This is a genomic window from Clostridium sp. UBA1652 (assembly GCF_002320975.1).
In the GTDB taxonomy this organism is placed as follows: Bacteria; Bacillota; Clostridia; order Clostridiales; family Clostridiaceae; genus Clostridium_T; species Clostridium_T intestinale.
The window spans coordinates 1-57,671 of sequence record NZ_DCLI01000087.1 but is presented as its reverse complement, the minus strand read 5'-3'; the positions used below and the strand labels follow the sequence as shown (position 1 = coordinate 57,671).

Genomic DNA, 57,671 nt, shown 5'->3' with positions numbered 1-57,671 from the left:
AAAAGTCAAAAGTATATAGCTCTAGAAGATATAATTATTAAAAAATAATAATTATTTGATATAGTTTATAGTGGGTAAATATGATAAAATTTTAATATAAGAGGATGAACTTTTTAGTCAACTAGGTTGGGGGAGGAGAATAATGGAGAGTTCTAAGCCAAAAATATTGATAGTAGAAGAATCGGAAGGTAGTGAATCAGACGTTTACTTATCAAAGGATTTATATGATGTTGATGAAGCAACCAATTTAGAAAGTATACTTAAATTAAATAATTTATATTCTCTAGATCTTATTTTATTGGATTTGACTATGGTGAGCTTAAACGGATACGAGCTTTTAGAGGAATTAAAGCTCATCAATCAAGTTAAAGATATACCAGTTATTTTAATAACTGAAAAAAGTGATGAGAATTTACATAAAGGATTTGAATTAGGAGCTGTAGATTATGTAGTTAAACCTATAAACTCAATCCTTTTAAATGCTAGAATTAAAAATAATATAATTGTAAGACAATCACAAAATTTTCTTAAAGATAAAAATAAGTATCTTGAAATGGAAATAGATAGACGTACTAAAGAGGTTGCTTTAATACAAGAGGTTTCAATTATGGCAATGGCGTCTTTAGCGGAGACTCGGGACAACGAAACAGGACAACACATATTAAGGACAAAGCTTTATGTTAAGGAGCTTGCTAATTTACTTAGTAAAGATGAAAAATATAAAAATTATTTAACTCAAGAAACTATAGATCTTATGGTTGCATCTTCTCCATTACATGATATAGGGAAGGTTGGTATTCCAGATGATATTTTGTTAAAAGCAGGACCTCTTACAAAAGAAGAATTCGAGATTATGAAGACTCATACTATGATTGGAAAAGAAGCAATAGTAAGAGCTGAAAGAATATTAAATAAACCAGAAACTTTCTTAAAATTAGCTAAGGAAATTGCTCACTACCATCATGAAAAATGGAATGGTAGAGGATATCCAGAGGGATTAGCTGGTGAAAACATCCCTATTTCTGCAAGAATTATGGCAGTTGCGGATGTGTATGATGCATTAACAAGTAAGAGAGTTTATAAAGAAGCTTTTTCACATGATGAGTCAGTGGAGATAATTTTAAATGATAGTGGTATACATTTTGATCCAGGAGTAGTAGAGGCCTTTATACAATTAAAGGACAAGTTTAAAGCTATTGGAGAGAGATGTAGAGATTAAAAATGAGAAAATCCTTCTAGGTCTTAAAGGGCTTAGAAGGATTTTTATAACAATATTGAGAGGAGAATAAAAGTGAAAGTATTATATGGTACAACTAATCCAGCAAAGATTGAATATATGAAGGGAATTCTTAAAGGATTAGATGTGGAGATTGTTGGATTAAATGATGTAAATTTAGATATAGGAGGTGTAGAAGAAGTAGGTAATAGTCCATTAGAAAATGCAAGAATAAAAGCTATCAGTTATTCTAAATATGTTGATATACCTGTATTCTCCTGTGACACAGGATTGTATATTAAGGGACTTGAAGTAAATAAACAACCTGGAGTTTATGTTAGGAGAATAGAGGGAGAAGAATTAAGTGATGAAGAAATGATAACATATTATAGCCATCTTGCAGAAAGTTTAGGGGGACAAGTTGCTGCTAAATATATGAATGCTATATGTTTAGTGGTAAATAGAAGTGAAATTTATGAGTATGATGGAGAAGATATAGCTTCAAGAGAATTTATAATAACTAAAGATCCTCATAATATTAGAACTAAGGGGTTTCCGCTAGACTCAATATCTATAGATATAAAAACTAAAAAATATTTTGTTGAATTAGATGAAGAGAATGATGATGAATACATAGAAACTAACACAGATGAATATAGAAGTTTTTTTAAAACATCGTTAAAAATAAAACAAGGTTACTGAGGAAATAGACAGAGTGGTCTATTAACGATTTTTAATAGAATAACTATATATTGAGGAGGCAATAAGAAGTGAAGATATATATTTAATTGAAGCGAATGAAGCCTATGCATCTGAAAGTATAGCTATTTCAAAAGACCTAAACTTTGATAAATCTAAAGTAAATTAAAATGGAGGAGCGATAGCACTAGGACACCCAATAGGTGCATCTGGAGCAAGAATAGTAGTAACTTTATTACATGCTATGAAAAAAAGAGATGCTAAAAGAGGATTATCTACTTTATGTATAGGTGGGGGAATGGTAACAACATTAATTATAGAAAGTGTATAATTAATAGAAGAAATGTGTATATTAATAACATGCACATTTTATTATTTCAAGATAAAAATTTAGCATACAATCATTCAATTAAATTGTCAAAACAATTATACATTAATTATAAGGAATATTAAGTTAAATATACGTTATCTTAAAAAAGAATAGAAAAACAGTTAAATATTAGATAAAATATTAGTAGTTATATTAATAATTTTAAAAAATAACTTGAAATAGGATAATAGTAGTGATATAATCAATATATATTCTTTAAATGGTAAGTAAATAATTGAACAACAATATTTTCGGTAAGTACTTAATTTAAATGTACTATACTATTGAAGAAATTTTATTGCTGAATTTTTACAAATATTTTAAGAAAATAAAATTTTGGAGGTACTCATCAATGAATGGTACAGTTAAATGGTTTAATAGAGAAAAAGGATTCGGTTTTATAACTGGTGAAGATGGAAAAGATGTATTTGTACATTTTTCTCAAATAAAAATAGATGGTTATAAGACACTTGAAGAAGGTCAAGAAGTTTCTTTTGATGTTGCAGAAGGACAAAAAGGACCACAAGCAGAAAACGTAACTATAGCTAGATAGTTAAATTCAAACCTTTAAGAAAAATTTCTTAAAGGTTTTTTTATTGCAACTAATTAGTCTTTTTACTTTATTAAGGTAAGAGAGACTTTTTTTTATGCATTCATATATTAAAGTAAGAGAACTAAAATGATAAAACTAAAATAATGAAATAATAAAAACATGGGAGGAATTAAAGTGATTAAAAATAAACATATTTTAGAAACAATATCATTATGTATAGAATTGATGTTTTTTTCAAAAGTAACTTTAAATAAAGATAAAAGTTTATTTGAAGAAGTAGAAAATTGCGGTGTTAAAATAAGATAGGAAATTGACATGTTAGCAAAAATGGTTTGTGTAGCTGATGCATTTGTGGAATATTTAAAGGATGAAGAATCAGATAAATAAAGGTGGCTGTGGCACTAATTACTTAGTGCTACAGCCATTTTTATGTAATTTATTAGTTTGTAGCTCTCTTTCTTCTTTTTGTTAATATATATACAACAAGAGTGAATTTATATGCAAATAATAAGCAATTAATGGTAAAAAACGAATAAATATAATTAAACTTAAAAAAAATAAACAACATATAATGGAAAAAATGGTCAGTATTATAACTCAGGTTTTTATTTAAGTACTATTTTTATATTTATTTAAATTTATAAATCGGTAGAAAAAATATCATTATAGATTAAAATTTGCAATAAAACTTGCAAGAAAATATATATTTATTAAAAAAACTTGAACAAAACTATCATTTGTGATATTCTATGAATAAATATAAAATAGATATGAGACAAAGGAGTCGAATTATCTCTGTGAGGTTTTAGACTCCTTTTTTAAATATGTATGATAATGTATATATATTTATTGAGGCAGTAATGAATAAGGGGGAGTCATATTTGATTAGTTTAAAGAACGTAAACAAACACTTCGGTAAACTTCATGTATTGAAAGATATAGATTTAGAAGTTAAATCAGGTGAAAAGTTAGTGGTTATAGGTCCAAGTGGTTCTGGGAAAAGTACGCTTATAAGATGCATGAATTATTTAGAAGAACCTTCTTCAGGAAATGTTATAGTCGATGGGGTAGACTTAACAGTAAAAAAAGCACCTGTTGCAAAAGTTAGACAATCTGTAGCAATGGTGTTTCAAGGATTTAATTTATATCCGCATAAAACGGTTTTAGAAAACTTAACTTTAGCACCTATTAAAATACAAAAGGTACCTAAAGTAGAATCAGAGAAGACAGCTCTTGAGTATCTTGATAGGGTTGGGTTAAAACATAAAGCGAATGCTTATCCTTCACAACTATCAGGTGGACAACAACAAAGGGTAGCAATAGCAAGGGCATTAAATATGCATCCTAAGGTGATATTGTTTGATGAACCAACATCAGCTCTTGATCCTGAAATGATTCAAGAAGTTCTGGATGTTATGGTTGGGTTATCTCATGAGAATATAACCATGGTTGTAGTTACTCATGAAATGGGTTTTGCACGTGAAGTTGCAGACAGAGTTATATTTATGGATGGTGGAGAAATAATTGAGGAAGGAAGTCCTGAACATTTCTTTAAAAATCCAACACATGAAAGAACAAAATTGTTTTTAAGCAAAATATTAAGATAATAATTTTGGTAGTGTAAAGTAAGCTATGAAAAAATCAATTAAATTTAGTATTAAGAATTAGTAGCCAAAATGTTTAAGATTAGTTTTATTTATGCATTAAATATTGAAATTTAGGTAAGGCAAAAAGGCCTTCGGTAGCGGAGGCAAAAAAATCAATATTTACTTTTATTGAATATCAAGAAGAGTTAGCTTCTTGCATTTGGACAATAGTTTGCTGACCGAGCTTGATAAGAATTTGCCATTTAGAAGGCATATTATCAGCTATATTTAACGCGTTTACCTCGTTTAAAGGACGCCAATAATTATATGGATGCGGACGCAAAAAGTTATAGTATGCGACCCAAAGTGAGATGCCATAAAAGGCACCATCTTCGCTCCCGTAACCGCAGGTAACCCGATAGGAAGTCTTAAAAGTACGATTTAACCGCTCTACAACTTGTTTAATCCAGCGGTGTTCTTCGGATACTGGATCATCATTGCTAAGGCCTATAACTTGGGTTAAATCGAATACTTTACCTTCGTTTAGTTCAAACTGTTGCTTAGCTAAAGGGTAAGCGCTATATCCATCAGCTATAAATTTAAGAGCTTTGTTAGGAAAAACTTTAAATTTATCAAAAGCCATTCTCATAGCAAGTATACAAGGACCTACAGCTCGTGTATTAGAAACTTGATAGCCTAAGATAGACTTTTTACAAGCATCCATAACTATCCAAACATAATGGCGAATACCTTTCACTTTGATGTAAGTTTCGTCAGCAGAAAGGATATTAGAAGGCTTGTAGTCAAAAGTATCTACGAAAGGCTTGATTACAGCTGCAGCAGTTAATGCATAGGTAGCAACCATAGTGTGTGAGATTTTTATACCATGTACTTCCGCTAATGCGGTAGCGGTCTGCCTAGTTGAAAGTTTAAGGTTAACATGGTAAGTCAAACATAGGCCCATAATATGTGGATTAAACTTCTTAAAGCTAAAATTAATAGCACGATTAGGAAGTGAAAGTAAATCCATCTTAAAGAAATCAAGAGTAAACTCTCTATAAATATAGTGAAGCTTATATTTGCTTTTATCACAAGGAGCTAAATCCTTAGGTAGCTTTTTAAGATTACGTAAGTAGTATGAGCATTTGAGGTTTTTACATTTGTGTATATTAAAATGTTTACGCTCTTTTTGTTCAACAAGAGTACTTCCACAGTATGGACATATAAATACTAAAGGTTTAGTTAAATGATTGTTTTCCTTGAATGTTAACCTACAAACCTTACATTGGAACTGACCACGGCTACCATTATTATCGTAGATATACTGGTGTGGAGCGCCACATTTAGGGCAAGTAGTTTTTTCAGGTATAGATTTACCGGGACGTCTTTTGAAGGGATTTACGGTTTTGTTGTACTTATGCTTGTAGTAAGCTAAGAGCAAAATATAGTCTACATTTTCAAATTTTAATATTTTAGGCAACTTGTCTACCTTAAACTTTTGGTATTCTGGACTATTAGAATCATCAAATGCCAGTTGTTTTAAAGGTATATGCTTTGAAATAAATAAGACTAATTCACAAATAATTTTAATTAAATATTGATTATATAAAAATAAATAAGTTATAATTGAATCCAAGACAATGACATCCTTTCATGTGATTTTTGGGTTTTCGAAGGTTCAATTATAACATGAAATTAGGGGGTCATTGTTTTTTTTGTTGTAAAAAACTCTATAACCCTTGATATATAAAGAATAAATTTAAAAAATAGTGTAAAAAACTTTACACTAACTAATTTTAAAGGGGGATTAAAAAATGAAAAAATTATCAACTATTCTTGTGCTAGCTTTATCAGTAGCACTTGCAGGATGTTCTACTGGAGGAAAAACAACTGGAGATGGAGGTACAAAAGACGAGGTACAAGCTATAAAAGATAGGGGAACTTTGAAAGTTGGGGTAAAGGTTGATGTTCCTAACTTTGGATATAAGGATCCTTCAACTGGGAAAATAGAAGGATTTGAAATTGATATAGCTAAAGCGGTAGCTAAAAAAATTCTTGGAGATGAAAATAAGGTTGACCTTCAAGCTGTTACAGCTAAAACTAGAGGTCCACTGCTTGATAGTGGAGAAGCTGATATGATAGCAGCTACTTTTACAATCACTGAAGAAAGAAAACTAAGTTACAACTTCTCAGAACCATACTTTGTAGATGCTGTTGGATTACTTGTTAAAAAGGATTCTGGAATTAAGTCTTTTAAAGACTTAGATGGTAAAAAGATAGGGGTTGCTCAAAGCGCAACTTCAAAAACTGCTCTACAAGCAGAAGCTGATAAACTTGGAATAAAAGTAGAATTCTCAGAATTCGCTAGTTACCCAGAAATAAATACTGCATTAACTTCTGGTAGAGTAGATTGTTTCTCTGTTGATGGATCTATCTTATCTGGATATGTGAATGATAGTACAGAAATATTGCCAGACAAATTTTCACCACAAGATTATGGTATAGCCTCTAAGAAAGATAATACTGCACTTGCAAAAGTTATTGATGATACAATTAAAGAATTAAAATCAAATGGAGAATTAGATAAGTTGAAAACTAAGTGGGGTCTTAAATAATGACAGGACCATTTGCGTGGTTTAAATGGGAAGCTCTTTTTAAAGATTGGACAATATTTAGAGATGGTTTCCTAACAACGTTAACAGTATCTCTCTTAGGGTTAGCTTTAGCTCTGGTATTAGGAGTATTTTTTGGTATATTATCAGCTTCTAAGATTAAAATTTTAGAAGTAATAAGTAGAGTGTATGTAGAATTTATTCAAAACACACCACTATTAATTCAAGTACTATTCTTATATAATGGACTGCCTTTAATAGCTAATATAGTATTGCCAGAAGTAACGATAGGAGTATTAGGTGTAGGGATATACCATGGAGCATATATTGCAGAGGTTGTTAGAGGTGGTATATTATCTATAAATAAAGGACAGCTAGAAGCCGCACTTTCTCAAGGTTTTAACTATTGGGAAGCTATGAGATATATAATATTACCTCAAGCCAAAGTGGTTATGTTACCTCCATTAACAAATCAGGCAGTAAACTTAATTAAAAATACTTCAGTTTTAGCTATAATAGCTGGAGGAGATTTAATGTATAGAACTGATTCATGGGCACTGGATAGAATGTATTACGGACCAGCATATGTAGTATCTGGATTATTATATTTAGCAATATGTCTGCCATTAGCAACTTTAGCAAGAAAACTTGAGGCGTCTGATTATAGTAATATTCAACATGTAGTAGAAGATGAACCAGACCTAAGCTATAAGAGGGAGGCGACAGCATGATAAAAGAAGTGTTAAATCCTGTTAATATTAAATTTTTACTACAAGGTTTTTCGTTAACTCTCTATATATCTGTAATATCAATACTTTTAAGCATAGTGTTTGGTACTATTTTAGGAGTTTTAAGAAGTTCAAGTAAGGGTATATTAGGGAAGCTATCTTCAATATATATTGAAATAGTTAGAAATACACCACTTCTTTTATGGATATTAGTTATAAGATTTGTGGTTCGTATGCCAGCTATAAATGCAGGAATACTAGCATTTACAATCTTTACTACAGCTATAATAGGTGAAATAGTAAGAGGTGGGTTAAATTCAGTTAAAAAGGGTCAGTGGGAGGCTGCTCAATCTCAGGGATTTAATACCTTTCAGACCTTAAGATATGTAATACTTCCACAGGCTTTTAAAAATATGATACCAGCATTGCTTTCTCAATTTGTTACTGTCATAAAAGATACATCATTTTTATGGGCAGTAGGTGTTGAAGAGATGAATGGTAAAAGTAGTATTTTGATGGGATCTTATTCTACACCAGTACAAGTATTTACAATATATGCAACTGTGGCTTTAATATACTTTGTAGTTAATTATTTAATATCAATTGTGTTTAGAGCGCAACATGCTAGATTGTCATTGCAAGGATAGTATATTTAGTATAAAAAGAGTGATTATTAATTTATATAAATTAATAATCACTCTTTTTTCTTGACATTTTATTCTAGTTTAAATATAATTTAAAATAACAAAACGTGATAAAAGATAACATCACGTAATATCAATAAGTTATTTATAAGCACGGAGTTGTGTTATGTTATTTTTCATATACAACAAGGTGCTTTTTTTGTTTGTAAATAGCTAAAGCTATTTATATATAAATTAAAGGGGGCTATAAAATGAAAAATAGAAAAATTATTACTACTACAATTTTAGTACTAGCTATGCTTTTTTCAGTAATAGGGTGCAGTAAAAAAGATGATTCAGCATCTAAAGAGCAGGCAAATGAACCAGAAGTAACAATTACAGTATCCGCAGCAGCAAGTTTAAAGGATGCTATGACAGAATTACAGACATTATATAAAAAAGAAAAATCTAATGTAACTATTACATATAATTTTGGTTCATCAGGTTCATTACAACAACAGATTGAACAAGGAGCACCAGTAGATATATTTATGTCAGCTGCTCAAAAACAAATGACTTCACTAACAGAAAAAGACTTAATACTCAAAGACAGTAAAAAAGATTTATTAGAAAATAAGGTTGTACTTATAACGGCTAAGGATAATACTAATATTAAGGATTTTAGTGATTTAACTAGTGACGGTGTTAAAAAGGTTGCATTAGGAGAAACAAAAAGTGTTCCAGTAGGACAGTATTCAGAAGAAGCTTTAAAAAAGCTTGGAATATTTGATAAAATCCAAGGTAAAACGGTTTATGCTAAAGATGTAAAAGAAGTTCTTGCATGGGTAGAAACAGGGAATGCAGATGTTGGAATGGTATATGCTACAGATGCTAAAGTATCTGATAAAGTTAGAGTAGTTAAGGAAGCGGAAGAGGGAAGTTATACTAAGGCTATTTATCCAGTAGCAGTTTTGAAAGACAGTAAAAATGTTGATGCAGCAAAAGCTTTTGTGGATTTTATATCTAGCGATTCAGGAAAAGCTATATTCGAAAAATATGGATTTAGTGCTTTGAAGTAATTAATGATTTAAGGTGGTGTAATAGTGACTATGGATTTAACACCTATATGGATTTCTTTAAAAACAGCATTTGTTTCTACTATAATAACATTTTTTATAGGAATTTTAATTGCGCAGCTTATGAATAAATATCAAGGTAGGCTTAAAGGTTTATTTGATTCAATACTAACATTGCCATTAGTATTACCACCTACAGTAGTTGGATTTTTTCTATTACTTATATTCGGGAAAAACGGACCATTTAAAACAATACTTGAAAAATTAGATACTCAGATTATTTTCTCATGGTCTGCAACTGTTTTAGCAGCTGTAGTTGTAACTTTTCCGCTTATGTATAGAACAGCAAGAGGAGCTTTTGAACAAATAGATTCAAATGTTTCTAATGCAGCAAGAACTCTTGGTGCATCTGAATGGACTATATTTTGGAAAGTCACAGTTCCACTTGCTTGGCCAGGAATAGCAGCAGGTACTATACTTTCCTTCACTAGAGCTTTAGGAGAATTTGGAGCAACATTAATGATTGCTGGTAATATACCAGGGAAAACTCAAACTATACCTGTTGCTATATTTTTTGCAGCAGAAGGTGGAGAAATGAATAAGGCTTTGATGTGGGTATTACTTATAGTAGGAATATCTTTTACGGTAATAATTTTAATGAATTATTGGTCTGAGTATCAAAGTAAATACCTGTCTAAGAAAAGAGGGAAAAATTATGGCGTTATTAGTTGACATAGAAAAGATCCTTCAAGGGTTTACTTTAAAAGTTAAGTTAAATATAGGTAATGAAACACTTGGCTTATTGGGGCAATCAGGATGCGGGAAAAGCATGACCTTAAAATGCATAGCTGGAATTGAAACTCCTACAAAAGGAAAAATAATATTAAATGGAAAAACATTATTTGATTCAGAAAAAGGAATTAATGTACCTATAAAGAATAGGAAAGTGGGTTATTTATTTCAAAACTATGCATTGTTTCCAAATATGACAGTTTTGCAAAACATTCAATTTGGATTAAAAGATTTATCGCAAAAAGAGAGAGAAAAAATAGCTCAAGATAAAATCAATATGTTCCAGCTTAATGGATTAGAAAATAGATATCCATCACAATTATCAGGAGGACAGCAACAGAGAGTAGCTATTGCTAGGGCTTTAGCTGTTGATCCAGAGATTTTGTTATTAGATGAACCATTTTCAGCTTTAGATAATTTTCTAAAAAGTCAGGTTGAAAAAGAATTAATGGATGTGATTAATTCTTATGGAAGAACAGTAATATTTGTGTCTCATAACATGGACGAGGTATATAGGATATGTGATAACATTAAGATTATCTCTAATGGTAGAGAAGAAGCAAGTGGAACTAAAAAAGAAATATTTGAAAGGCCTCCAACAGTAATTTCAGCTAGGTTAACTGGGTGTAAAAATTTCTCTAAGGTAAAAATAATATCAGATAATGAACTAGAAGCATTAGATTGGGGATGTAGAATATACACTAAAGAAAAGATAAAGGAAGACATATCCTACGTAGGGATAAGGGCTCATCATATAAAGATAGCAGAAAATAATTCTGAAAACAATATATACAGAAGTAGAATTGTAGAATTTAGTGAAACACCCTTTAGTACTACAGTATATTTAGAAATTATAAGGTATGGAAGAAAAAATAAATTTTTACATTGGGAGATATCAAAGGATTTGTGGGAAAAACTTCAGGGAAATACAGAAGAACTTAATATAATAATACCAGATGATAAGGTTATTCTTATGAGAGAAACCTAAAGTAATAAGGATGTTTAACCAATATAAGTTAAACATCCTTATTTTATGTTAGAGAAAATTTTTTGTTATAATCGAAGTCATCAGAATCTTGTTTAGTAGTACCTTCTTTAAACTTATCTAATCCTATTCTAAGAATAAAATCACTAGCCTTTTCACCAAAATTAGCACTAAGTTGATAATAAGTAATAGCTTTTTCAAAAAGACTATATGCTTCGTCTTGAGGTAAATCTATTCCTATAATATCAGCAACCCTTGGATGAAATCCAGAAGAACCACCAACAGTTACTCTAAAGCCTGTAACATCTGCTATTATTCCAAAATCTTTAGAATATACACCACCACAAGCATTTCTACAGCCTGCAATTCCTATTTTTGTTCTGTTTGGCATAGCTGCTCCATGATATTTTTTAGATATTTTCATACCTATACCCATGATATTAGATTTAGACCTTTTGCAAAAAGCAGAAGGACATATCTCAACATTTTTAACGGAATAAATATTTTTTACAGCAGGCTCCATACCGAGTTCAGCCCATATATAAGGAAGATCTTCTTCCTTAAGATTAGTAATTAAAATTCTTTGACCAGAAGTTAATTTTAAAACTCCCTTGTATTTTTTAGCTACCTCTCCAATTTTAATTAGTTTATCAGGAGTTATAAAACCTCCTGGAATATGTGGAGTTATACCAAAGGTTCTTACACCATTTCTAACTTTTTGTAAATTGCCGTAATAAGCCATAAAAATCCCCCATAAAAAGTTCTTTATGTATATATTTTAATTTAAAATATAGGTTTTGTAAGTATCTTAGGTTACAGAACTTCAATATTGTCTTTATATTCTATATTAGTAACTTCACCAGTTTCACTTATTTTTAGACCTTTGCCATGTTTCGTATCATTGACCCAAGTACCCAAGTACTTATCTCCTTCAACATATGACAAAATCCCATATCCGTGACAAGTATCATTTAACCATTCACCAGTATAACTATCACCATTTTCCCAGTTATATATTCCTTGACCAGACTTAACATCATCTTTCCAACTGCCTATATAGCTTTCTCCATCAGGCCAAGTATATATTCCATATCCATCTTTTAGATCTTTCTTCCAAGAACCTATGTATTTTTCTCCGTCTGCCCAAGTTAAAGTTCCTTCACCATCCATTAAATCGTCTTTCCAGAACCCTTCATATTTACTACCGTTAGAAAATATAAATGTTCCAAAGCCATGTTTTTTGCCATCTTTTCGTTCACCTTTATAAACGCCAGAAGTAACGTGATGACTATTATTGTTTGAAGTAGGTACAAAATTAATTTTTGCTGCATTTAAGTTTTTTATATTAATAGATTTCATGATATCAATCTCCTTGTAATCATTTGTTTTATAATCTATAGTATAGCATATTATTTGTAAATATATAAATGATTATATATTTCAATATTTTATCAGTTATGGTATTATATTTTAGTGAAACAAATTACAAATAAATGGGGGATATATTATGATGAGTTGTTATATTTACTTAACACCAGCAGCATACAATTTGGAAAAACCTGATGTAGAATTAGAAGCTTTTTCAGTTAGAAGAGATGGAGATTATCTTATGATTGAAGATAAGGATGGTTATAGTCATATAGTGAATTTGATAGATGTATTTGCAGTAACATATAAATAGAGGAGTCCTATGATTAATATTAACATGTATGAGGTCTATGAAAATTGGAGAAGTGGATTAGGTAAGTTTAAGTGGAGTTTAATTTCTACTCCATTTGCGTCTTCAAAACATATAGTTAAGGATTTAATTTTGGATGATGATTTAAAAAAGAAAACCATTGATGATATATTAGATGATTTTTCTAAAGATTTAATAGTAAATCAGAAAGAAGATGAGATTATTATTTTTGATTTTGATGGAGAAAGGTCTTTAGATTTAGCTTTTAATTTAAATAAGGAATATATGATTAATCCAATACTAATATTTGCTCATATATTTCATTCGAATGGAGTTGTTGGAAGCAAGGATATGCTTAATAAACTGATTAAATATTCTTATGGATTAAAAAATGAAAGTAGTAAGTATGGAATATTTTTAGACTATGATAGATTTAGTGATAGAGAATATAATCAAAGAGAATATTTTAACAATCAGTACAGGCTCACAGAAGAGGAGATGCCGTACATTGAGGATTTTATCAAGGCTGGAATAGATAAAGTCATAGTGATTTCTAAAGCGCCAATAAAAATAGATATTAAGGAATATATAGATTATATTAAAAGTAGTGAACTTAAACTTGAAGTACACTTAATAGAGTAATTTATATAATGAGGAGAATTAATGGAGAAAAAGTGGAAGAAAAAAGCTATATCACTTACATTGATAACTACAGTAACAGTAGGAGCACCTAGTATTTTTCTTGGGTGTAATGATCCTAAGATTCAAGAGACAATAGGAGAAGATACAGAAGACACTGCATATCACGGAACTGGAGACACACCTTTCATTTTTCCTAAAAACTCAGAAATAGATGAACAAAATAATAATAGCAGTGGGGGTTCTTCTACCCATGGTATAGGGTATAGAAGCACAGGATGGCTTACATGGAAAAATGCATCAACAAATAATGATGATACTAAATATAATTCAACAGATAAGAATTCAAAATCTAAAGGATATTCATCATTTATTAGAGAAAGCTCATCTTCTTAAAAGCCTAGGAAGGATATTATTATGTATAAAGATTATTGGGACAAACTTCTTTTTCACTATAAACTCATTCATTCTAAGAGCTTTAAAAATGTATACTCAGATATTCCTTATTTTATGAAGCCTAAAATCTATGAAGAGTTTATAGAAACTGCTAAACATATAAACAATATAGCACTAAGGGTTCAAAATGGAATCAATTCTGAGTTTAGTGATTTTAAAAAATATATTCCAAAGTTTAACTACATGGAGGAAATAATATCTCTTACAAGAGAACCTATACCTGTTTTTTGGAGTAGATTTGATGGTTTTATAAGAGCGGAAAATAAGGATAAGAGTATATTTTATAGTGAATTAAATTATGATAAGCCATGTGCTGAGAGAGAATGTATGGTAGCAGAAGAAACGTTAGAACATAATAACGTAAATAACGGCTTCTATAACAAGATAATAGGAAATTTCTATGATATTAAAGATAAATATTATGAATCTAAAAATATAAATGTAGCATTTTTAGTAGATCCAGCACATTATGAGGAGGCACATTTAGCACTATTATTTCAAGAACAGCTATATAGAGATGATATTAAAATTATTATAACTGGAGCTGAAAATATATATGTGGATAATGATGAGGCTTTTTGTTTTGATAATAAAATAGAAATAATATTAAGGCTTTATCCAACTGAATATTTATATGAGATAAAAGATATAAACAAGTTGCTAACTTTATTTAATGATAATAAGATTTTAATATTAAATGATCCTAGAGTAATAATTTCTCAGTGCAAAAATCTTTACTCATACCTTTGGAAGTTAGTTGATAATAAGGATAGTAGATTAAATGAAAAAGAGAGAGAAGTAATAATTAAAACTCTCCCATATACAGAAGAATTAACAAATTTTAATATAGAAAAAGCAATAAAGAGAAAAAATGATTTTGTTATAAAACCTATATACGGAAGATATAGCGAGGATGTTTTTATAGGTTCCTTACATAGTGAAATAGAGTGGGAACAGTCAATTGAATATATTAAAAATGAAATGTATATTAAACCTTTTATACTTCAAGAATTTTGTAAACAAAAAAGAGAATTGAGTTATTATTATGATGGGAATTTTAGAAGATCAACTAAAGGTTATGGGAATTATGGAGTTTTTTTATCTAATGATAAAGTTATAGGTATGTGTGTTAGATGGAATCCAGATTACTTAACTGTAGACGACTATACTTGGTTTACACCTATAGGAGTAAAAGAGGAAGTTTTTAAAGAGAAAGATACTGATTTATATATAGAAGATATAGAGACAAAGATGGTTATAGACGGGGAGTTTACAGGAATATACTCTCATGATAAACCTTATATAAGAACATCACTTGCAATTTTAGAAGAAGAAAAGTTTAATGAACTGAAATATGCTTCAGAAAAACTTTTGAAGATATTTAAGAAAACTAGAAATCATTTATTAGAAAATATAAATTTATATGAGGATATTTTAAGTATTAATGGGCTTGGTGAATTAATGAAAAAAGAATTATCCAGTGAACTTTCTTTTATAGGAAGGATGGACTGGATATTAGACATACATGATAATTGGAAAGTTCTAGAGATTAACGGAGAGACGCCAGCGGGAATATGTGAAGCTGTATATGTGGAAGAAATTATCCTAAAAGAATGCGAAATAGATGAGGGCTTTGAAAGAATTAATAAAGACTTAAAGAGGAAGATAATAAGTCAAGGAAAGAGGCTTGTAGAAAGCTACGATGTAGATAATCCTACCATTGCCTTTGTAGCTTTAACTTATTATGAAGATTGGGTAAATACAAATGCTCTTTATAGGATTTTTAAAGAAACATCTGATTATAGTTGTATTTATGGAAATATAGAAGACTTAGTAATTGAGGGAGAGAAGGTTTATCTTTATGGAACTGAGGTTGATATAATTTTCAGGTATTATCCACTTGACTGGTTTATTAAAGAAGATAATGCTAACTTAAAAAATCTCATAAGCTTAGTTAACGACAAAGTGTTTTTCTTAAATCCTATTAACACTATAATTATGCAATCAAAAAGCTTTTTCTCAATAATATATGCACTTATAGAAAGAGATTTTTACACAATAGAGGAACTCGGATTTATAAAAAAATATATACCTTTTACTACTTTCGATTTTAATGAATTAAAGTCAAATGAGTTTTTGATTAAGCCCATTTTAGGAAGAGAAGGCAAAAAGATTACGCTTAGTCATGATTTGGAGAAAATTCCTGATGAGGATATAATTTTTCAGGAGAGAGTTTTTCAAAAAGGGAATGAAGATGGAGAATTTGTAGTTATAGGTACATATTTTACTGGAGATGAATTTGCAGGAGTTTACACAAGAATAGGAGGAGAAGTCACCTCAAAAGATTGTACTTTTATTACTTTAATGAAAGGGATTAAAGATTAGGTATGAGAAGAAAACTGAAAAAATTAAGAAGATTAAAAAAACTTAGAAATCATAAAAAGTATAAGTATGACAAGAAACCTATAATAGGAACTAGGTCACCAAGTATTAGTAAAATAGTAGGTGCTGGTTTTGTAGCAATAGGTTTACTAGTAATTATAACTATTGTTATAGTAATTGTTACAAGTGAACAAACAATATCTGTTTTTAGTGGAAAAGCGTATCTAAAATCTTTAGGAGTAGATTCAAGCTCAAAATATGAAGATAATATACTAGAGACTTATAGTCTTGAGGTTTTTGAAGGTGTAGTCTTAGGGAGAAGTGAATTAAATGGAGAGAAGCGATTTATATTTTGTGTAAACAAAAATGGGGTAGTATCTTATGATACTGAAATAACTGAAGTTCAGGGAGAAATAGTACTATCTAGTGAATATTTAAATAATGGAAAAGTTACAGTTTATAATAGACTTTATGAAAATAATGAAGGCAAAAAGGTTAAGACTTATTATTATAAAATCTATTGTGATATTACTCAAGTTAAGGATATGAACATTTGATTTATAGGGTTAGTAATGAGAATAAATTACTAACCTATTTTAATGAATTTGGGCTGGGGGAAATAATGAATTATACATATATACTAGAATGTTCAGATGGAAGTTATTATACTGGATGGACAAATGATTTAAACAAAAGAATAGAAAAACATAACGGTGGAACAGGAGCTAAATACACTAAAGGCAGGAGACCTGTTAAACTAAAATATTATGAGGAGTTTGAAAGTAAACAAGAAGCTATGAAGAGGGAATATGAAATAAAAAAGTTACTGCGCAAAGATAAAGACAAACTTATACAGGATTATAATGGAAGAGAAAATATTTCGAAAAAAGTATAAGTATTTTTAGTTTATATTCGATAAATAAATAAGAATAATTATTATTTATTATACGTAGAATTTTACGGGAGGATAAAAATGAAAAAAATAGGGACAAAAATAGTGTTACTTACAATGTTAATAGCAATAAGTACAGGTATAATAACAGGATTAACATCAGTATTACAAATAGATTCCATAAAGCAAGGATTTCTAAACAGTAAAAAAGAACAGATGTTAAATACATATAATCAAACAATAAAAGAACAAGTTGAAACAGTTATAACAATGTTAGATGGAGTAGATAATAAATATAAAAAAGGGGAAATAACTTTAGAAGAGGCTAAATCAGAAGGTGCAGCTCTACTAAGAACCATAAGATATGGTAAAGAGGGTTATTTTTGGGCAGATAATGTTGATGGAACTAATGTAGCTATGTTAGGTCAATCTGTAGAAGGAACAAATAGATATGAGTCTAAAGATGCAAATGGCACGTATTTCATTAAAGAAATAATTAAAAATGGACAAAATGCTGATGGTGGATATACAGAATACTATTTTCCTAAAGCTGGGGAATCAGAAGCATCTGCAAAAAGAGCATATAGTAAATATTATGAGCCTTTTGGATGGGTTGTAGGAACAGGGAATTATATAGATACAATAGATAATACTATATTAGAAGAATCAAATATAATTTCTGAAATGATATCAAAGCAAGTTGTTACACTCATAACAATAATAGGAGCAATCATTATTGCGGCAATAGCAATAGGTTGGATTGTAGGAAAGAGAATTTCAAAACCAATATTAAAGGTTACTGAATTAGTTAATAAAACATCTAAGCTTGATTTAGCTTATGATGAGAGTTTTGAAGTTATTAAGAATTATAAAGATGAAACGGGTATTATGGCAGAAGCGGTTATAAACCTAAGAAAAGAAATTAGAGAAATAATAGAAAATTTAAAGGAACATGCAGAAAGTTTGTCTACTAACTCAATAGTTTCTTTAGAGGGAGCTGAAAATACCTCAAATGGTATACAAGCTATTTCAGCAACTATGGAAGAGTTAGCAAAAGGATCAGTTGAACAAGCGAAAAATTATCAGGATATAGTAGATATATTTAACAACTTTACTGATAAGATATCACATGTAGTTAGTGGGGCTGAAGAACTTAAAAACATATCGAAGAATACTAAGGAAGCTAATACTAAAGGAAGAGATAGTTTAGATATATTAGTTAATAAATTTGAAGAGAATAAATTAGCTTTAGAAGATATAGGACAAAATATATATGCGCTTTGGAATCAATCAACATCCATAGGTAGCATAGTTAATAAAATAGGTGAAATCGCAGAACAAACTAATCTTTTAGCTTTAAATGCAGCTATTGAAGCAGCGAGAGCTGGGGAGCAAGGAAGAGGTTTTGCTGTAGTTGCAGATGAAGTTAGGAAGCTCTCAGAAGAAGTAAACAATGAAACTAAAGAAATAGCAGCTGTTATTAAAGAAATTCAGCTTGAGGTAAACAATTCTCAAAAGAGTATGGATAAAGGTAGAGAATTATTAGTGGCAGTAAACTCTGCAGTTAATGATACTACTGAGGTATTTAACTTAATTGAAAATAGTACAGATAACTCATTGGAGAAAATTAATAACCTGTATACGAATATAAATTCAGTGGATAAAGATAAAAATGGAGTAATGGATTCTATTCAATCAGTATCAGCAATAACAGAGGAATCCGCAGCTGGATTGGAAGAAGTGTCGGCTTCTATGCAAGAACAAAATGCTACAACAGAAATTGCAGTAGTATTAGCGGAACAGTTAAAGGCGATTTCTTCAGATTTGGATGAGATAATAAATAAATTTAATATTTAAAAAAGAGGGTATTATGAGGTGGATATTGAAATCATTTCTCATAATACCCTCTTTACATTTGTCTCATTATATGATAATTTAAATATATAGACCTCCCCCTGGGGGTGGGTGTGTGAATAGGAGGGAATTATGAAAGAAAAAGTTTTTAAAATAGAGGGAATGACCTGTGCTGCTTGTTCAAATGCAGTAGAAAGAACTTCAAAAAAACTTCAAGGAGTTTCAAGTGCATCTGTTAATTTAGCAACAGAGAAATTAACAATTTCCTATGATGAAGGAGTTTTATCAGAGGATAACATTATTAAGTCTGTAGAAAAAGCAGGATTTAAAGCTATAGACTTAGAGTCAGAAGTTAAAGTTGAACTTATAAATAAAACTTTGGATATACAAGGAATGACTTGTAGTGCTTGTGCTAAAGCTGTAGAAAGAGCTGTTAATAAACTAGATGGAGTAAATAGTGGAAATGTTAATTATGCTACAGAAAAGCTTACTATAGAGTATGATATTTCAAAGGTTAGAACTGCTGAAATAGTAGCAGCTATAGAAAAAGCAGGATATAAAGCAATAGAAAAGGAACAAAAAATAGAAGAAAAAGAAGATACTAAGTTAAAAGAATCTAAAGCATTGTGGAAAAGGTTCATAGTTTCTACTGTATTTACAATACCTCTATTGGTTATAGCTATGGGACATATGATGGGACTTATGCTTCCAAGTATTATAGAGCCTATGCATAATCCCATGAATTTTGCTATTATTCAATTAATATTGGTTATTCCTGTAGTAGTAGCAGGACAAAAGTTCTTTAAGGTAGGATTCAAATCCTTATATTCAGGACATCCTAATATGGATTCATTGATTGCTATAGGTAGTTTAGCAGCAGTGTTATATGGATTATTTGCGATATACCAAATATCTCAAGGAAACCATGATTATACTATGGATTTATATTTTGAATCTGCAGCTACTATCTTAACCTTAATTACTTTAGGAAAATATTTAGAAAGTATAACTAAAGGAAGAACTTCAGAGGCTATAAAAAAGCTTATGGGTCTAGCACCTAAGACTGCAACCATAATTAAAAATGGAAAAGAATTAGTGATTCCTATAGATGAAGTTATAGTAGGAGATGTAATATTAGTTAAACCAGGCGAAAAACTTCCTGTAGATGGAGAAGTAGTAGAAGGGTTAACCTCTATAGATGAATCTATGCTTACTGGAGAGAGTATTCCGGTTGAAAAGACTATTGGCTCAAAGGTTATAGGAGCATCAATAAATAAAAATGGTTCTATAAAATATAAAGCAACAAAGGTTGGAAAAGATACAGCATTAGCGCAAATTATAAAGCTAGTTGAGGATGCTCAAGGGACTAAGGCTCCAATAGCAAAACTTGCAGATATAATATCAGGATACTTTGTACCAGTAGTTATAACTTTAGCTATATTATCAGCGGGAGTATGGTATTTTGTAGGAAAAGGACCTATATTCTCTTTAAGTATATTTATATCAGTTTTAGTAATTGCTTGCCCTTGTGCATTAGGGCTTGCAACACCTACAGCAATTATGGTAGGTACAGGTAAAGGTGCAGAGAATGGTGTATTAATTAAAGGTGGAGAAGCACTAGAAACCACTCATAAAATTCAAACTATAGTATTCGATAAAACAGGTACTATAACAGAAGGAAAACCTAAGGTTACAGATATAATAACTAATGGATATGATGAAAATGAATTATTAATATATGCCGCAAGTGCAGAAAAAGGATCAGAACATCCTCTTGGAGAAGCTATAGTAAAGGGTGCTGAGGAGAGAAACTTAGAATTTAAAAAAGTAGATAACTTTAATGCTATTTCAGGAAAAGGTATTGAAGGAATCATAGATGGTAAGAGATTTGTATTAGGTAATTTAAAATTAATGAATGAAGAAAGTATACACCTTAGTAGTTTTAGTGAAGCTTCAGACAAATTAGCTAAAGAAGGAAAAACTCCTATGTATGTAGCAGAAGAAGGTAGGCTTATAGGTATTATTGCTGTTGCAGATACTTTAAAGGAGAGCTCAAAAAAGGCAGTAGAAACACTTCATAAAATGGGAATAAAAGTTGCTATGTTAACTGGAGATAATAAGAACACAGCTGAAGCTATAGCTAGACAAGTAGGAATAGATACAGTAATAGCTGAAGTTTTACCAGAAAATAAAGCGCAGGAAGTTGAAAGACTACAAAATCAAGGCTTAAAAGTTGCCATGGTTGGAGATGGTATAAATGATGCACCAGCCTTAGCTAAAGCTGATATAGGAATTGCAATAGGTTCGGGAACTGATGTGGCTATAGAATCAGCAGATATAGTTTTAATGAGAAGTGATCTTATGGATGTACCTACTGCTATTCAACTAAGTAAGAAAACAATAAAAAATATAAAGGAAAACTTGTTCTGGGCATTTGCCTATAATACTTTAGGAATTCCAGTTGCTATGGGAATATGGTATGCTTTAGGTGGAAGACTATTAAATCCAATGATAGCAGCATTAGCTATGAGTTTTAGTTCAGTATCAGTGTTATTAAATGCTTTAAGACTTAAGGGATTTAAACCTGTTAAATAGATATATAATTTAAGGAGGAATAAATAATGAAGAAAATAACAATAGAAGGAATGTCTTGTGGGCATTGCAAGGCTAGAGTAGAGAAGGCTTTAAGTGAATTAGATGGAATAACTTCAGCTGTTGTAGACTTAGAAGCTAAAACAGCTACAATAGACGGCGATGCATCAGATGAAATTTTAAGAGAAACTATAGATGATGCAGGATATGATGTTATATCAATAGAATAATCAATTTTTCTAAAAGTAGAGATGCTAAACTATTTTAATAGTGGCATCTCTTTTTCTGTATATATTGGAAAATAAAATAATAATAATGTAGAGAATAATAAATGTTTGGAGGAATTTTTATGAACCCACTATGGGTAACAAGTGGAATAGGCATTATTGCCTTAATATTTTCATTCTTAACTGCAAGTTGGATTGGAAAAAAGGAGGTAAAGGATAAAAAATTGAATGAAATTTCATCCTATATACAAGATGGAGCTATGGCATTTTTGAAAAAGGAGTATAGATATTTAGCGGTATTTATTATAGTAGTATTTGTAGCTATTTCTATTTTTCTAAACATAAACACAGCTATTTGCTTTTTAACAGGAGCATTATTCTCTATATTATCAGGGTTTATTGGGATGAAGGTAGCGGTAAAGGCTAATGTCAGAACTACAGAGGGTGCGAAAGAAGGGATAAGTAAGGCTTTATCTTATGCATTTTCTGGAGGTTCAGTAATGGGGTTATCAGTAGTAGGATTAGGTATACTTGGATTGAGTTTATTGCTAATTATATTTAAATTTAATGGAGAGTATGTAACCGGATTTGGACTTGGTGCTTCTTCTATAGCGCTTTTTGCTAGAGTTGGAGGCGGCATATATACAAAAGCTGCAGATGTTGGAGCGGATCTAGTAGGAAAGGTTGAAGCTGGAATTCCAGAGGATGATCCTAGAAATCCAGCTGTAATTGCAGATAACGTTGGTGATAATGTTGGTGATGTTGCTGGGATGGGTGCAGATTTGTTTGAATCTTACGTAGGAGCTATTATTTCAGCTATAACATTGGGATTAATAATTAATATAACTAAAGGTAATGAAGAGGCACTATATCCTATTGCATTATGTGGCATAGGGGTAATAGCTTGTATAATAGGTTCTATTTCTATAAGATGCAGTAAGGGCGATAATCCCCAAAAGATTTTAAATAGAGGAACATATATTGCATCAGCTATAACCATGGTAGCAGCAGCTTTTTTAAGTAAATATTATCTAGATAGTTATAAAGGATTTGTGGCTGTTTTGTCAGGGATTTTAGTAGGAATATTGATAGGTAAAATAACTGAAATTTACACATCTTCAGACTATAGATCAGTTAAAGAAATTGCTAATGAATCAAAAACTGGAGCAGCTACTAATATTATAGCTGGTCTAGCTGTAGGTATGAAATCAACAGTGGCACCTATAATTTTAATATGCATAGGTGTGTTAGTAGCATATTTCTCTATGGATGGAAATACTACAACATTAAATGGGCTATATGGAATAGCATTATCTGCGGTAGGAATGTTATCTACAACTGGGATTGTAGTTGCTGTGGATGCCTACGGGCCAATAGCTGACAATGCAGGTGGAATAGCGGAAATGGCAGGACTAGACAAATCAATTAGAGATATAACAGATAAGTTAGATTCAGTAGGGAACACTACAGCTGCAATAGGGAAGGGATTTGCAATAGGTTCAGCAGCACTTACAGCCTTAGCTCTATTTGCCTCTTATGCACAAAGTGTAAAAATAGAAAAAATTGATTTATTAAATCCATTAACATTGGTGGGGCTTTTAATAGGTGGAATGATTCCATTTTTATTTGGTGCACTTACGATGGAATCTGTAGGAAAAGCAGCAGTAAAGATGGTTGAAGAAGTCAGAAGACAATTTAGAGAAAAACCAGGGATAATGGAGGGAAAAGATGATCCGGATTACTCTACCTGTGTTGAAATATCTACAGAAGCTGCTTTAAAGGAAATGATAATACCGGGAATATTGGCAATAATCATACCTATAGCTACAGGGTTATTGTTAGGTAAGGATGCTTTAGCTGGACTATTATGTGGAGCTGTTTCCACAGGTGTATTAATGGCAATATTAATGGCTAATGCAGGTGGTGCTTGGGATAATGCTAAAAAATATATAGAGTCAGGAGAACTTGGTGGTAAAGGTAGTGATGCACATAAAGCTGCTGTTACTGGAGATACAGTGGGCGATCCATTTAAAGATACCTCAGGACCATCTATGAATATATTGATAAAATTAATGACTATAGTATCTTTGGTATTTGCACCTTTGATTGCAGAATATGGAGGAGTTTTGTTAAATTTATTTAAATAGACCTTAAGATGGCATGTATTCTTTTATTCCATAGTTTTGTGATATAATGAACTAGTAAATATTTCTTGAATTATAATAATTTATAATGTGAAGAATATAAACAAATCCAAGTATACGGAGGACAATAAATGGGAATAAAAGAAACAATATTAAATTTCATGAAAGAACAGGCTTACAGGCCAATGGATATACAAGAATTAAGCCAAGTTTTTGATATACAAAGAGATGAGTATAAAGCATTTAAAAAATGTATTAAATCTATGGAAAGAGAAGGCTTAATTATTAGGAATAAAAATGATAAGTTAGGTGTTCCAGAAAGAATGGGTTTAATAACTGGTAAACTTCAGGTTCATCAAAAAGGCTTCGGTTTTTTAATACCTGATGAAGAAGGCAGACAAGACGTGTTTATTCCAAGTTCGAACATGAATGGGGCCTTAAATGGAGACAGAGTAGTAGCAAAGATTCTTAAAGAAGATGTTGGAGCTAAAAAATGTGAAGGTGAAATAAGAGAAGTAATAGAAAGAGCTAATAGAAGCTTTGTAGGAGTATATGAAGATTCTAAAAATTTTGGATTTGTAGTTCCAGAAGATAAGAGGATTCAAAATGATGTTTTTATATCTAGAAAGGATAGAAATGGAGCCGAAACTGGAGATCTAGTTATAGTTGAAATAGTTAAATGGGCAGATCAAAGAAGAAATCCAGAAGGCGTAGTTACAGAGGTTTTAGGTAAAAAAGGTGAAAAAGGGCTAGATATACTAACGATTATTAAAAAATATGGACTTCCGGAAGAATTTCCAGATAAGGTTCTTAACTTTGTAGAAGGTATAGAAGAAGAAATCTCAGATAAAGATTTAAAAGGAAGAAAAGACCTTAGAAATATAAAAATGGTAACTATTGATGGAGAAGATGCTAAAGATCTAGATGATGCTGTATCCATTGAGAAATTAAAAGATGGAACTTATAAATTAGGAGTCCATATAGCAGACGTTACTCATTATGTTAGAGAAAAAAATCCTTTAGATAAAGAAGCATTAAAGAGAGCTACATCTGTATATTTAATAGATAGAGTTATCCCTATGCTTCCTAAAAAGTTATCTAATGGAATATGTTCATTAAATCCTAAAGTTGATAGATTAACATTAAGTTGTAGCATGATAATAAACAAAGACGGTAAGGTTATTGATCATGAAATATATGAGTCAGTAATTAAAACATCTGAAAGAATGACCTACACTGATGTTACTAAAATACTTAAGGATGGAGATAAGGATTTAATAGAAAAATATGAGTATTTATATGAAGACTTTAAGGCTATGGAAGAGCTTTGTCATATCCTTAATAATAAGAGGTTAAAAAGAGGAGCAATTGACTTCGAATTTGAAGAATCTAAAATCATATTAAATGATCAAGGAAAACCGATAGATATAAAACCATATGACAGAGAAATAGCAAATAGAATTATAGAAGAATTTATGCTTGTATGTAATGAAACAGTGGCTGAGCATATGTTCTGGACTAAACTTCCGTTTGTATATAGAATACATGAAGACCCAGATACAGAGAAATTAGATAAATTTAAAGAATTCATATATAACCTAGGATATCCAGTAAGATGGACACAAGAAGTTCACCCTAGATTGTTACAGGATGTATTAGATGAAGTAAAAGGTAAAAAAGAAGAAACTGTAGTAAGTACATTGTTACTACGCTCTATGATGCAAGCAAGATATTCTCCAGAATGTACAGGACACTTTGGATTAGCAGCTAAATATTATTGCCACTTTACATCACCTATTAGAAGATATCCAGATCTTCAAATTCATAGAATAATAAAAGAACATCTTCATGGAAAAGTTGATGAGGGAAGAAGCACCAAACTTGTTAATATTGTGGATTATGCAGCTAAACAATCATCAGAAATGGAAAGAGTTGCACAAGAAGCAGAAAGAGAAGTAGATGATCTAAAGAAAGCAGAATATATGTTAGATAGAATAGGGGAAGAGTTCGAAGGAATAATATCCTCTGTTACAAGCTTTGGAATATTCATACAATTACCTAATACAATAGAAGGCTTAGTTCATATAAGCGATTTAGATGATGATTATTATATATATGATGAAAATCATTTATGTTTAATAGGAGAACGAACTAAAAACATATATAGATTGGGTGATGATGTTAAAATTAGGTGTGAAAAGGTGGATATTCCTAACAGAGAAATTTTCTTTAAACTTATTAAAGATGAAGAAAAAACAGAGGAGAACTTTGACATCAAAGACTTTAATAAGCAGGGTTTAGAGGAATATGTTGACACAAATGAAGAATCAAAAAGTGAAGAGGAAGTTTTTTAGGTAGGCATTAAGCCTACCTTTAATTATTGTTTTAATTAAATTTAAAATTTTATTATAAGTTTCTCTAATCCTACATAAGCAAGACAAATATTGACTTCGTTGTTTAACAATTAACAATACTATATAATTATTCTTGTAGTTTTTTGAAAGAGTATACGTTTTAACTTGATTATTAGGGGGAGAAATGATGAAGGATAAAAAAAGAAGAAAGAAAAGCATTAGGGCAAAGCTATTAGTGTTTTTCTTACTTGTTGCACTTAGTTCATCGATAATTTTATCAATAACAAACTATATATTGGCTAAGAATGTTGTAGTTAATACTGCTAATAATATGTTGGTAGAATTAGGACAACAAACTTCGGAAAGAATGAATGGAAAGTTAGAAAATATATCTGATAACATAAAAAGTCTAGCAAATAGTGGTAGGCTAATTGATGTAACAAATGAAGAAAGAAATGAAGTTTTGAAAAAATATTCTGAAGAGAATGAGTATTTTTCTATGGGGGTAGCAGATTTAGGTGGGAATATTATTTACACCAATGGAGAGGAAGATAATCTTTTAAATAAGATATTTTATGAAAGATCGCTTCAAGGATCAGCTGCAATAGGAGATCCGTATTTTTCTATGCTAGAAGGAGATGTATTTGTTGTGCCATTTTCAGCTCCTATTGAAAAGGATGGAGAAATAGTTGCTATCTTGGTTGGGTTAATGAGAAGTAATAAAATAAGTGATTTCATAAGTACAATCAAGATTGGTGAAAATGGAATAGCTTATGTAATATCAGATCTTGGCGATGTAATCGTACATCCAGATAAAACTCTTGTAGACCAAAAAGAAAATATAATTAGAAAAGCAGAAGAAGATCAATCATTAAAACCTTTAGCAGAAATTCATGAGAAGATGATTAAAGGAGAGATAGGTACAAGTTCCTATTTATATAAAGGGGTAGAGAAATATGTAGGCTATGCACCTATAGCTAAAACTGGATGGTCTCTTGCAGTTGCTATACCTAAGGAAGAATTGTTAAGTCAGTTAGATGAAATGAAAGAAGCATCACTAATTACTATAGCTTTGGCAATGATAGTAATAATAGTGCTAGGATACTATATTATAAACTATATTATAAAAATAATTAAGAAAGTAGAAAACAATGTAGTAACACTATCAGAAGGAAATTTTGTTTTTGAGGTTGATGGTAAGCTACTTAAAAGAGAAGATGAATTTGGAGAAATAGCTAGTTCCATACTTAATTTAAAAAATTCCCTAAGAGAGATGATTAAGGATGTTATAGAAAGTTCAGATAGAGTTGGTGGAGAAAGTGAATCATTAACTAAAATAGCTAAAGATTTTAGTGAAACTACTACTAATATTGCTAAAGCAGTTGAGGAAGTTGCAGCAGGAACTAATAATCAAACACTTTCATTAAGCAATATGGTGAATATATCATCTGAATTTGAAAATACATTGGATGGAATATCTTCAAAGTTTAAAGACGTAGCAAAAATGGTAAATGACATTCATGGAAAGTCTAATATAGGGAAAAAAGACATAGAAGAGGTATCGCAAGAGTTTAGTAAAATGCTTAATACCTTTAACGAATTTAGAGAAAAACTAGAAGCCATGGGTAAAAACATAGATGAAATAAATGAAATTACATATTTAATAAAAGGAATATCAGAGCAGACAAACCTTTTAGCACTTAATGCAGCTATTGAGGCAGCTAGTGCAGGGGAAGCTGGGAAAGGCTTTTCAGTAGTAGCTGAAGAGGTAAGAAAACTTGCTGAAAGAAGCAAAGAAGCCTCTGAAAATATACAAAAAATAAGCAGTAAGGTATTAAATGATAACAAGAATATATCAAGAGGAACAATAGAATTAAATAAAGAGTTATTGACGCAAAAAGATATAATAATAAAAACATCAGAAGCCTTTGAAGAAATAGCTTCCTCTCTAAATAATGTAGCGCCACAAATAGAAAACATGGTAAAAGCTACGGATATATTAGATAAAAAGAAAAAAGAGCTAATAGATGATATTAATTTAGTATCATCAATATCACAGCATGTATCCTCCTTTGCAGAAGAAATTACAGCATCTGCAGAAGAGATGAGTGCAGCAAGTCAAGAGATATATGCATCATCAGAACTTTTACATGAATCTTCAGAAAAGGTTCAAGAAGAACTTGAAGTCTTTAAAATAGATTAATTAAAGTATAGAGCTTTATTGTTATGGACAGAGTTATATATTATAATAGTAAAAGATAATAAAACCAAGTAGGTGATATAATGGTTAGAAAGAGTAACAATAAAACTTTAGCGGAAAATAGAAAAGCTCATCATGATTATTTTGTAGAAGAAGCTATGGAAGCAGGAATAGAACTTGTAGGAACAGAAGTAAAATCTATAAGAGCAGGAAGAGCTAACCTAAAAGAATGTTATGCAGAAGTAATAAATGGAGAAGTGTTTATTAAAAATATGCACATAAGTCCCTATGAGCAAGGAAATATATTTAATGTAGAACCACTTAGAGTTAGAAGATTACTTTTACATAAAGAAGAAATAAGAAGACTTATAGGTTTAGTTCAACAAGTAGGATTAACACTTATCCCTTTATCTTTATATTTAAAAAATGGAAGAGTTAAAGTTAACTTAGGAGTTTGTAAAGGTAAAAAGAATTACGATAAGAGAGATTCTATGTTAGAAAAAGCTCATAAAAGAGATGTAGAAAGACAAATGAAAGAAAGAAGCAGATACTAGTTTAAAGAAGCTATTACAAAAATGTTTTGTTATGGCTTCTTTTTTATTGGAAATTTGAGGTATAATTTATTTATGTCAACTAGTGAAAGAAGGTAAATGGAAAAATGGGAGAGTACAAAGATATTACAAGAGGACAATTATTTATACGAATGATGATTAATCCAATATTTATAGCAGTTTATTGGTTTTCTTTTTATAATCTATATACCTTGTGTAAGTTTGGAAGAATGAATAACAACCTTACAATGCTGCTTTTATGCTTAGCATTTTTTGTTGTATATTTAATAATTTTTATAGTAAGGAGTCTTAAGAAGCCTATAACCATAAGAATAAGAATTAAAAATAGAAGTATAAGACTGGCTTATGGTGTTATTGCATTAATTTTTATGTTTTCATTGTTTATATTTTATGGAGGTAAGATATATAAAACCAGCATGAATTTTAATGGGAAACTTTCATGGATATTAAAGGATTTGAAGGATAAGAAAACAGTAGAGCTTAAGCATAATAATATATATGAGGATGGAATAGAAGGAATACTACAAGATATTAATAAAAAAGTTCCTATGGCACAAAAACTATATATAGCAAATGGTGTTGACATTAAATTCGATAAAGAAGGAACAATAACCTCATTTAATACCTTTTTATATGGCAAAAATGATAAAGACACACTGGAAAGCTATTTAATTAGCTATAATAAAAATGAATCAAGTAAGATAACAATATATCTACATGGAAATGTAAATGGGGACTTTAATGAGGACAAACTTCTAGAACCACTTATAAGTACAATGAAGGTTATTCCACTTAAAGAAACTATAAGCAAATGGGACGAAAATCAATATGGTATTCTTTATTCAGGAAAAAGAAGCTTTGGATATAATGGAAGCGGAGTTCTTTATATAGATTCAGAAGGAAAAACAAGGGCAGTTAAAAATAGGGATCCAGAGATAATAGGATATGCAGTATCCGTATATGTACCAGGAAAAGAAAGTGCACTTACACCCTACAGATATATACTAGTAGAGGATTTAAATAATATCAAAAGTGAAACTCTAAACAAAGGAAGCAAAGATATTCCTAAAGAAGAGAGTAATGGAGTAGATAAATTTTACTTATCAGAAAAAACAGGATATAGATTAGAAGTAACAGATGCAGCAGCGGGGAGTAGAGCTTATGCACTAGAGAAAACCTTAGATGGTGGAACCAAATGGTCACTTATAAATGGTGATCCATTCTTAGGGAATATTGGAACAGCAGGAGGAATAGTTTTTTTAGATGAAAGACTAGGATTTATATGTTTAGCGCATAGTGGTGGTGCACGTGGAGAATTATATAGAACGGAAGATGGGGGAACTACCTTCACAAAGATAAGTTTTCCAGAAGTAAAAATACCATTAAATGGATCAGAACCATATAATCCTTTTGACCTTCCTGGAATGCCAACTAAAGAAGGAGAAGATCTTAATATATTAGTTGGACAAGGTTCAGATGGGGATTATAATGGAGGAATTAAGGCTCTTTATAGATCAAAAGATCAGGGAAAGACATGGGAGTATGTAAAGGAAGATAAATGATAGTTGATTTAGTGAAGAAGCAATTACAATGAGAGTAGTTGCTTCTTTCTATGCTTGAGATTTTTCATGTGGGAAAAATAAGATTTTATGTAAACGAATTAACAACTGTTTGAGCAATAAGTTATAATAAGTATATATACGTAGTGAAGTTTAAATACCAAGGATGGATTAAGAATAATAGAGCAATACCTAAAAAATAAATGGGGGAGTAAATATGATTTTTGATCCTAAAAAAGTAAAGACACTAAATGATTTAGAGATGATCGTTTATCAATATGTTGTGGATAATTTAGATGAGGTTTCAAAAATGACCATAAGAGAATTGTCAAATGTGTGTCATGTATCTCCATCAAGTATTCTACGTTGTTGCAATAAATTGGGTTTCTCTGGCTATGCCGAATTTAAGTATAAGATTAAACAAAAGGTTGATGAATACGACTCACAAGCAATTGAAGAGTTTTTTGATTTAGGTTCACATATAAAGGGGTTTTTAAAGGATGTAAATAAACAGGATTATAGAAAGGTTTTAAAACCTGCTATAGATATGATAGTAAATGCTCGTCATATAGCTTTCTCAGGAATAGGGACTAGCGGTATATTAGGGGAGTATGGAAGCAGATATTTTACAAACATGAAGATGAATGCCTACAGTATATCAGATCCTTTTTACCCAATTCCACCTAGAGGACTTGAAAATACCTTAGCCATAATTATTTCTGTATCAGGAGAAACCGTACAGATGATAGAGAAAGCTGAGGATTTTAAGAGATATGGAGCTAAGGTTCTAAGCATTACAAACAATGAAGAATCAACTTTAGCTAGAATTGCTGATTATAATTTGTCCTATTATATGCCAGAAGTGAAAAGCAAGGAAGAGACATACTTAAACCTAACAACTCAAGTTCCTGTTGTAACCTTAATTGAATTATTAGCCCATCAAGCTTATATAAGAATGAACAAAGAACAAGAAGATTAATTTTTCTTGTTTCTTTTTTTGGAATACGTTCCTAAGAATATGTAAAATATATAAATTTATGTAAACATTTTTTATAATATAAGTGTAGGCTTACAGAAAAAATATAGGAGGGAAGGATAATGTTAAAGAAATTTCTAACTGGAGTTTTGACCTTAAGTATGATTTTTACAAATGCTAATCTGGTATTTGCACAGGGGAACGCGGTAGTTGATAAAAATAACTACCAGGCTAATGACGCATATTCTTATATAGTTTCGGCAACCTCAGGAAAAGTCATAAGCGTTGCACAAGATGGCTCACTGCTTGAGAATGTTGATCAAACCAATGGAAATGACCTTGGAGACAATGCATTATTTACAGTCCAACAATACCCGGCTGTTAATCGTATTCAAATAAGCAGAGTAGATAATCCTAGTAATGTTTGGGTAAGCAACAATGGAAACCTATTAGCAAATGGAACAAAACAAAGCGAGATGACAACAGGCAAGTGGGAAGGCTTTGAGACAGAAATAGTTGATGGAAGTTCAGGTTTATTAAGATTAAAGAATTTTGAAGGAAAGTATATAAATGTAGCTAACAACAAATTAACTATAGGTACAACCAGTTCAGATCAGGCAGAAAAATTCTATATAATTTCACCTAAATACAACGATGTTAGTGTATATATTGAACATAAACAATCAGGAAAATATATAAAAGCAGATGGGGTTAATGGTAATCCAATAAAGGTTACTGGAGAAAAAACAAATGGAGCAATTGGAGATGACCTAAGATTTTTCCCTTTATATGGTTCATATGATGGGGTTCCAGTAATGAACTTTGTTTCTAAAGCATTTTCAAACCTAGCTTGGAAATCAGGTGGAGCAGAAGAAGTATTCCAAAATGCAGATGTAAAAGCATGGGGATGGGAATCCATAATAGTATCACCTAATGGAGATGGAACAGTTTCCTTTAAAGATTCACAAAATGGCAGCTATATTACTGTAGTGGATCAAAAAATGAGAAGAGGCTACACAGGTGAGCTTACTAACAATGAAAAGTTTGTTATCCACTCAGTTACAAAACCAAAGAAGGTTTCAAATGTACAAGCTACTAATACAAATGATACATCATTTAATGTTTCTTGGAGTGGTGTTACTAATAGTATACTTACTGGATATAAGGTTGTTGTAATTAATAAGGCAACCTTGGCGCAAGTATTTAATAAAGAAACAAGTGGAACCTCACTAAACGTTACGAACTTAACACCTGGAACTAACTATACAGTAATGGTTAGTACAGTAAATGGAGATAGTCCACAATCTGAAAGTGTAAATATTGATGTTCAAACCACAAATGGTTCAGGACCAGTTACAACTAGTAATTTAAGTCTTAAGGAAGTTCAAGGAGGACTTCAGATATCTTGGAAGGCAGTTGATGGAGCAAACAGCTATCAAATATATCGTGCTAGAAGTGCTTATGATAGAGATGGCTACAAGAAAATAGCAGAAGGAATCACTGGACTAACCTATACAGATACTAATATAAACTCAGGCAAGTACAATAACTACTACAAAGTTGTAGCTGTAAATTCAAATGGAGCATCAGGATTATCTGATGAATTCACATCTTTAGAAAAAGAGATGTTTGGAGAAAACATGATTTTCTTCTCCCCATTTGATGATATAGCAAACATTGACAAGGTAGTATTAGATATATTCAAACTACAAAACGACATAGAAAAAGATGCACAATTTAATGAAAATCGTTTCTCACTTTACTTTAAACCAGGAGATTACACAAGCACAAGAACTATGCCAGTTGGATTTTATACTCAAGTTGCAGGACTAGGTAAAACACCTTATGATGTAAAATTAAACAATCTAGAGGTGCCAGCATATTTAGCTAATAACAATGCAACCTGTAACTTCTGGAGATCAGTAGAGAACTTCTCAGTTATAAAAACTGGAGATAACAGCTCTTATTATGGAGGCTGGAGACCAGATCAATTTAACTGGGGAATAGCACAAGCAGCACCAATGAGAAGAATATACTCTCAACGTCCAGTAAGCTATGACTGGAATTATGGATGGGCAAGTGGTGGATATGTTGCAGACAGTCTTATTGAAGGAGTTACAAGTGACGGTAACAGCTCAGGAACCTTCTCAGGACAACAATTCTATACAAGAAACTCGAATGTAACTGGAAAAGTATATGGAACAACCCTAAATGCCTTTTATCAAGGAGTTATTGCACCTAACTTACCAACAGCACAAACAGGAACACAATTACTAAAAGGCAACGGCTATAGCAACTGGGCAATTCCGACCTCAGATAATCAACAACAAGTTAATACAAGTATTACAAACACTCCAAAAATAAAAGAAAAACCTTTCCTATTCTTAGATGATGATGGAGAATATAAAGTATTTGTTCCTTCACTTAAGACTAATAGTAGAGGAATTTCATGGTCTAGAACCAGTATGGGAACTGGTAATGTTGTTTCCTTAAATAACTTCTATATAGCAAAAGAAGGGGATACAGCTAGTAAAATAAATGGGCAATTAAGCAGTGGCAAAAATATATTCTTTACTCCTGGCGTATACCATGCAGAACAAGTAATAAATGTTAATAATCCAAACACTGTTGTTTTAGGAACTGGTATGGCATCAATTATTCCTGATAATGGAGATGCAGCTATGAAAATTGCAGATGTAGATGGAGTTACAGTAGCAGGATTAATATTTGATGCAGGAGCACACTCAAAAGCATTATTAGTAGTTGGACAAGATGGAGCAAATAAAGACCATTCATCAAATCCAACACTTTTATCAGATTTATTCTTTAGAGTAGGTGGAACCACAAGTAGCTTAACAAAAGCAGATGATGCTTTAATAATAAATAGTGATGATGTAATAGGAGATCACTTCTGGATATGGAGAGCAGACCATGGTGCAGGTGTAGCTTGGAATGGAAACACATCAAAACATGGATTAATAGTAAACGGTGATGATGTAACTAGTTATGCACTATTCAATGAACATTTCCAAGATTATGATACCCTATGGAACGGTGAAAATGGAGCAACCTACTTCTATCAAAATGAAAAGGCATATGATCCAATAAGCCAAGAAGCATGGATGTCCCATAGTGGCACTGTAAAAGGCTACGCAGCTTATAAAGTAGCAAACAATGTAAACAACCACTATGCAGTAGGACTTGGAATCTACAACGTATTTATATACACAGGTCCAACCTATGATTCAACAGAAGTACAAATAGAACTTGAAAATGCAATTGAAGTACCAAACAAAGAAGGCGTAGTTGTAGAAAATGCCTGCATACAAACCTTCGCAAATGAAAATGCAGTAATGCAAAAATTTAATCACATCATAAATGGAACAGGTGAAGGCGTAAGCAGCGGTATCGACAAAGTAACAGGAGAAAAAGGAGAAGGCTGGTCACGTAAATTTATCCTAAGCTATAAAAACGGTAGAACTGTTAGAGGCTTCAACGGAAGCATAATAGAACAAGGATATCAGCCAACAAATGAATAAGAGTTAATATGAAGGAGCCTTAGGGCTTCTTCTTTTTTTAAAAAATAATACCTAGTATTAAAATATTTTTTAGCCTTAGATTAGCTGCTAAAACTTAAGAAAAACCAATATCTTTGAGGAAGTGAACAATTAGAACCTCTTTAAATTTATATATTGACATAAATAAAAGTCTAAAATTAAATTTTTATTAAAAACACTAAAATATTAATAATATATTAAGCGAAATAAATATTATATTACATATTGACACTAATATAAATATAATATTAAAATATTATCAAGACGTGAGTTGCAACTCACGAGATAGAAAGGGGGAGTTTATAATGGCATATAAGGGATTTGCAATTGATAATTATCTTGATGCAGAAAAAGTTACAAAAGAGCTGGATGAACTTATAAAAAAGCCAGTGCATTCAATAAAAAAAGAGTATTTAGATGAATATATAGAAGAATACTTTAATAAAAAATGTACTAAGTCAAAAGAAATGATTGATGAGGCAAAAAATATTATTCCAGGGGGAGTTCAGCATAACTTAGCCTTTAACTATCCATTTCCAATTGTTATAACAAAGGCTGAAGGGGCAAAACTATATGATGTAGATGGAAATTGGTATTATGACCTTTTACAAGCAGGTGGACCTACTATACTTGGAAGTAATCCTCCTAAGGTTAGAGAACAGGTAATTGAACTTTTAAATACCTGTGGACCATCAACAGGACTTTTCCATGAATATGAATATAAGCTTGCAAAAAAAATATCTGATATGGTTCCATCTGTAGATATGTTCCGTATGTTAGGTTCAGGAACAGAAGCTTGTATGGTTGCAGCTCGTATTGCAAGACTTAAAACAGGGAAGAAAAACATCTTAAAAATGGGAGGAGCTTATCATGGATGGTCAGATCAGCTTGCCTATGGTATAAGAGTTCCAGGAACAAAGGGTATGATGTCAAAAGGGGTACCTGGTTTTGTATTTAAGCATACCGATGAATTTTTCCCTAATGATTTAAATGATTTAGAAAGAAAGCTTTGGAAAAATAAGTTCTATGGTGGAACAGCAGCAATATACATAGAACCAATGGGACCAGAAAGTGGGACAAGGCCTGTATCTAAAGAATTTATTAAAGGAACAGAAGAATTAGCCCATAAATATGGAGCACTTTTAATATTTGATGAGGTTGTAACAGGATTTAGAATAGGTAACAGCGGAGCACAAGGGTATTTTGGTGTAGACCCTGACTTAACTGTGTTTGGAAAAATCATAGCAGGAGGATATCCAGGAGCTGGAGGAGTAGGTGGACACAAGGATTGTATGGCCTACCTAGGAGCAGGACTTGATTCTTCTGGTAAAAAAGTATCTAAGGCTATGTGTGGAGGAACCATGGCAGCAACTCCAATTTCTTGTGTAGCAGGATATTTTGCTCTTTCAGAAATAGAAAGTACAAATGCTTGTGAAAAAGCAGGACGTATGGGAGATAGACTTACAGCAGGACTTCAAAAATCAATAAAAAAATATGACCTACCATTTGTTGCATTTAATCAAGGCTCAATCTGCCACTTAGACAATGCAGGAACTATGCACTTTAGCGTTAATCTAATGAAACCATGGAAGATTCCAAATGTATTAAAAGAAACTGGTATACGTCAAAAAGAAATGGAGCACATGGGGGCAGCTTATATGGCTGAAGGAATAGTTACCCTAGCAGGCTCAAGACTTTACACAAGTGCTGCTTACACAGAAGAAATGGTTGATGATTTGTTAGTAAGATTTGATAGAGTATTCTCTAAGTGTGGACAGATTTAAAAAGGGGATTTAGCCTTGAAAGGAGGGTATTATGGCATATTCTATAAAAGAGGGTAAAGACTTAGTTATAAAGGCTGGTAAGATCTTAGTTGAGAGTGGACTTATTGCAAGAACTTGGGGAAATATTAGTGCAAGAATATCTGATACACAATTTGTTATAACACCAAGTGGTTTAGCTTACGAAAACCTAACTCCAGATGAGATAGTAGTTGTAAACATAGAAGACTGTTCTTATGAAGGAAACATTAAACCTTCAAGTGAAAAGGGAATTCATGCAGATGGTTATAGGTTAAGGAAAGATGTAAACTTCATTATTCATACCCATCAAGTAATGGCATCAGCTATTAGTATAGATGGAAAAAGTATAGAAGTTTATAATGAAGAGTTTAAAAAAGTACTTGGAGAAAAAGTGCCTTGTGCAAGTTATGGAATGCCTTCCACAAAAAAACTTAGAAAAGCTGTTGAAAAAGTCATAAGTGAAAACAAAAATAGCAACGCTGTTTTAATGAAATATCATGGAACAGTATGTTATGGCAAAGACTTAGAAGATGGGTTTAATATTGCAGAAACTCTTGAAAAACTTTCAGAAGATAAGTTTAATAAGATATTTTCTGAGAAAGAGGAAACCGTAAGCCTATTTAAGGATTATGGGAAAAGTTATCGTAAAGGGGTAAAATTCGTTCTAAATTATGAGGGGAAAACTGAGGAATATACAGTAGGAGAGGTAAAAGAGGAAGCTCCTAAGGTAGTAAAATTACATGAAGCTATATATAAATATAGTAAGGTGAATAATATTATTCATGGAAAAGAAGAAGCTATATTAAAAGTCTGCAGAGAGGGCCATGTGCTTAAGCCCTATCTTGATGACTTAGCTCAAATTGCTGGAGTAAATATAAAGTGTTTAAAAGATTCAGAAGATAATATAAAGAATATAGCAAAGGAATTAAAAAATAAAAATGCAATTTTAATAGAAGGAATAGGAGCTTTATGCACAGGAATAACAGAAAATGAAGCTGAAGCTGTGGATATGGTGTTAAACAAAGGGTGTATAGCAGATATTTATGGAACCAAGTTAAATCTATCTCCTTTAGGCTCACTAGATGCTAATATTCAAAGAATAATCTATGTAAAAAAATACTCAAAACAGAAAGATAAAGAGGTATAAAAGAAATGCTAAGAAAATTGACAGAAGAAAAAATAGAAGAAATTCTAGAAACAGGAATAGCAGAGTTTGCTGAAAAAGGTTTAGACAGAGCCAACGTTAATGTTATTGCAAAAAATGCAGGAATAAGTGTGGGGGTATTATACAAGTATTATGGAGATAAAGAAACCTTCTTCTTAGCTTGCCTTAGAAAAAGTCTCAAGGTTTTAGAATCTGTGCTTAAAGAAGTAGTTGATAGTGAAGATAAGATTTTGGTTAGGGCTGAAAAAATGATACGTGCAGTACAGGCTTATTCAAGAAAACACAGCAACTATATAAATATGTATAACGAAATAACCTCAGGTGGAAGTAAAAAGTTTGCAGAGGTCCTTGCAAAGGAAATAGAAACAGTAACTTCAAAAGCCTATAGTGAATTAATAGAAAAAGCCATGAGAGATGGAGATATAAGAAGTGATATAAATCCTCGTATGTTTGCCTTTTTCTTTGATAATTTACTAACCATGATGCAGTTTTCCTATAGCTGTGATTACTACAAGGAAAGAATGAAGATTTTCTGTGGTGAAGATGTGGAAAACAGAGATGAAGAGATGATATCACAGTTACTTAAGTTCCTAGAATCTGCATTTACTTTCAATCAAGCAGAAGTAATACACAAATAATAGAAGAGGTTGAGATCCTCCACAAATAAAAATTAAATAAATTGGGGTGCAATTGCACGAAAAGTAGGTGATGGTATGATATATGTAATTGCTTATGACATTGGGACAACTGGTGTAAAAACTTGTCTTTTTAGTATTGAGAAAAACATAGAATTAATAGCTCATGCCCACAAAGGATATAATCTTTATATGATGGAAAACGGCGGTGCTGAGCAAAACCAAGAAGAATGGTGGGAGGCTATGTGCTTAACCACCAAAAAGATATTTGAAAAAACCTCAATAGAACCTTCTGAAATATCAGGAATCTCCTTCTGCTCCCAAATGCAAGGGCTGGTGCTTGTAGATAAGGATGGAGAACCTGTAAGAAGACCTATGAGTTACATGGATCAAAGGGCAGAAAAAGAAATAAAAGAGTGTATGGGAAATGGTATTCAAGTATCAGGTGCAAATGTCTTTAAACTGGTAAGAAGTTTAATGATTTCAAGAGCAGCTTCAACAAGTGTAAAAGATCCTGTATGGAAATATAAATGGGTTCAGAATAACGAACCAGAGAATTTTAAAAAGGTGTACAAGTGGTTAGATGTAAAAGAGTATCTCATAAATAAGTGTACAGGAGAATTCATAATGACTGAGGATTCAGCCTTCTCAACTCTTTTATATGATACAAGAAAAGATAAAGAAGGTTGGAGTCAAGCTTTATGCAAGATGAATGGGGTAGATATGAATCATCTGCCGAAAATAATAAAGTCTACCGACATGGTAGGGGGACTTAGGAGAAAATCTGCTGAAGAATTAGGTTTAGTAGAAGGAACACCTGTATTTGGAGGAGGAGGAGATGCTTCCTTAATAGGACTTGGAGCAGGTTGTGTTGAACTTGGAGATACTCACATATATTCTGGAACCTCTGGATGGGTTTCAACAGTTGTGGACAAGCAAAAGGTTGATATAAAAAGAATGATAGCCTCAATAGTTGGAGCACAAACAAGATATTATAACTACTTTGCAGAAATGGAGACAGCAGGGAAGTGCCTTGAATGGGTGAAAGACCATCTAGCCTTAGATGAGATTGATATATATCTTGAGAAAAAGCAGATAATAGAAAGTGACGAGGCCATTTATAAAAGTCTATATGAGTATCTAATTAAAACCATAAATGAAATAGGACCAGGAGCAGGTGGAGTAATTTTTACACCTTGGCTTCATGGAAATAGATGTCCCTTTGAAGATCCAAATGCCTCAGGAATGTTTTTTAATATAACCTTAGAAACAGGAAAAACAGAACTTATACGTGCTGTACTAGAAGGGATATGCTTTCATCTAAGATGGATGCTTGAGGGACAAGAGGAAAAAATAAAAACATCAAAAACCATTAGATTTGTTGGAGGGGGAGCCTTATCAGAAACCACAGCTCAGATATTAGCAGATATTACAGGGCATAAGATAGATATAGTAAAAAATCCTCAAAATGTAGGAGCAGTTGGAGCAGCAGCCTTAGTTGGGGTAGGCCTTGGGGTTATCGAAGATTTAAAAGCCATAAAAAACTATATACCAGCAGTAAAAGTATTAGAACCCAATAAAGAAGCAAAAAAGATCTATGATAGAAACTTTGAAGTATTTAAAAGATTATACAAAACCAATAAAGATAATTTTAAGTATATTAGAAATAGTATTTAAAAGTAATTTATATGATACAATCACCTACAAAATGAAATATAAATTAGAAGACAATGGAGTCATCTTAAAATAGATGGCTCCGTTTTGCGTTTTGTAGGTGAAAAAAATTAATAGAAAGGATGATGCCATGTGAAAATACTCTTAAAAAATGGGAAGATTTATGATGGAACAGGAAATAAACCTCGACATTACTTTAAACCATTTATAAATCAAGGGATAACCACATTTGTAACAGGAAACTGTGGACTATCACAGGCTGGTTTTGAGAAAAACAGTCCTTATATTAAAAATATTGGTGGGGGGCTATTTTCCCATAAAGACACCACAAAAGAATATGGTGATATGGGAGAGTTTTTTGAAGCAATACACAAAAACAATCCTTGTAATATTGCAGCCTTAATAGGACATTGTTCAGTTAGAGCAGGACTTATTGGATTAGAAAATAAACCCTTAACTCAAGAGGAAGAAGAAAAAATGTTAAATATCCTAGAAAAAGCCTTAGAAGATGGAGCCTGTGGAATATCTTTAGGTTTAATGTATGAACCAGGTTTATATGCAGAGACAAAGGAACTAAAAAAGGTTTCAGAGCTTTGTATAAAATATGATAAACCTCTTACAATTCATCCAAGAGCAAACTCCGCAGTTTCAATGGCATACCCTGAACTTTTTGGGCGTTCCCATTTATTAAGAGCAGTTGATGAACTTGTGGAAATATCAAAAGGAACAAACCTAAAGCTTCAGTATTCCCATGCAATATTTGTAGGAAGAAGATCCTTTAAAGATAAGGATGAATTTCTTTCAATAATTCATAAATTAGGTGAAGAGGGTGTAGATGTTGGGTTTGATATCTATCATGAATTAATGGGAGTATCAGTTATAACAGTAATTCTTCCAACCTGGTATCAAGCTATGGACTTAAAAGAAAGAGAAAAACCAATAAATAAATTAAAACTATGGCTTTTATGTAATGCATCAAGTAGGTTATTAGGTTTTGGATTTAATGATATAGAAATAGCATATATAGGAGAAGGATTCGAAGAATTTGAAGGTAAAACAGTACATGAAATTGGGAAAGAATTAAATAAATCAGATTTAGATACCTACCTTTATTTATGTGAAAAAAATGATTTTAAAGGAAGAGTAAATATGAAACCCTACAGCACAGAAGAAATAATAAGCGAACTATCAAAGGAGGATAGCTGCATATACATGACGGATGCTTGGGTTGAAGATAAGGGAGTTCAAAATCCAGCTATATACGATTGTTTTCCAAAATTTCTAAGAGCCTCACTATTAGGAACAGGAGATAAGATGGAGAGAACCATAAGAAAAATGACAGGACAAACCTCAGATAGATTTTCTCTAAAAGACAGAGGATACATTAAAGAAGGTTACTTTGGAGACATTACAATCTTTAATGAAGAGAAACTAAAAAATACCCTTCCAGATCAAAAGAAAGCCTTTGGAATAGAAAAAGTATTTATAAATGGAAAACTAGTATTAGAAAACGGACTCTTAGATGAAGAAGCCCTAAAAACTTCAGGTCATGCAGTAAAAAGTGTATAAAGAAAAGGAGGATAAAATGAAAAATAAAGATGATAACCTAAAGAGAGAAATCATTCGTGGCATTAAATTTGGTATATTCTCAATATCAGCAGGAATCATAGAAATAATATCTTTTTCAATCTTTAATGAATTAACAGACTGGCCTTACTGGCCAAGCTATGTGATAGCAGTAATACTATCAGTAATATGGAACTTCACATTAAATCGCAGATATACCTTTAAATCCGCAAACAATATAGCAGTAGCAATGACAAAAATCCTTGCCTTTTATCTAGTTTATATACCAGCATCAACACTAATAGGAAACTATCTAGCAGACACCCTGCACTGGAATGAATACCTAGTAACCCTCATAAACATGGGAGCAAACTTCATATTAGAATTCCTATATGACCGCTTTTATGTTTTCAAAAAATCCATAGACACAAACCATCTAGCAAAGAAAAGCTCAGTATAACTTAGATCCTCTTAATTACTAGGGTTAATTAAGAGGATTTTGCATTGATGCTTTGTACTCATCTAATAGGTAGAAGCATTCCCAAGCATTATGGAGAATATATAATGAAATGGACACTCTATATTATATTTAAATAGTAGGATTTCTGTCACAAGTTATTGAAAAAATTTCAAATTTAAGGTTTTAAGAGGAGTTTAATGGAGCTTGAGAAGAAGCTCCTACAGTGCAGAAGTTAAAAGGAATTTAATGGAGAATTCCTGCGGAATCTCCTACAGTGCAGAAGTGCACTTCTGCTCGGTAGAAGCGTTCCTCAGTTTCAATCTAATCCTTTTAGAAATTTAACAATATTTTTTATAAAAAGATGAATAAAGAGTAGGCAGAAAAAGTAGACTACCTATTGAATGTCTGAATGTCTGAATGTCCTAATATCGTAATGTCACAATATCACAATGTCTGAATGTCGCAATATCTTAATATCGTAATAGCACTATATCCTAATGTCATAATAGCGTATTTATATTGTATTATGGTGAAGTTAAAAGGAATTTAATGGAGCTGAGGATCGCTCCTACAGAATATAGGTGCGTAATTCACTAAATTATTTAGATATTAAAAGGAATTTTATTAAATTAGTATCCTTTTAAGAACAGTTTTAATAGTATATAAGTATAGCGTAAAATGAGTCGAAAAATGCTCTTAAAGGGACTAATATCAAAGGATTTGATGAAATAATATATTGTGGAGATATTATTGGAGGTGGATCATTTCCAGAAGAAACTGTGAAAGAAATAAAATCTATATTAACTGTGGCTCGTTAGGATGTACCATACAAGTGAAGGAATTGAACAGGGGGAATATTAACTATAGACAATCAGAAATATGTTTTTCAAAAAGTTTTTGCTGAGTATGATCTTAAAAGCGTTTTAGAGACAATTAATTTAATTAAGTATCCAACATATTAAGATATTAAGAAATTCTTTTACAGTGTTAGATAGATATAAGTCTAAAGTTTAATTGGTAGTTAACTTCAACATAACCAGTAGTATTATGAGTTGGTAATAGGAATCTCTTGAACGGGGTATTCATATGAGGTAGTATAGTGAATATAAGGAGCCAAGCCGCTCCTTATTAGTGTCTAACTTGACAATATGACTTAGCTGTTGTAAAATTAAAATCTACAATTAAATAATGCAATTTGCGTTTGAAAAACTTAAAATACCTAACATGGGGGCGTTTTGGCTTCGACGGGGGTAAGATGGGTTTGATAAGCGAGCCGGGGGAAGCATGGTCCCACGAGATCAACTATGCAATAAATATAAACGCAGAAGACAATTTTGCATTAGCAGCTTAATATAGTTGCTCATCAGCCCAGGGTGCCCACGCCTTGGATCACTGGTGTCATTGAGTGGGAAACGAAGTTTAGCAAAGCTTTGAGCTAGAGGGGTATTTATGAAGCTACTGAAACAGGAAGTATGTCTGTAGACGTCTTGTGGAGGGAATCCTAAATTACAGAATGCGCTCGGAGAAAGTCAAGCTGGTCTGCTTTCGGACAGGGGTTCGATTCGTAAGATGAGTCGCCTTAAGAAGTGATTCTTAAGTGATAACTTGGCTTTATCGGTGAACCCGAAACAGATAATGCTGTCGGCAATACCGAGAGGTATGTAGAGAAATCTAACAGCCTTGTATCGACTTATAGGTTCCTAAAAGCTTAAGCTTATGGAATACTAAGATAGAAGTTCAAAACTATATTATAGCTTCTATAATACGCCAAGCATCATAATTATTATGATGAAGATATAGTCAGTGCCATACGAAACTATGGATGCACATGACCCCTCGCCTCCACCAAAAAATCACTACAATTGTGATACAATTTAGAGTCACTGATATCAGTGGCTTTTTTTGTTGTTTCATGGGAAAATAACTATTGTAAAATTAATATTGAAGGCTGAAATGGATTGTATTTGTCAATTAGTGCACACATCTAGTTTTTTAGAAATTAGGGGTGTGCACTTTTTGATAGAAATAATTAAGGAAAATATGATTAAAATACAAATTTGGTATATAATGAAAATAAGAAAAATATAGCAATGGAGCTTATTAATTAAGACATTAAATAAATATAAAATAAAATTAATTGACTACAAAATATATCCTAAAGTAGATTATTCAGAGTTACATAAATTCTAAAAAGCCATTGGTTATTTTAATCGGTGACTCAAACGACATATTAGCAATTGATAGGATAACAAAATCATTATTGGTATTATGTGGAGAAAATAGAGGCTACTATTTTTTTAGGGGGAGTGTATAGGTGTTAGAAAATCTAACGTTAATAGATATAGAAAAAGAGTTAAGCAATAAACTTAAAGAGTGTGAGTTAGTAAGCGATTTACGATTAACATATCAAGATTTTTGTATATTAGAAAGAAGTTATAAGGAGATATTAGGACAGTTTAATGATATCAATTTTCTAGTTAGTAGTATTAAATGCTTTGAAGCTACAACAACTACCATTTTAGTATATGAGGCATTATATAAATATAGGAAAAGCTTTTGGGATAATATAATTGGACTATTAAATATTGAGGGTAAGGATATAAACTTTGTTAAAGATACCTTTGTTAGTGTTTTTAATTTTACCATAAGAAAATATAAATTAAAAACATTTAAACATGTTGGTGGTTATAAAAATATAACGCCGATGATTTGTCATAGTGGAGTACCGAATTCAAGTTTGAGTACACTTTTTGCAATTGCTACAGAGTTTATAGATATAAAAGATATTGGACCAGAGGAAATTATAGAAAATATCAAATATTTTATTAGATATAAGGTTGATAAAACTATATATAGATTTATTACTAATAATGAGGATAGAGCAAAAGAATTTATATATGATCTACAGGTATTAGTAAAAGAAGCAGAGGAAAATGATTATTCCTATGAAGATCTAACAGGTAAGTTTAATAGTCTTGAGGATAGGATTATAAATGAATATGTTAAATATAGAACTTCAAATGAATATTTAGGAATTAAAAATAATAAAAAGAAAAATTATATTATTCAACCAAGAATAACTTTAGATAGTATTAGTAGTGGGTTAATTATAATTTTACCATCTAATATTGTTAAAAATAGCTTTTTAGATTTTGTAGAATGGCATATAACAACAGACAAAAGTTCAGATATTATAAAGTGTATCTTATACGAAAAGGGTGGACAATGTATTAGTGAAAATAAAAGAGTAAAAGTATCGGCTAGTACAAACTATAAAATAAAGCTTATCTATGAAGATGAAGTCCTTAATGAATGGCAATTTAGTGGTTTTGAAGATGTTGAACCCTTTATATTATTTGACCATAAAGGGAATTTATTAAAATCTACTAATGTAAAGGATCAAAATATTTATATTTTAATGAAAAATACTTGTAAATTAAATGCTATAAATATAGATAAAAGAGAATTCGATATTAATGAAAAAGGGTATATAGGTTATATAGGACAGGAGATTAAGTTTAAAGAAAAGATTCAACAAGTAGAAATAATTACAGAAAATGATGATATATTTAAAATAGAGTATAGAGATAAAAATAATATAGTACTATTTGGCAAAAGTGAAGTGTTTAACGATAATTATTCTGAAAATAGCACACCGATATATTCTGAAAAGCCACCTGTTATTAAAATTGATAATGCAGTAACTTTAGATAATACCTACTATGTAGCTATTAGAAATATCAAAAATGATGTAGATATAAAGATACCAGTAGAGTATGAGATAAGTAATGGAGATGCACTAGTTTCACTTGATGCGATTAATTGCTTTAAAGAAAAAAAATATGGTGAGTATGATGTTAGGTTTTATGCCGGTAATAAGCTTGTAAAAATACTTCCATTTAAATTTATACCCAAAATTGAAATTAGTAATGACTACAAATCTGAATATCCATCAGAAAAAGGAAAATATAAAAGTCAAACTATTAAAATTATCTGTGATAAATCTATTATTATAAATCTAGATAATACAGACTATGAGGTTAAAGATGACATTTTACATAAGAACTATAGTTTTAGTTACTATGGTGTAGATCATTTTATAAATGGGAATTTAGAAATAAAAATGAATAATCATTTCTTAAAGTTTAGTATAAAATCTAAAAGTAGAAGTATTTGCTATTCCATACTTAATGAAGGTGAGGATTTAGATAATATAAGTTTTTCTAAAGAACCATTAATGGTATATAAAAAAGAACTTAAAACTAGTAGCAAATTGATAGCTTTAAGCTTTATGGATAGGTCTATTAATAGCTTTAAAGTTGATGTTTTATTAGTTGATTTTAAAGATAATATACTTCAATCAATGAAAATCGAGGCTATAAACAATAAGTGTATATTTATACCATTAAATAAATTTTATGATACTATTAATTCAAGTTCTTCAACTAAATTTGTAATTAAAATAATAGTTAAAAATGATTATGATAAAGTTATAAGTGAGTTTATACCTTGCGTTATAAAGGAAGAGGTAGTGATTTCTAAAGTTAGATATGAGGAACTGGATAGTGGAGATATTGCTTTAAGCTGGATTTCAGAAGGTATAAAGTTAGATAATGAACTAGCTTTAAAAATGTACAATATTTTTAAGCCCTGGGAAGAACCATTAAGTTTATTAATAGAAAAAGATAGTATAAGGGAAGATGGAAAAAGGGTTACTATGTATCTTAAAAAAGATAGACTATCTCTTAGAAATGATACCATGTACTATTTTAATATAGAAGATGAATCAGATGATTTATTTGCTGAAGAGAAAGAAGAAAAAATTTTAAGTTTTAATAAAGATGGGTTATACAATAGAAACTGTAATTATCAATTAGAGAAAGTAGTTAATATAGAAGTATTGATAAGTAATTTGGTTAAAGCTAAAAGACGAGAAGAGTTAGTGATGGTTTTAAATGATATAAAAACTTATAAGATAACAGAAAAACTTTCAAAATATATCCTAAATTCGATATTCTTTTTACATATGAACTATTCAATTTTATGTGATATTGATGTTGAGGATAGAAAATTGAAAAATAAATGTATTTATGGATTATGTCTAAAGTATATCCGAAGTTATAACTTATATAATGTAATGGAATATTTATTAGAAATAGATAGTTATGATAATATAAAAAATCTTTTAGATAAATTAAAAATTGTTAATATTGACGTAGATATTAATAATGGTATTAGTAAAGGAAAAAGAGAAGTTTTATGGGAATCAGATGAGGAAAGAGCTTTTTTAGTTGAAGCTAGAAGTGGAATAAGTTCTAAAAGTATATTAATTAAAAATATTTGTGATTTAATTGGTGACGATTTAGAAATGAAAATCCTAGGATATAGCCACGAGTGTGATACTTGTAAATATAAAGGTAATAAAGGCTGTATTAGTATGTATATTAAAAGAAGATGTAACAAAAGAATAGTTAATTTATCAGAAGAACTACTAGGAAGTAAAGCTATGTATAGTACTTTGTTTGATAAATATAATACAAACTTTAAAAAGAAAGAATTAGATAGTTTAAATTGGATAAATGATACTGGGGATAATGGCGTTATAATTAATGGAACAACATATGTAGAAACATTATTTGAATGGGTAGAGTATTACAACAATGAAAACCGGAAAAAGCTATACGATAAAATAATTAATGACATAACAGAGTTAGGTATACTTATTAAGAAACTAACGGATAACTATGAATTTAAAGTATTTAATAAGATGTTACTAAATAGAAAAGAGGATAATAAGACTTCACCTAATACTTTTGCTTATTATTGTGGTGTAACTATATTGATAGCGTCAATGATGAAATACAAAAGATTAGATAGTTTATTGAGTAATAAAGATAGACAACTAATTGTTAAACTATTGATGATATTTAGAAAAGAAATGGAAAAGGTGTATTTAAGAGATTTGTATGTAATAGAATTTTATTTAATTAAAGGAGAAGGGTTATATGTCGATGGATCCAATTAGAAGTACAGAATATATAAATGAAAAATATAAAGAGTATATTAGTTCGATTTTAAGTGTTAAAGATGAGAGGTTAAAAGAAAAGGCTTTTAAGAAAATATCAGAAGGAAATAAATTTATAAAAGGTCCATACTTAGAAATAACACCAGAATTTGAAAAGGGTAGAAGTATAAAAAATCTTATTGAAGATAATATTTTAAGTAAGGATTTTAAATATTTAAATCATGAATTCGATAATGAAAGATTGCTTTATAAGCACCAAGAAGTGGCAATAAATAAAGTGTGTAAAGATAAAAAGAATATTATTGTAGCAACTGGGACAGGTTCAGGTAAAACAGAATGTTTTTTGATTCCAATTATTAATGAATTAATGAAAGAAAATGAAGAGGGAAAATTAAACTCAGGAGTAAGAGCATTGTTGTTATACCCAATGAATGCTCTTGCAAATGATCAAGTTAAAAGAATTAGAAATGCACTGAAGGAGTATGAAGATATAACATTTGGTAGATATACTGGAGAAACTGAGCCAACTTATAATAAAGCATTAGAATCGTATAAAAAGCAGAACAATGGTGAAGAACCAATAATAAACGAGTTAATATGTAGAGAACAAATGAGAGAAAATCCACCTCATATATTATTAACTAATTACGCTATGTTAGAATATTTACTATTAAGACCAGAGGATAATACATTCTTTGATAATAATAATGGTGATACTTGGAGATTTATTGTATTAGATGAGGCTCATACTTATAAAGGTGCTAGTGGTTCTGAAATATCAATGTTACTTAAAAGATTAAAGGAGAGAGTAAATGGATATGAACTTGGTAAGCTACAGTGTATTGCAACATCTGCAACATTAGGTGGAGGAAAAGAGGATTTTCCAAAGGTAGCTGCTTTCGCTTCAGAGTTGTTTAGTGAAAAATTCTATCCAGAAGATATTATAGAATCAAAGAGGCAGAAATTTGGTGAGGTATCAAGTTTATTACAGGATAGGAAATGTGATTTTTATATTGAATTAAAAAATGACTATAATAATTGTTTATATAATAATTTAAAACTAGATAATCTATGTTATAAATATAATATTAAATATTCACCAAATAAAGAAATTTTTCTATATGAACTATTAAAGGATGATAAAAATCTAAGAATAATACAAAATAGGCTTACAGAAGGAACAAAGAATATTAATGAAGTCATTGAATGGGTATTTACAAATGATAATACTGTAAAATCGAAAGATAAAGAAGAGGCTTTAGTATCATTAATAGAACTTGCATGTATAGCAAGAGTAGATGAATCATCAAAAGCGTTATTACCTGCAAGATATCATTTATTTGTTAAATCTTTAGAAGGAATGTATGCTTCATTTTACCCAACCCCTGAAATCTATTTAGAAAGAAGAGAAGAGGTACATATTCAAAACTCTAAGGTTAAAGTATTTGAACTTGCTAACTGTCAAAAGTGTGGTCAAGAATATATAGTTGGTACAATAGATGGAGATTACTTGAAGCATTATAATGGTAATATAACAGATGAGCACACTCCAATAAAATATTTTAAGGTTTTTGCTGATGAAGAAACAGATGAGGAATTAGATGATGATGATTGCTTATTTGTTGAAGCTAAAAATAATAAATTGAAAAATAATAAATTGGAAGATTATATATTATGTTCAGTTTGTGGGAAGATAGAAAAGGTTGGGAAAAAGAACAATAAAAGCTGTTGTAACGTATATGATGATAGGAAATATTTAAAGGTAAAACATGTTGTAGATAAAGGAATATCAATAAATAGCTGTACATCATGTGGTGGAGTATCAAAGGATATTATTAAAAGATTTTTAACAGCAGATACTGCAGCAACTAATGTTATATCAAGAAGTTTATACGAAATGATACCTGGTAATGTCAAGATTACTATCCCAAAGGAAAATGTTGAGGTTACTGAAGATGATTGGTTTTTTGATGATGGAGAAGAATCAGCTGAAACTGAAGAAACTGTTCAAGAGCTTATTAATCCAAGAAAGTTACTTATATTTTCAGATAACAGACAAGAGGCAGCCTTTTTTGCATCTTTCATGAATGATAAATATAATCAAATATTATGGAGAAAAATAATTATTAAGGCTTTAATGGAGTCAAAAGAAGAGTATTTAGGACCAGATGAAGTTATAACTAGAATGGTTAGAATTGCATCAGAAAACGATGTATATGAAGAAAATATTGATAAATCACAAAAAAATAAAATAGCAAGTACATTCTTAATTAAAGAAATAATCTCTATAGAAAGAAATACAGGGTTAGAGGCACTTGGATTAATTAACTTTAGATATGAGATACCAAAATTAAGTAGAGGTTATGATAAGCTAAATTTATCAGCAGACGAATTTAATGCACTTATTAATGTTTTATTAGATAGTTATAGATATCAAAGTGCAATATCTTTCCCAAGCAATATAATACAAACTGATGAAGCGTTTGAACCTAGAAATAGAGAGGTGTTCTTTAGACTTGAAGAAGGTGAATTAGCAAAAGATAAAACAGTATTAGGCCAATTGCCAAAAGATAAATCAGAAAATAAAAGAAGTAATTTTATAAAGCGGATACTAATTAAAAATGGATTATCTAAAGAAATGGCAAAGGTAGAAGCTAAAGCAATATTAAAGGACCTGTCTACTAAATTAGATGAAAAATTTATAAAGAAAGGTATTGTTGATCAAATTGATGTAAAACCGTTTGGAATAGTCAAAAGAATAAATTACAAAAAAATAAATATATCTTTAGGAAGAGAAGAAACGAAGTTATTTATTTGTGATAGGTGTGGTAAAGTTACAAGTAACAATATATTTGATTTGTGTCCAGAGTTTAGATGTGAGGGTTCGTTAGTAAGTTATTCTTCTAACCTTTCAAATAAGTATAAATACTATAAAGATTTATATAAAGATTTAGATTTAAAGCCAATGATTGCTAAGGAGCATACTGCACAACTTACGAGCAATACTGCAAGTACCCTACAAAAGAAGTTCGAAGAGGGAAAAATTAATGTATTAAGCTGTTCGACAACTTTTGAAATGGGGGTAGACGTTGGACAACTAGAAGCAATAGTTATGAGAAATGTTCCACCTGAAACTTCAAATTACATTCAACGTGCTGGACGTGCTGGACGTCGTGGCTCTTCAACTGCATTTGTTGTTACTTTTGCTAGAAGAAGAAGTCATGATATTAATTATTATAATAACCCAGAAAAAATTATATCAGGAATTATAAAGGCGCCATATTTAGAAACTAAAAATGATAGAATTATAAAGAGACATATGAACTCTATTATATTTGCATATTTCTTTAAGATAAAACCAGATTTGTTTAGAAGAACTTCTTTATTGTTTAATGAGGATGTAGAAGACTTTGGGAGAACTACTTTAAAGGAAATATTGGATAAGTATCCAGAAGAGTTAATGGAAGCTTTAACTAGAGTAGTACCAAAAGAGCTACATGAAAAATTAAAGATAACTAATTGGGGATTCATAGATGAATTATGTGGAGATGAAGGATATTTTACTAGAGTTGAAAATGAATATAGAAATAACATTAGGCAATTAAAGGATTTGCAAAATGAAAGATTCAAAAAAGGTGATAATACAGACTACATTAATAGAATAATGAATACCTACAGGGATAAGTCAAATATAAACTATCTATCAGATAGAAATATTTTGCCGAAGTATGGTTTTCCGGTTGATGTAGTATCATTAGATATTTTAAACAATGATATTTCAGCAAAAGAAATTGAAATTTCAAGAGACTTAAAAATGGCTATTTCAGAATTTGCACCTGGATCCTCAGTAGTTGCTAATGGGAAAGTTTGGACATCCTATTCAATTAATCAGGAAAGTAATAAAGGATGGCCAACCTTTGATTATGCTATATGTGATAAATGCAAAAAAATTCACACTCATGTTAGTGATATATCATCAAAAAAAGCTGACAGTAAAATAGAGTCGTTTTGTGAATGTGGTGAAGAATTAAAAATTAGAAAGTTTATAAAGCCAGAGTTTGGATTTTCAACAAATGTTGATACTCCAAAGGCTACTGGAGACAATAAACCGAAAAAGTATTATGCTAGTAGAGTAACATTTGAAGATTTTGAAAAGCTTGATATTTATCAAGAAAAGGAAGTTATTCAGGATACCATATATATATATGGATATGAAGTTAGTTATAAGTATGCACCAATGGGTAGGTTATTACTTGTAAATTCTGCATTTAACAATATGGGATTCAGGGTATGTAAGTATTGTGGCTATGCAACAGCTGATATGCCAAATAAAGAAAATAAATTTAAGCACAAAAATAAGTTTGGAAATGCATGTCCAAGTGAATACGCGTATAACGTTGATTTAGGTCACCAATTTAATACAGATGTATTGAAAATAGATTTACCTATTTTGGGAGATTCAAATGATATACTGTGGTATAGCCTCTTATATGCAATAATAGAAGGCGCTTGCGATGAATTTGATATAGTTAGAAATGATATAAATGGATGCTTATATTACAATAATTTAACTGTTTCAAAACCATCATTAATAATATTTGACGAAGCAGCAGGTGGAGCAGGACACGTTAGAAAGATTTCTACGAACTTAAAAAATGTCTTAGAAAAAGCATATAAAAGAGTATCTAATTGTGACTGTGGCGAAGAAACAAGTTGTTATGGCTGCTTAAGAAATTACAATAACCAAATATTCCATGAAAAGCTACAACGTGGCGTAGTCAAAGATTATCTACAAAAATTAATTAAATAGTTTGATTAAGTAGTAATCAAGGTTACAACCATTGATATGATCAATAGGGTAGCAAGAGCTACTCTTTGAGTCTCTCCAGTATCAACGATCACATAAATTTAAGGTATATTCTAAATGTCGTGCTTAGTCTTAACCATGAAACCCACGAAAATCTAAGATTTGGATTTTCGTGGGTTTTTTATTTTATAAAAATCAAGAGAATCATTTTAGAGATAGAGATGAATGAAAATCTTCATGCAGAGGGGAAAGTATTGTTAGGCATTAGATATTTTGGAGCTATATCAAATAAAAAAATTAGATTATTTAATAAATATAATAGTAATTGTGAATAATAAGTTAGTAAATATAAATTAAAAAAGGAGATATATTATGAAAAAGAAAATTAGTAAACTTATAGCTTTATCAATAATGGTATTATTATTTAATATTATTGGGGAAAATAGTTACGCTTATGCACAAGGTACATATTTGGCTAAGGAACAACAAAATAATTCAAAGGATATTGTTGACATTGCTACTGGAGATAATAGGTTTAAAACTTTAGTGACTGCTTTAAAGGCTGCAGGATTGGTTGATACACTTAAAGGGCAAGGTCCATTTACAGTATTTGCACCTACAGATGATGCATTTGCTAAGCTTCCAAACAACACAGTAAGCGATCTTTTAAAACCAGAAAATAAGGAAACACTCGTAAAGATTTTAACTTATCATGTTGCACCTCAAAAGCTTACTGCAGCAGAAGTATTAAAGTTAAATGGTAAAGAGTTGAAAATGGCAAATGGGGAAAACGCTAAAATAGAAGTGAAAAATAATGAAGTATATATTGATGGGGCTAAGGTTGTAGTTACTGATATTATGGCTAAAAATGGAGTAATACATGTAATAGATACAGTTATGATGCCATAGATAAAGAATAATTGTTACGTATATTTATTGAGAGTTTGCTGTATTAAGAGAAGCTATTAGAGCTTGATAAGTCTAAATATTATTGTATATTTTATGGGAAAATTTTATTTTAATGATATAATAACTTATTGGTGCATTTAGCACATATAAGGAGAGAATGATGGTAAAGAAAAAAATATCAGAAATATACAATAATGAATTAACCACAAAAAAGAACTTATTAGAAGCTATAGATGCTGTGAAGGCTTCAAAGAATACATTAAATGATGAAGATATGCAAAGCTTGTATAATGAAATTTATAACAGTATTGATGAAATTAAGGACAAAGTAAAAGCTAATACAATACTTTATTTGAAGAATCATCTAAAAAGCACCTTGGGTAAATATGTGAAAGACAAAGAAGAAAATAAAACAAGTTATTTTATTGAATTTTTTAAAAAAGCATATCCTCCAAAATCAAGAAGAAAAGATTTTACTTGGGTTCTAATAGATATTAATAAAATATCTTATGAGCAAATTTGGCATACTTTAACTTATATAAACAATTTGAATTTGAAGGGAAAGAAATTCACAAGCGAAGAAAAAGACGATATTATACCTATGATAGATAAGCTATTAAGCTCTGGTAATAGTAAATATATCAATCAAATTAAGAGTTTTTCAAGCCTTCAAAGTGAGCTTAATATCAAAATAGTGCTTGTAGAAAATGAAGATAACCTATTAAAGACAAAGAGAATTAAATAATTCTTTGATTTGGTAAAATTGAAAAATTATTAACTGTAAGGCAAACATTAATTAAAAAAATAGGGGTGAAGTAGCAAGAGGATATATTATAGTAGATTGTAGTGTGTTTTTAAGGTTATGCTTCGACTCCACCATTAAAACCTGCGATAGTACAGAAGTGTATAATCAAGAGGAACTATTTTCTCAAGTATCCCTGGAACGTACAATGTTTAACGTAGAGATATTAAGTCCAAATTTATATTTTAATAAAATATAAATTTAAAGATAAAAATAAGGTTTATTTTTTATCAAAATTTGATATAATATAAATAAGAAAAGTTTAGTGCTGCAAACACTAAACTTCCTTAGAACATTTATTTTGTTTTAGGGCTATTGAATTAATTAAATAGAGATTTAATTAAGAGTAAAGAGCACTATTCTTTGTCGGATGGGTGCTTTTTCTCTTTGCCATTAACTTCTATATGAATACCAAGGAACTTAACCTTGATAACTAACTTAGAAATAAAAAGATTATTTTTTAAAACTAATTTAATAATATAAATAGTAACAAAGCTTTTTATAGTCAGCTCTAGCATATTCAATACCACCCCCTAACTTTGATGAAATATCATCAATAGTCCAAAGGGGGATAAAATATTCAAAACCCCCGTAGCCATCCACTACGGATTTTTCTATATTACCTTTGAATTATACCATAATTATGAAGAACATATACACAAGAATAATATGGAAAATACAATACGTTATAAGGGTAATGTTAAGCATAGAATAAAAGAAAGTATACACTTGAATTATAATTTTCTGATTTAGTTTTTTATATTTACATAGAATAAATGCACCACCCTAATATTTTGAGATTAAGGGGGGCTTTTTTTATTTGGGGGGTATATTTTTGGTGATTAATAATCCTTATTTATCATTTGTAAGAGAATAATCTATTGACAATTACAATCAATTAGAATAAAATTAAATTGTGCAAAATTTAATTTAAAACAAAGTCTGTTACTTATAGATTTAGTCAAATGTTTATGTGAAAGATATAAATTTATAAGTAAATTAAAGTTATGATTGTGCAAAGGAGGTTATTATGCAGGTTGTCTTAGATGCTTTAGTTATTGCTGTGGCGGTTGAACATGTTTTTATAATGCTACTGGAGATGTTTTTTATTAAATCATCAGTTGCTAGAAAAACTTTTAATATAGATAGTAAACTTCTTGATAGAAAAGAAGTAGGAGTTATGTTTGCAAATCAAGGATTATATAATGGCTTCTTAGCTGCAGGATTATTTTGGAGCTTTTTTGTACCAGAATTAATGTCAACTCAATTAAGGTTTTTCTTTTTAGGATGTGTAATTATTGCTGCTATATATGGAGCAATTACATCTAATAAAAATATTCTTGTGAAGCAAGGTGGTTTAGCTATATCAGCAATGATTTTATTAATAATAATTTGAGCTATATCATAATTATTTATAGATAATTATGATAATGTAAAAGATAAATTTAAAGATTACAATTTACGAAGTAAATTGAGCTATATAAAACATTTAAAATTTAGGAGGTTATGTATTATGAATAATACAATAGATAAGATAAAGAATCATAGATCAATAAGACAATATTTAGATAAAGAGGTCCCAAATGAATTAATAGATGAAATTCTTAAAAGTGCTCAGGCTATGCCTAACTCAATTAATGGACAACAAACATCTGTTATAGTTGTAAGGGATAAAAAGAAGAGAGAAAAATTAGCAGAACTTGTTGGTAATCAACCATATGTTGCAAAGGCTCCAGTATTCTTAGTATTTGTGATGGATTTTTATAGAACTCATCTTGCAGGTGAAAAAACTGGTATGAAGCAAGTAATTCATGAAGATGTAGAAGGTATTCTTGCAGGATCTGTAGATGTTGGAATAGCTTTAGGAGCTTCTGTTGTTGCTGCCGAATCCCTTGGACTTGGCACAGTACCTATTGGTGGTATTAGAAAAAATCCAGAAGAAGTTATCGAAATATTAGGATTACCTAAGTATACTTTTCCAATGGTAGGATTAGTAGTTGGATATCCAGCTGATGAATCACATAAAAAACCTAGAGTTCCTTTTGAAAGTTTTAGGCATGATGAAGGTTATCATATAAAAGCTGTTGAAGACTCAATTAATGTTTATGATGAACAGATGGATGAATATCTAAAGGAAATTGGAAGAGTTGAGCAAGAAACAAACTGGAGTACTGTAACTTCAAGAGTTTATCAATCAGTTTATTATCCTAAGGTTAAAGATGCTATTAATAAACAAGGATTAAAAAGTAAATAATTAGTAGCAAAAGATAACTTTTGAGTTCATCAAGTATTGCTAAAGAATAGATAATTAAATAACATGAAGAAACAAAGCAAGTGATTGTATTTAGAAATATAGTCACTTGCTTTTATTATTGATGTGAATATTATAATAGAGAAATAAAAACAGCATAAAATATCACTCATCATCATTTTTAGGATGATACAATTACATTACTTAGTTATTAATAAAGTGATAGGAGTGATTAACCTGAAACTTAAAACTT

43 protein-coding genes, 1 other RNA gene and 1 pseudogene are annotated in these 57,671 nt (G+C 30.5%); 41 read left to right on the top strand and 4 right to left on the bottom strand.

Features of this window, described 5'->3' with window-relative positions; genetic code table 11:
* The first annotated feature begins 142 nt into the window (after positions 1 to 142).
* The 6 genes and pseudogenes from B3N22_RS18995 to B3N22_RS18970 all read left to right on the top strand — a co-directional run bounded on the left by B3N22_RS18995 (position 143) and on the right by B3N22_RS18970 (position 4,445).
* Positions 143 to 1,219 (top strand): HD-GYP domain-containing protein, encoded by a 1,077-nt coding sequence (locus B3N22_RS18995; RefSeq protein WP_286909585.1) that lies wholly within the window; start codon positions 143 to 145, stop codon positions 1,217 to 1,219.
* Positions 1,220 to 1,291: 72 nt separating this feature from the next.
* Positions 1,292 to 1,918: a non-canonical purine NTP pyrophosphatase gene (locus tag B3N22_RS18990; RefSeq protein ID WP_286909583.1), complete on the top strand. Its 627-nt coding sequence runs from the start codon at positions 1,292 to 1,294 to the stop codon at positions 1,916 to 1,918.
* Between the two features lie 70 nt (positions 1,919 to 1,988).
* Positions 1,989 to 2,246 (top strand): annotated as a pseudogene (locus tag B3N22_RS18985) (acetyl-CoA C-acyltransferase); the annotation flags it as partial.
* Between the two features lie 391 nt (positions 2,247 to 2,637).
* The gene (locus B3N22_RS18980; protein WP_021800652.1) at positions 2,638 to 2,838 is read left to right on the top strand and encodes a cold-shock protein; all 201 of its coding nucleotides are present in this window, start codon (positions 2,638 to 2,640) and stop codon (positions 2,836 to 2,838) included.
* Positions 2,839 to 3,012: 174 nt separating this feature from the next.
* A complete protein-coding gene (locus B3N22_RS18975; protein ID WP_286909580.1) occupies positions 3,013 to 3,144 on the top strand; it encodes a hypothetical protein in 132 nt (43 codons plus the stop codon).
* A 575-nt stretch (positions 3,145 to 3,719) separates the two neighbouring features.
* Positions 3,720 to 4,445: an amino acid ABC transporter ATP-binding protein gene (locus B3N22_RS18970; protein WP_286909579.1), complete on the top strand. Its 726-nt coding sequence runs from the start codon at positions 3,720 to 3,722 to the stop codon at positions 4,443 to 4,445.
* Positions 4,446 to 4,620: 175 nt separating this feature from the next.
* On the opposite strand, the gene B3N22_RS18965 is transcribed toward B3N22_RS18970, so the two are convergent.
* The gene (locus tag B3N22_RS18965) at positions 4,621 to 6,060 is read right to left on the bottom strand and encodes a DDE-type integrase/transposase/recombinase (RefSeq protein WP_286909577.1); all 1,440 of its coding nucleotides are present in this window, start codon (positions 6,058 to 6,060) and stop codon (positions 4,621 to 4,623) included.
* 178 nt (positions 6,061 to 6,238) lie between these two features.
* Here B3N22_RS18965 and B3N22_RS18960 point away from each other — a divergent pair, with 178 nt between their 5' ends.
* From B3N22_RS18960 to B3N22_RS18935, 6 genes are all read left to right on the top strand, one after another.
* Positions 6,239 to 7,039 carry a transporter substrate-binding domain-containing protein gene (locus B3N22_RS18960; protein WP_286909575.1) on the top strand — a complete coding sequence of 267 codons (801 nt, stop codon included), beginning with the start codon at positions 6,239 to 6,241 and terminating at the stop codon, positions 7,037 to 7,039.
* Positions 7,039 to 7,767: an amino acid ABC transporter permease gene (locus tag B3N22_RS18955; RefSeq protein ID WP_286909573.1), complete on the top strand. Its 729-nt coding sequence runs from the start codon at positions 7,039 to 7,041 to the stop codon at positions 7,765 to 7,767. The genes B3N22_RS18960 and B3N22_RS18955 overlap by 1 nt, the downstream gene beginning before the upstream one ends.
* A complete protein-coding gene (locus B3N22_RS18950) occupies positions 7,767 to 8,411 on the top strand; it encodes an amino acid ABC transporter permease (protein WP_414632249.1) in 645 nt (214 codons plus the stop codon). The genes B3N22_RS18955 and B3N22_RS18950 overlap by 1 nt, the downstream gene beginning before the upstream one ends.
* 248 nt (positions 8,412 to 8,659) lie before the next feature.
* On the top strand, positions 8,660 to 9,466 hold the full coding sequence (modA, locus tag B3N22_RS18945) for a molybdate ABC transporter substrate-binding protein (RefSeq protein WP_286909569.1): 807 nt from the start codon (positions 8,660 to 8,662) through the stop codon (positions 9,464 to 9,466).
* A 24-nt stretch (positions 9,467 to 9,490) separates the two neighbouring features.
* Positions 9,491 to 10,195 (top strand): molybdate ABC transporter permease subunit, encoded by a 705-nt coding sequence (gene modB / locus B3N22_RS18940; protein ID WP_286909568.1) that lies wholly within the window; start codon positions 9,491 to 9,493, stop codon positions 10,193 to 10,195.
* Positions 10,179 to 11,243, top strand: a complete 1,065-nt coding sequence (locus B3N22_RS18935; protein ID WP_286909566.1) for a sulfate/molybdate ABC transporter ATP-binding protein — start codon at positions 10,179 to 10,181, stop codon at positions 11,241 to 11,243. Before modB ends, B3N22_RS18935 begins: the two co-directional genes overlap by 17 nt.
* A 43-nt stretch (positions 11,244 to 11,286) precedes the next feature.
* On the opposite strand, the gene B3N22_RS18930 is transcribed toward B3N22_RS18935, so the two are convergent.
* A complete protein-coding gene (locus B3N22_RS18930; RefSeq protein WP_286909564.1) occupies positions 11,287 to 11,982 on the bottom strand; it encodes a nitrite/sulfite reductase domain-containing protein in 696 nt (231 codons plus the stop codon).
* Between the two features lie 71 nt (positions 11,983 to 12,053).
* Positions 12,054 to 12,599 (bottom strand): MORN repeat-containing protein, encoded by a 546-nt coding sequence (locus B3N22_RS18925; RefSeq protein ID WP_286909562.1) that lies wholly within the window; start codon positions 12,597 to 12,599, stop codon positions 12,054 to 12,056.
* Between the two features lie 148 nt (positions 12,600 to 12,747).
* Here B3N22_RS18925 and B3N22_RS18920 point away from each other — a divergent pair, with 148 nt between their 5' ends.
* The 27 genes from B3N22_RS18920 to B3N22_RS18790 all read left to right on the top strand — a co-directional run bounded on the left by B3N22_RS18920 (position 12,748) and on the right by B3N22_RS18790 (position 55,110).
* Positions 12,748 to 12,921: a hypothetical protein gene (locus B3N22_RS18920; RefSeq protein WP_156337811.1), complete on the top strand. Its 174-nt coding sequence runs from the start codon at positions 12,748 to 12,750 to the stop codon at positions 12,919 to 12,921.
* A 9-nt stretch (positions 12,922 to 12,930) separates the two neighbouring features.
* Entirely contained in the window at positions 12,931 to 13,560 is a 630-nt protein-coding gene (locus B3N22_RS18915) for a hypothetical protein (RefSeq protein ID WP_286909559.1), read from the top strand.
* 21 nt (positions 13,561 to 13,581) lie between these two features.
* Positions 13,582 to 13,953 (top strand): hypothetical protein, encoded by a 372-nt coding sequence (locus B3N22_RS18910; RefSeq protein ID WP_286909557.1) that lies wholly within the window; start codon positions 13,582 to 13,584, stop codon positions 13,951 to 13,953.
* Between the two features lie 21 nt (positions 13,954 to 13,974).
* Positions 13,975 to 16,398: a glutathionylspermidine synthase family protein gene (locus tag B3N22_RS18905; protein ID WP_286909555.1), complete on the top strand. Its 2,424-nt coding sequence runs from the start codon at positions 13,975 to 13,977 to the stop codon at positions 16,396 to 16,398.
* A gap of 2 nt (positions 16,399 to 16,400) precedes the next feature.
* Entirely contained in the window at positions 16,401 to 16,952 is a 552-nt protein-coding gene (locus B3N22_RS18900; RefSeq protein WP_286909553.1) for a hypothetical protein, read from the top strand.
* A gap of 65 nt (positions 16,953 to 17,017) precedes the next feature.
* The gene (locus B3N22_RS18895; protein ID WP_021800668.1) at positions 17,018 to 17,290 is read left to right on the top strand and encodes a GIY-YIG nuclease family protein; all 273 of its coding nucleotides are present in this window, start codon (positions 17,018 to 17,020) and stop codon (positions 17,288 to 17,290) included.
* A gap of 78 nt (positions 17,291 to 17,368) precedes the next feature.
* A complete protein-coding gene (locus tag B3N22_RS18890) occupies positions 17,369 to 19,144 on the top strand; it encodes a methyl-accepting chemotaxis protein (protein WP_286909549.1) in 1,776 nt (591 codons plus the stop codon).
* A 129-nt stretch (positions 19,145 to 19,273) separates the two neighbouring features.
* On the top strand, positions 19,274 to 21,736 hold the full coding sequence (locus B3N22_RS18885) for a heavy metal translocating P-type ATPase (RefSeq protein ID WP_286909547.1): 2,463 nt from the start codon (positions 19,274 to 19,276) through the stop codon (positions 21,734 to 21,736).
* A gap of 26 nt (positions 21,737 to 21,762) precedes the next feature.
* A complete protein-coding gene (locus B3N22_RS18880) occupies positions 21,763 to 21,963 on the top strand; it encodes a heavy-metal-associated domain-containing protein (RefSeq protein ID WP_414632248.1) in 201 nt (66 codons plus the stop codon).
* A gap of 119 nt (positions 21,964 to 22,082) precedes the next feature.
* Positions 22,083 to 24,107 (top strand): sodium-translocating pyrophosphatase, encoded by a 2,025-nt coding sequence (locus B3N22_RS18875; RefSeq protein WP_286909545.1) that lies wholly within the window; start codon positions 22,083 to 22,085, stop codon positions 24,105 to 24,107.
* A gap of 128 nt (positions 24,108 to 24,235) precedes the next feature.
* Positions 24,236 to 26,458: a ribonuclease R gene (rnr, locus tag B3N22_RS18870; RefSeq protein ID WP_286909543.1), complete on the top strand. Its 2,223-nt coding sequence runs from the start codon at positions 24,236 to 24,238 to the stop codon at positions 26,456 to 26,458.
* A gap of 187 nt (positions 26,459 to 26,645) precedes the next feature.
* Positions 26,646 to 28,661 carry a methyl-accepting chemotaxis protein gene (locus B3N22_RS18865; RefSeq protein WP_286909541.1) on the top strand — a complete coding sequence of 672 codons (2,016 nt, stop codon included), beginning with the start codon at positions 26,646 to 26,648 and terminating at the stop codon, positions 28,659 to 28,661.
* An 80-nt stretch (positions 28,662 to 28,741) separates the two neighbouring features.
* Positions 28,742 to 29,212, top strand: a complete 471-nt coding sequence (gene smpB, locus B3N22_RS18860; protein WP_021800678.1) for an SsrA-binding protein SmpB — start codon at positions 28,742 to 28,744, stop codon at positions 29,210 to 29,212.
* A 104-nt stretch (positions 29,213 to 29,316) separates the two neighbouring features.
* A complete protein-coding gene (locus B3N22_RS18855) occupies positions 29,317 to 30,792 on the top strand; it encodes a WD40/YVTN/BNR-like repeat-containing protein (RefSeq protein WP_286909538.1) in 1,476 nt (491 codons plus the stop codon).
* 214 nt (positions 30,793 to 31,006) lie between these two features.
* Entirely contained in the window at positions 31,007 to 31,768 is a 762-nt protein-coding gene (locus B3N22_RS18850; RefSeq protein ID WP_286909536.1) for a MurR/RpiR family transcriptional regulator, read from the top strand.
* A gap of 119 nt (positions 31,769 to 31,887) precedes the next feature.
* Entirely contained in the window at positions 31,888 to 35,304 is a 3,417-nt protein-coding gene (locus tag B3N22_RS18845; protein ID WP_286909534.1) for a fibronectin type III domain-containing protein, read from the top strand.
* 323 nt (positions 35,305 to 35,627) lie between these two features.
* Positions 35,628 to 37,106, top strand: coding sequence for an aspartate aminotransferase family protein (locus tag B3N22_RS18840; protein ID WP_286909533.1), 1,479 nt, complete (start codon positions 35,628 to 35,630; stop codon positions 37,104 to 37,106).
* 31 nt (positions 37,107 to 37,137) lie between these two features.
* Positions 37,138 to 38,271, top strand: coding sequence for a class II aldolase/adducin family protein (locus tag B3N22_RS18835; RefSeq protein WP_286909531.1), 1,134 nt, complete (start codon positions 37,138 to 37,140; stop codon positions 38,269 to 38,271).
* Between the two features lie 5 nt (positions 38,272 to 38,276).
* Positions 38,277 to 38,927 carry a TetR/AcrR family transcriptional regulator gene (locus tag B3N22_RS18830; protein ID WP_286909530.1) on the top strand — a complete coding sequence of 217 codons (651 nt, stop codon included), beginning with the start codon at positions 38,277 to 38,279 and terminating at the stop codon, positions 38,925 to 38,927.
* A gap of 75 nt (positions 38,928 to 39,002) precedes the next feature.
* Positions 39,003 to 40,601, top strand: coding sequence for a xylulokinase (locus B3N22_RS18825; RefSeq protein ID WP_286909529.1), 1,599 nt, complete (start codon positions 39,003 to 39,005; stop codon positions 40,599 to 40,601).
* A gap of 129 nt (positions 40,602 to 40,730) precedes the next feature.
* Positions 40,731 to 42,167: an amidohydrolase family protein gene (locus tag B3N22_RS18820; protein WP_286909527.1), complete on the top strand. Its 1,437-nt coding sequence runs from the start codon at positions 40,731 to 40,733 to the stop codon at positions 42,165 to 42,167.
* Positions 42,168 to 42,183: 16 nt separating this feature from the next.
* Positions 42,184 to 42,624, top strand: coding sequence for a GtrA family protein (locus tag B3N22_RS18815; protein ID WP_286909526.1), 441 nt, complete (start codon positions 42,184 to 42,186; stop codon positions 42,622 to 42,624).
* A gap of 1,234 nt (positions 42,625 to 43,858) precedes the next feature.
* Positions 43,859 to 44,189: a transfer-messenger RNA gene (gene ssrA, locus B3N22_RS18810) on the top strand.
* Between the two features lie 749 nt (positions 44,190 to 44,938).
* Positions 44,939 to 48,649, top strand: coding sequence for a hypothetical protein (locus B3N22_RS18805; protein ID WP_286909525.1), 3,711 nt, complete (start codon positions 44,939 to 44,941; stop codon positions 48,647 to 48,649).
* Positions 48,630 to 53,459, top strand: coding sequence for a DEAD/DEAH box helicase (locus B3N22_RS18800; RefSeq protein WP_286909523.1), 4,830 nt, complete (start codon positions 48,630 to 48,632; stop codon positions 53,457 to 53,459). The genes B3N22_RS18805 and B3N22_RS18800 overlap by 20 nt, the downstream gene beginning before the upstream one ends.
* Positions 53,460 to 53,828: 369 nt before the next feature.
* Positions 53,829 to 54,365, top strand: coding sequence for a fasciclin domain-containing protein (locus B3N22_RS18795; protein ID WP_286909521.1), 537 nt, complete (start codon positions 53,829 to 53,831; stop codon positions 54,363 to 54,365).
* Positions 54,366 to 54,525: 160 nt separating this feature from the next.
* Positions 54,526 to 55,110 carry a hypothetical protein gene (locus tag B3N22_RS18790; protein WP_286909519.1) on the top strand — a complete coding sequence of 195 codons (585 nt, stop codon included), beginning with the start codon at positions 54,526 to 54,528 and terminating at the stop codon, positions 55,108 to 55,110.
* A 413-nt stretch (positions 55,111 to 55,523) separates the two neighbouring features.
* Here B3N22_RS18790 and B3N22_RS18785 read toward each other — a convergent pair whose 3' ends face one another.
* Positions 55,524 to 55,691, bottom strand: coding sequence for a hypothetical protein (locus tag B3N22_RS18785; RefSeq protein ID WP_286909517.1), 168 nt, complete (start codon positions 55,689 to 55,691; stop codon positions 55,524 to 55,526).
* A gap of 506 nt (positions 55,692 to 56,197) precedes the next feature.
* Between B3N22_RS18785 and B3N22_RS18780 the strand changes: the two genes are divergently transcribed.
* Positions 56,198 to 56,563, top strand: a complete 366-nt coding sequence (locus B3N22_RS18780; protein WP_286909515.1) for a DUF1304 domain-containing protein — start codon at positions 56,198 to 56,200, stop codon at positions 56,561 to 56,563.
* Between the two features lie 117 nt (positions 56,564 to 56,680).
* Positions 56,681 to 57,421, top strand: a complete 741-nt coding sequence (locus B3N22_RS18775) for an NADPH-dependent oxidoreductase (protein ID WP_286909513.1) — start codon at positions 56,681 to 56,683, stop codon at positions 57,419 to 57,421.
* Positions 57,422 to 57,671 lie beyond the last annotated feature (250 nt).

Coding starts and splice junctions, on each gene's coding strand:
- B3N22_RS18780 (WP_286909515.1), top strand. CDS start 56,198: ATGCAGGTTGTCTTAGATGCTTTAGTTATTGCTGTGGCGGTTGAACAT.
- B3N22_RS18925 (WP_286909562.1), bottom strand. CDS start 12,599: ATGAAATCTATTAATATAAAAAACTTAAATGCAGCAAAAATTAATTTT.
- modA (WP_286909569.1), top strand. CDS start 8,660: ATGAAAAATAGAAAAATTATTACTACTACAATTTTAGTACTAGCTATG.
- B3N22_RS18910 (WP_286909557.1), top strand. CDS start 13,582: ATGGAGAAAAAGTGGAAGAAAAAAGCTATATCACTTACATTGATAACT.
- B3N22_RS18890 (WP_286909549.1), top strand. CDS start 17,369: ATGAAAAAAATAGGGACAAAAATAGTGTTACTTACAATGTTAATAGCA.
- B3N22_RS18835 (WP_286909531.1), top strand. CDS start 37,138: ATGGCATATTCTATAAAAGAGGGTAAAGACTTAGTTATAAAGGCTGGT.
- B3N22_RS18850 (WP_286909536.1), top strand. CDS start 31,007: ATGATTTTTGATCCTAAAAAAGTAAAGACACTAAATGATTTAGAGATG.
- B3N22_RS18865 (WP_286909541.1), top strand. CDS start 26,646: ATGAAGGATAAAAAAAGAAGAAAGAAAAGCATTAGGGCAAAGCTATTA.
- B3N22_RS18995 (WP_286909585.1), top strand. CDS start 143: ATGGAGAGTTCTAAGCCAAAAATATTGATAGTAGAAGAATCGGAAGGT.
- B3N22_RS18775 (WP_286909513.1), top strand. CDS start 56,681: ATGAATAATACAATAGATAAGATAAAGAATCATAGATCAATAAGACAA.
- B3N22_RS18825 (WP_286909529.1), top strand. CDS start 39,003: ATGATATATGTAATTGCTTATGACATTGGGACAACTGGTGTAAAAACT.
- B3N22_RS18895 (WP_021800668.1), top strand. CDS start 17,018: ATGAATTATACATATATACTAGAATGTTCAGATGGAAGTTATTATACT.
- B3N22_RS18840 (WP_286909533.1), top strand. CDS start 35,628: ATGGCATATAAGGGATTTGCAATTGATAATTATCTTGATGCAGAAAAA.
- B3N22_RS18845 (WP_286909534.1), top strand. CDS start 31,888: ATGTTAAAGAAATTTCTAACTGGAGTTTTGACCTTAAGTATGATTTTT.
- B3N22_RS18880 (WP_414632248.1), top strand. CDS start 21,763: ATGAAGAAAATAACAATAGAAGGAATGTCTTGTGGGCATTGCAAGGCT.
- B3N22_RS18830 (WP_286909530.1), top strand. CDS start 38,277: ATGCTAAGAAAATTGACAGAAGAAAAAATAGAAGAAATTCTAGAAACA.
- B3N22_RS18920 (WP_156337811.1), top strand. CDS start 12,748: ATGATGAGTTGTTATATTTACTTAACACCAGCAGCATACAATTTGGAA.
- B3N22_RS18875 (WP_286909545.1), top strand. CDS start 22,083: ATGAACCCACTATGGGTAACAAGTGGAATAGGCATTATTGCCTTAATA.
- B3N22_RS18790 (WP_286909519.1), top strand. CDS start 54,526: ATGGTAAAGAAAAAAATATCAGAAATATACAATAATGAATTAACCACA.
- B3N22_RS18815 (WP_286909526.1), top strand. CDS start 42,184: ATGAAAAATAAAGATGATAACCTAAAGAGAGAAATCATTCGTGGCATT.
- B3N22_RS18930 (WP_286909564.1), bottom strand. CDS start 11,982: ATGGCTTATTACGGCAATTTACAAAAAGTTAGAAATGGTGTAAGAACC.
- rnr (WP_286909543.1), top strand. CDS start 24,236: ATGGGAATAAAAGAAACAATATTAAATTTCATGAAAGAACAGGCTTAC.
- B3N22_RS18980 (WP_021800652.1), top strand. CDS start 2,638: ATGAATGGTACAGTTAAATGGTTTAATAGAGAAAAAGGATTCGGTTTT.
- B3N22_RS18855 (WP_286909538.1), top strand. CDS start 29,317: ATGGGAGAGTACAAAGATATTACAAGAGGACAATTATTTATACGAATG.
- B3N22_RS18900 (WP_286909553.1), top strand. CDS start 16,401: ATGAGAAGAAAACTGAAAAAATTAAGAAGATTAAAAAAACTTAGAAAT.
- smpB (WP_021800678.1), top strand. CDS start 28,742: ATGGTTAGAAAGAGTAACAATAAAACTTTAGCGGAAAATAGAAAAGCT.
- B3N22_RS18935 (WP_286909566.1), top strand. CDS start 10,179: ATGGCGTTATTAGTTGACATAGAAAAGATCCTTCAAGGGTTTACTTTA.
- B3N22_RS18795 (WP_286909521.1), top strand. CDS start 53,829: ATGAAAAAGAAAATTAGTAAACTTATAGCTTTATCAATAATGGTATTA.
- B3N22_RS18955 (WP_286909573.1), top strand. CDS start 7,039: ATGACAGGACCATTTGCGTGGTTTAAATGGGAAGCTCTTTTTAAAGAT.
- B3N22_RS18905 (WP_286909555.1), top strand. CDS start 13,975: ATGTATAAAGATTATTGGGACAAACTTCTTTTTCACTATAAACTCATT.
- B3N22_RS18885 (WP_286909547.1), top strand. CDS start 19,274: ATGAAAGAAAAAGTTTTTAAAATAGAGGGAATGACCTGTGCTGCTTGT.
- B3N22_RS18915 (WP_286909559.1), top strand. CDS start 12,931: ATGATTAATATTAACATGTATGAGGTCTATGAAAATTGGAGAAGTGGA.
- B3N22_RS18800 (WP_286909523.1), top strand. CDS start 48,630: ATGTCGATGGATCCAATTAGAAGTACAGAATATATAAATGAAAAATAT.
- B3N22_RS18960 (WP_286909575.1), top strand. CDS start 6,239: ATGAAAAAATTATCAACTATTCTTGTGCTAGCTTTATCAGTAGCACTT.